The organism is Streptomyces sp. AJS327, assembly GCF_013450295.1.
Taxonomy (GTDB): Bacteria; Actinomycetota; Actinomycetes; order Streptomycetales; family Streptomycetaceae; genus Streptomyces.
The window spans coordinates 57,672-115,342 of sequence record NZ_SKBR01000001.1 but is presented as its reverse complement, the minus strand read 5'-3'; the positions used below and the strand labels follow the sequence as shown (position 1 = coordinate 115,342).

Below are 57,671 nucleotides of genomic sequence, written 5' to 3'. Positions count from 1 at the left end.
CCCGCCCGTCCCGCTCCACCCCCTCCCGTCCGCGCCCCACCCCACCCCGACGGCCCCCGCGCCCGCGCCCACCACGCCCCGCGCCCACCACGTCCCGTCTCCCGCCACCCCGGCCAGACCGGCGGACCCTCGGGCCGCCGCCCCCGGCCCGCCCCCGTTCGGCCCCCGTTCGGCCCGTTCGGTCTCCCCCGCCCCGGGGGACGCGTTCCCGGGAGGCGCGGACCCCGGGCACCCGCTCCACGGGCCGGTACGCCGGGTCGCCCAACCCGGCCCCGTGGGCGGGATGTTGGGTTCCGCGCCGAGCCCGGCCGGTGAGTGGGGAGCTGAGGGAGCATTGAGCGCGAGCGCCACCGCGGACGACGAACCGAACAGCGGAGCACCGGAACGGCCCCACCGCTCCCAGCGGACGTACGACCGGGTCCGCGCGCGGCTGCGCCGGGCCCGGCAGACCCGGGGACCCGAACGGGAGACCCTGGTGCTGCTCCTCAAGAGCGGGGTCGCCGGGGTGCTCGCCTGGGTCCTCGCCGAGTACGTCGTCGCCTCGCCCCAGCCCACCTACGCGCCCTTCACCGCGCTGCTGGTGGTGCAGTCGACCGCGTACCGCTCGGTGCTCCAGTCCGTCCGCTACATCGCGGCCGTCCTCCTCGGGGTCCTGGCCGCCGGGGCGGCCGGTCCGCTCCTGGGCCAGAACCCGGGGGCCTTCGCCGCCATGCTCGCCGTCACCCTGCTCATCGGACGCTGGCGACGGCTGGGCAGTCAGGGCGTGCAGGTGTCCGTCGCGGGCGTCTTCGCGTACAACGCGCTCTCCGGCAGCTACCAGTCCATGCTCTGGCAGATCATCATGATGGCGCTGCTGGGCGCGATGGTCGGTATCGCGGTCGCGGTGCTGCTCTTCCCGCCGCTGCGGCACACCACCGCCGCCCGGGGCATCCGCGAACTCGCGCGGTCGCTGCGCGTGCTGCTCCGGGACATCGGGTCCGGGCTCGACGGCGGTCTGCCCGAGCGGGACACGGTGGCGGACTGGCTGCACCGCGCCCGCCGACTCGACCACACCGTCGCGCAGGCCAGGGACGCGGTGGAACGGGGCGCCGAGAGCGTGGTCTACAACCCCCGGCGGCTGCTGCGCCGGGACACCCCGGTGGTCTTCGCCGGATACCGCGTCCTCGTCGAGGGGCTGGGCCGGGCCGCCGAGCAGATCCGCAGCATCTGCTACGGCCTCCTGCGGATCATCGACGAGGAACAGGGGCCGCCCGCCCCCGACAGCGCCTTCCTGCGCGCGTACGGGAGGCTCGTCGGCGACCTGTCAGAAGCCACCCAACTGATCGGCGCCGAGGACGAACAGGACGGCGGCAACCCGCTGCTCCGCACCCTGGACCAGGCGCGCGAACGCCACCACGAGCTGGCCTCCGGCGGCACGGACGGCTCCGGGGCCTGGCTCAGCCAGGGACTGCTGCTCACCGACACCGACCGGCTGATCCAGGAGTTCGCCTCCGCGCACTCCGAGGGCGGCGCCCAGCCCCCACCCGAGGACGACGACAGCAGCGACGGCGGGGTGGGGAGGGGTGGGGAAGGGAGGGCAGGACCGGCTCCTCGGGAACGGGGACAAGGGAGGGACCGCCGAGCACGGGGAGCGCGCGGGAAACCGGGAGAACGCGGAGATCGAGGAGATCGAGGAGATCGCGGAGATCGCGGAGATCGCGGAGATCGCGGAGATCGAGGAGATCGCGGAGATCGAGGAGATCGCGGAGAACAGCGAGGACGGCGGGAACCGGGTGGCGGGGACGGGGCGGGCTGACCGCCAGAGACCGCCCGGGGTCGGCCTCCCAGCGAACCCGGCGGACCAGCAGACCCGGCGGACCGGCTCGACCGGCCGGACCAGATCGCCCGAGCGAACCAGCCAGACCGAGCGGACGAGGTGGATCCGGCCGACCCGAGCGACCTGCCGCCCCGAGCGACCCGGGCGGACCGACGCGCTGACCTCAGGGGTGGCCGTGCGGGCCCGGCGCCTCACCCCGCTCAGCGGAAGCATCGGAGGAACCCCGTGAACCGGCTGGACCGGCTGCACCGGGAGCGTCGGGGGCCCCGGGGGAACCCGGAGAACCAGGTGGGCCGGGAGCACCCGAGGGCCCCCTGGTGGGCGAGGATCCGGGAGTCTCGGGAGTACGGGGGGAGTTGGACGGGCGGGGCGAAACGGGCGAGCCAGGGGGGCTGGGCGAGTCGCGGGAGACGGGCGGGCCGGGGTCGTCCGGCTCGCCTCCCTGGTCCCCGTCGATCTCCTCGCGGACCCGGCGGCAGGCTCCGGCGATGAGCCGGGAGACGTGCATCTGGGAGATGCCCAGCTGCCGGGCGATCCCCGACTGCGTCATCTCCCGGAAGAAGCGCAGGTAGAGGATGTACTGTTCGCGCTCCGGGAGACAGCGCAGGCGGCTCTTGACCGCCTCCCGGTCGATGACGTGCTCGTAGTCCGCCTCCTGCACGCTGAGTGAGTCGAGCAGGCTGTAGCCGTTGTCCGCGCCGGGCACCTCCGCGTCCAGCGAGAGCGAACTGAAGCCGTGCAGCGCCTCCAGTCCCAGCTGGACGTCCTCCTCCGACAGCCGCGCGTGCTCGGCGAGCTGCGCCACCGTCGGCGCGCGGCTGCCCCCGCTCAGGTCCTGCATGCTCACCCGGACCCGATTCCGCAGGTTCTGCACCCGGCGGGGCACGTGCACGTCCCACAGGTTGTCCCGGAAGTGCCGCTTCAACTCCCCGTAGATGGTGGGGATCGCGTACGACTCGAAGGCGCAGCCCCGGGACGGGTTGTACCCCTCGACGGCCTTGACCAGCGCGAGCGCCGCGATCTGCTCCAGATCCTCCAGCGCCTCGCCCCGGTTGCGGTACTTCCGTGCCAGCCGGTAGGCCATGGGCAGCCAGGCGGCGGCCACCTCCTGCTGGAGCCTGCGCTTTTCCGCGCCGTCCGGAAGCCGTTCCAGCCGGGCGAAGTCGGCGGCCGTGTCCGGCGCGTCATGGTGACTGTGCCGGGAGCGGCGCGCCCTGGGCCGCGATTGCCCTGTGGTGGCCATGAAGCCTCACTCTCGTGTCACGCGTCCGCGCCCTCGGGGCCACGGCGCTGACAGTGCGGTGTTCGGGGCCCGCGCCCTCGGCCGGGCGGCCGTCTCGTCGACGGCGGTGACTCGCTCGGGGAGTCGGCCGGGGCACCGGGCACACCGACGTCAGAACACCTGTCCCACCATGACAGCGACCGCCGTACCCGGCACCCGGAGACGGCCCGGTAGCCCGCGGAAAACCCCCGCTGACCAGCGCCGGGGCAGGTTCCCGGCCCCCGGCGGACGGCACGGGGCGGACCCCGGCGCCACGGAGCGCGACCCGCGACTCGGTAGGAAACGCGACTCATACGGACGCGACCCGCGCGGAACGCACCGGAGTCACCGCGGGACGCTCCGGGGCGGACGCGGTCGGGGACGTCCCGAGCGGGCGGAAAACCGGGAGGGGGTCCGGAACGCCCGGAGCGGCCGGGACGAGAACCCGGGTGCCGGGCACCGCTCGCGAAACGTCCCGAGAGGAGCGGAGAGGAGGAGACAGAAGCAGGAGAAGGGGCACGAGGACCGGGCGGAGACAGGAGCGGCCCGCTACACGGCACGATGGCCCGCGCGGTGCACGGGCCATCGGGGGATACGGCGGGACGCCGGTGACGTCAGGGGTGGACGCGGCGGTTCGCACGCGGGGTGCCCGCGTGCCGTGGGGAGCGCGAGACGGTGTGCGCCAGGTCGAGTTGGCAGACGAGCTGGTGGAAGCAGAGCAGCACGGTGATGGGCGGGAGTCCGGCGACGGTGATCCCGGCGGGCGTGTGCGGGGCGCTGATGACGCACAGCACCATCGCGACGACCGCGAAGAACACCACGACCAGCCAGGAGTGCTTGGCACGGCGCCGGTCCGCGTGGTTCCGCAGGACGGAGAGGGTCGCGGCCACCCAGGGGGCGTAGATCAGCAGGGGCCACAACTCGGCCATGACCGGCGGCCCGGTGTCGGCGGCCAGCCGCCGCAGCGGCTCGTAGGAGACGATCGCACCCAGCACGCTCACCAGCACCATGATCAGCGCCGTGAGCACCACCGAGGTGAGACTCAGTACCCCCTGCCAGGTCAGCGAGGACCCCTCGCGGTCGCCCTGCTCGGCCTGCCGGTTCCGGCGCTTGCGGTGCCGCCCGAGCACGTGGGGGCAGTCCGATCTGGGCTGAACGAAGCGTTCCGGGGTGTCGAGGAGGCGGGCCAGCGCCGCTTCCAGCCCTTCGCGGTCATCGTCCCGCGTGTTCCGGACGGGCCGGGCTTCCGGGACAACGTCGGACGGGCAGACGGCGGTCTGCTTGGACCAGGTGTCCGACGGCGAGGTGGTGGCGGACATGTCGTCCGGGATGCGGAACTCCACGGTGTCGTGTGGGCTTCCGGCATACGGGAAGTGAGACGCGAAGGGCTGGGTTTCGTGCAAGGCTTTCCCTGTCTCGGGGAGGGTGCGACGCGAGGCGACGGTGGACTGTGCGGCGGACGGCTTGACGTGACGGTGGTGATCAGCCCCTGTCTGAACAACCGCGGTCCACGGGGCTGCGGCGATTCCATATCCGCAGGAAGCCGTCGAGAATTCCGCCGCACAGTCCGGGCTTTCCACTCCGCGGACGCCCCGGCACCACGCCCTGCGGGCTGTTGGCGTCGGGGGATACACCGGGCGATCGTGGGCACGATCCACCCGGCGGACGGAGCGCGCCGCCCGGAGAGCGGAAGGCGCGGAGCACGGTCTCAGGCACATACCCACCAACGAGCGTGCGACGCACGGGGAAACGTGGCAAACGGGGTACATGCCTGGTATTCGAGAGGGGCGTTCGTACCTCAACTCCCCAATCGCCACGTGTGTTTGAGCGACACGTAGCGGAACGGAGGGCTGCGCCATCCGGGGGAGCCCGCCGCCGCCCCGCGGGACGGCCCGTCCGGTCCGCCTTCCGGCGCCAGGGGCCGCCCCCGCACGGGTCGCCACGAGGACCTCCCCCGGCCCGCGTCCCTCCAGGTGGGCCCGTCGCCTCGGCGGCCCCCGCCGGACGAGCGGACGGGGCCGGAGCCTGCCCCGCCGGCGGTTCGCCGCCCGCCGGTCACCGCCGACGGGCTGTGCGCGGAGCGTCGTCCCCTCGCGTCGGCGGCCGGAAGCCCGCTCGGACGCGAGCGCCCCCTCCCCACCGCCCACGCCCTCCCCGCAGCGGCGCCCCGGCACCGCCGGGCACCCGGCGTTCCGGAACACCGCCAGTGGCCGGTCTCCGCGTACGGCCACGGTTTGCGCCCTCCGGAGGCGTGTTACCCGGTCCCGCACGGCCCGTGGGCGGGCCGCGTCGCCCGCCGAGGGCGCGGGCACCGCACCGCCCGGCACCGGGAACGCGGTGCCGCGAGACCGCACGACGTGAGAATGAGGCGGAACGACATGACCACAGCAGTGAACGACATGGTGCGCACCTACCCCGCCGACCTGGGAGGGGTGAACCGCGAGAAGCTCACCCGCTGCATCCAGGAGTGCCTGGCCTGTTCCCAGGCGTGTACCGCCTGCGCCGACGCCTGTCTGGCCGAGCCGCACGTCGTCGAGCTGGTCAAGTGCGTCCGTACCGATCTGGACTGCGCGGACATCTGCGACGTGACCGGCCGGGTGCTCTCCCGGCACACGGGCTACGACGCCAACATCACCCTCTCCCAGCTACGGGCCTGTGCCACGGCCTGCCGCTCGTGCGCGGACGAGTGCGAGCTGCACGGCGACCGTCACGAGCACTGCCGGATCTGCGCCGAGGCCTGCCGCCGGTGTGAACGCGCCTGTGACGAACTGCTGTTGGCTATGAGCTGACCTGAGCTGACTCAGCGCGGAACCCGACTCCCACCCGCCGGCCCCGCTCCTCGCCCGAGCCCGCGTGCCCCAACGCGGCGGCACGGAACCCCGGTTGGTGATCGATCGCGCCCTTCGTGGTCGATCGGTCCCTGCGCGGTCGATCCTTCCCCGCGTCGTCGATCGGCCCCTGCGTGCCGGTCGTGTCCAACGCCCGTCGCTCGTCGGTCACTTGCCGCGCGTCAGGGCCGACGGCGGTGTGGCGGGGCGGAGGTGCGTCGCGTGGGTACGGGCGCTGGGTCTCAGCCCATCGGCCGGCCGGCCACCGCGCCGGGCGCCGCCCCGGGTGCCGAAGCTGGTCTGACCACCATGAACGCCTGGTCCTCCACGGCGCGCAGGCCGGTCTCCCGGCCGAAGAGCGGCGCCACCACCGGTGGGAAGAGGTGGTAACTCGACACCGAGGAGGGGACGTTGAGGATGCTCGGGGTGTCCACGAAGAACGGCAGCTCGTTCGCGAGGTAGTCCAGCCCCGCCCGGAGCTGCCGCGGATCCGGCTCGTCACTGTCCGACGCCTCCTTGGCCAGCAGGAAACGCGTGACCATGAACTCGCAGGCGTCGATGAAGTCCTGGTCGCCGCGGAGCGCCTCGTCGACGCGTTCGCGCAGGACGCGGTACTCCGGGACCTGGAGGAAGTCCGAGAGCAGGTGGTGCCGTGGGAGCGGCGCGGCGTCCGAGACGGCCGCGGTGGCCTGCCGGACGCGCCGCAGCACGCTCTTGACGCGGCGCTTCGCCCGGCGCGCGGCCTCCTCGGGCTCCTCACCGTTGGCGATGAGCATGCTGTCGATGTGGGTGTCGGCGCAGACCAGGTCGATCTGCTGGAAGTTGCGCTGGGCCCAGCGGAGGAGCGCGACCATGCGGTCGGCGCTGAAGTAGCTGTTCCCGGTGCTGACGCCGATCAGGACGTGGTGGCCCCGGCGCCAGATCATCCGGCTTCGGTGGTCGAACGGCTGCACCACGAAATCAGCCACGAGATCCAGCGGGTCCGCGTAGTCCATGGTTGCGCACTCCTTCTGCGGGATCCGTCCTCCAGGCGGCGCGAGGCGTACGCGGAGGGCGGGCACGGGTAGCCACCCCCGAGTCGTTCAGCCGGCACGCGGGGGCTGGTGGGACGGTGGGCGCACGCCTCGCCCGCGGCGGACCGGGCCGGAAGCTCGGTCCGGGGCGGCGTGCTGGAGAGTCTGGGTCGGTGTCGGGGAGCGGCGACCGCCCCCGGAACGTGGGTGGTTGGGGCTCCGGGCGGACATCCCGGCCGAAGCCCGGGAGGTCGCGCGGCGGGCGTGCCGCCCCGAACACGGCGGAGCGGACGGGGAGTCAGAGGTCATGGAGCGAGGGAGCGGCCCACATCGCCCTCTCTCGGAGTCAGTTGACCCGTGGGCACGTCCGGCACCTTTCGTTCCGCCGGGGTTGAGGCGTGGGGTTCGTGCGAGACGGGTCGGGCGAGAGGTGCCCCTCGCGGGCGGTGCCGCACGGGAGGTGGACCGAGCGGGAGCGGAACCCGCCGGAGTCCGGCACCGTGGCGCCGTGGGAGCCACTACTGGTGGGCGGCGGAGGTGAGTTGGGGCGGACACGGGGACCTGGCACCGCCACGGCGGTTGGGGGCCACGTTCCGGCGAGTACGGGATGGTGGTGCACGGCCCTCCCGCGCCCGGCGGGGAGGAGCCGGGCCCCCGGCGAGAGGGCCGTGGCCCGGCTCAGACGGAGACGCTCGGAGTCCGCTCCTCCGCGCCCTCCTTCACGATCCGGGCCATCCGGAGGCATACGTCGTCCAGGAACTCCTCGACGGACTGCCCGTTCTGCGCCCCGGACACCGTGCGCTCCAACTCGTCCCGGAGTTCCGCGAGTCGGGGATCGAGTTCGGCGTGTTCCGCCAGCACCTCCAGAGTGCGCCGGGCACTGTCCATACACCGGAAAATGCCGTAGTACGCGGGTTCTTCCACCAGTCCGCTGGCGCAACTCAGCAAGTGCCCGGCGAGCAGGACCAGATCCTCATGGAGTCGTGGGGGGAGTGCCTTGTCCGAAGGCTTCATAACTGACCACTTCTTCTTGCGGGAGACGGATCGATCGCTCGGGCTCGCGGGCGGGACGCCCTACGGGCACCAGGAGCGCGGGCTCGACATGGGGTGGCAGATCGAGGAGTAGGGCCAGCGGGGCGGTACGGAAACTGCTGATCGGGCAGCCGCCCAGACCGTGTGCGTGCGCGGCGAGCAGGAAGTTCTGCACGGCCATCGCCACGCACATCTTGCCGACCCGCCGAACGATGGGGTCGTCCTTGCCGCGCAGGTTGTCGGCGCACGCCACCAGCAGCAGCGTCGGCGCGCCGATGACTCCGGGCGCGAAGGCCCGGACACGGCGCAGGTTTCCGGGATCCCGCACGACGACGAAGGACCACGCCTGCTTGTTGCCACCGGAAGGGGCGGCCAGCATCGCGGTCACGAGGGTCCGCACGGTCTCGTCCGAGATGGGTTCCGCGGTATAGCTGCGCACCGCGCTCCGGGATCGCTGCACATCCACGAACTGCTCGGGGGACAGCGCGGATGCGGACGCCTGAGATGCAATGTCTACAACCACGTCTCTGGTATATCCCACGTACGGACTCATCACGCGCACTCACAGCGATATACGATTACATCTCACCTTTCCGAGTGACAACGAAACCACACCGCCCCAGGCCTGCGCGGGAGTTGGCTTTCAAACGGCCTTTACCGTTCACAACAGCGGTGGTGCGACTCGGATGTGGACAGGAAATGTTCCGTCCGAAAACAACATCTCAGCACCCCTCCGGTGGAAGCGCCGCCCACGATCCGCCGCGCGCCCGCGCGTGTCACCGAACGCGCCCCGCACACCGTCGAGTCACGCACCTTCCCGGAGCACGCGACGCGCCCCGCCACACCGCCCGCCCGCACCCGCGCGACTCGGGGCCCTCCGCCTCCGGTGCCCGCCGGTGGCGGCACCGCGGTGCATACGGAGGCCAACCGACGGGTATGGCAGGGGCGTTGGGCCAGCCGACGGGCCGCCTGGTCCGGGCCGCCACCCAGAGTCGAAGCCGTTGACCGATAGACGATCCCCTATGGATCGGCGTCCGCTTCGAATCAGAAGTCCCTTGATCTGGAATCCCGCACTGACGAGGATCGTCATGTCGGGGGAACGACCGGCCGTCCATCGCCCACCGTGGCGCACCACCCGGGACGCGGTGGACGACCGTCCCCCGGAAACCGCGGACCGCCTGGTGAACTCGGCTGGCTGGGCCGCGCGGTGGGCTGACGACCGCTCAGCGGCCCACCGGATTCGGACGGTCGAAGTCCACCCGTGGTCCGGCTCCGGCGCCGGGGGAAGTTCATGCCGGAGCCGGACCACGGGCGACGCGAGCGAGGCGCCCCGAGCCACCCCGACGGGCACCCGCCATGGGGGATCGCGTCAGGCGCGGACCGAGGGGACGGTACGCGCGCCCGGCGCCGCCCGCGCGATGTGGCAGCCCCTGCCACGTCTCGGCGGGCGGCGCCCTGGGGTACCACCTCCGGCGACCGCCGCCGCGTGCGGCCGACCAGGCCCCGGTCCGGGCTCCCACTCCCGGCCCCGTCCCGGCCCGGGCTCCCACTCTCGTCGTAGTAGCGGGCCCCGGCGCGCGCGCCGCGCCGCGTCACCGCCCGCCGAGTGGCCGGAGACCGGGGCCGGGCGATGATCGCGGCAACTTCTCGCGCTCCGGGGGGTAGTTCGGCTATACCTTCTCCTCCACGACCATGAGCGGAACAGATGTCCGGACAGCGCGATCGCACGGGAGTCCCGGCCCCCGGTCGCGACACGGCCTCCCGGAACGGGTGCGCTTCCCGGCCCGGCGAGCGGTCCCCCGGTCGCTCCCGCCCCTGCTCGACAACGACATCGCAGTCATTCACCGAGGAGCCAGCCATGCCCCACGCCGCCTACACCCCGCCGCCGCCCGAGTGCCACTGGATCGAAGGCGGGGTCATGGCAACTCTCAACTCGGCGGCGGACCTCAGCTCACTCGGCCAGTGGGCGACCATGGCCACCGGACTCTGGTACGACGACGCCAACGGCAGTGGCTGGGAGATCAGTTGGGTTGAGGGCGACCGGGCAGTACTGAGCGGCTACGACGTGGAGCACAGCGAACCGCTCAAGGAGGACGAGCTGCTGACCGGCGCCCCGGACTGGGCCGCCTACTGCTTCCAGGAGCAGCGGATGGACCCCGTGGGCTTCTGCTTCTGGTGGGAGGACGGGAGTTGGCGCTGTGCGGGCTCCGCGGTGGAGACCAACGGCACGCACATCGCGGGACGTCCGATGGACTCGGGGAAGCGACTCGCCGACCGGCTCGCGGAGTTCCTCACGCGCGACGACCAGGACAGCCTGAACGAGGTGCAGCGACGCCTCGACGAGCTGCTGATGGCGGCGGGTGAAGGACGCCTGGACGAGGGGGAGTTGGGCTCGGCACTGGAGATGCTGGCCGACCGGTCCCAGCACGATGTCGGCGCCGGACTCGCGACGGCGACGCTGCTCGGCTTCACTCCTGGCAGCCAGCGCCGCGAGATACCGGTGCTCTGACCCGGTACGCGCGTGCGACGCGGCCCGGGGGCGAGGACGCCCCGTCCCCGGGCAACGGCCCCCCACTCCCGGGACCACGCTCCCCGGCGCGGAAGGCGTCACCGCCGCACGGATCGGACCCCGGTGAGGACACGCGAACCGGACGGAGCCGGGACGGGACCGGTTCGGGCGATGACTTCCGACGGTGGGCGTGGTCTCCCTCCTCGTCCGGTGCACGGCGCACCGGGTGGTGTGCCCGAGCGGCCGTACGGGTCCGTCGCGCGGGGCACCAGCGACGAGCGGAGGAGAGCCCATGATCATCATTGCCGGAAGCCTGCGCGTGGCCACCGAGACCCGGGACGCCTACCTGGCGGGCTGTCGGTCGGTGACGGAGCTGGCGAGAAGTGCTCCGGGCTGTCTCGACTTCGCGTTGAGCCCCGACCCGGTGGACCCCGGGAGGGTCAACGTGTACGAGCGCTGGGAGTCCGACGCGGCGCTGGAGCGGTTTCGGAAGGCCGACGCCCCCGCCCAGGAGGAGGTGGGCGAGTTCCTGGAGGCGACGGTCCAGCGGTACCGGATCTCCGGCGTCGAGGCGCCGTAGCGGCTCGCGCCGTTCAAACCCGGCGCGCTGGAATCGGACCGCGCTCTCGCCCGTCCGTGTTCGGTTTCCTGCGACATCCGATCGGTCAGCCGGACAGGGAGACCGTTTTCCGCACACCGTGGACTCCACGCTTTTGCAGGAACGGTAATCCCCGTCGATGGATCAGGGAAATACTCGCGGGGGGGTTCCGGGAAACTCCACGAGCCCTGGGAGAACTCCGGGAAGCACCTGGGGAACTCCGGGGAACTTCCAGAAAGGGGCCGGCCTCCCCGAGAGGGCCGGGGAGGCCGGGACACGTGCGCGGGAACGCGGCGACATCTCCGCGCACGCGGCTTTTCACTATGCGGTTGCGCCGTACACGGCTGTCCTGTGCGGTGGCGGCACGCGGGCACCCGGTGCGCTCACCCCGACGGGGTGACCGCACCGTGGTACGCCGCCGGGCGGCTCTCCCGCCCGGAACCTACCGCTGGAACCGGAACTTCTGGTTCGCCGCGTTGGTGCAGCGGTACTGGATGATCCGCGCGCGATCAGCGTGCGAAGCCCGCTCCACGTCCAGACACTTGTTGGCGAACGTCTTGATCCGGTACTGGCCACGACCAGCACGCTCCACCCGGAACTTCTGGTTCGCCCCGTTGGTGCAGCGGTACTGGATGATCCGCGCGCGATCAGCGTGCGAAGCCCGCTCCACGTCCAGACACTTGTTGGCGAACGTCTTGATCCGGTACTGGCCACGACCAGCACGCTCGAAGCGGAACTTCTGGTTCGGCGCGTTATGGCAGCGGTACTGGATGATCGGCGCGCGATCAGCGTGCGAACGGCGGGCCACGTCCAGGCACTTGTTGGCGAAGGTCCTGATCCGTACCGACTGGAGCTGCTGGGCGGACCGCCCCTGCTCGCTGGCGCGCTGCTCCTGGGGAGCGGTGGCGGCGGCTTGTGGCGAGGAGACCATGGCGCCTCCGGCCGCGATGGCGACCGCCATCGTGCCGGTGGCCACGCCGCGGATAATCGAGCGAGTACTCACGGAACCACACCTTTCTTTTTGTTTGTCGATTCCGGACGTCTGGCGGCTCTTTCTGACGTGACGTCCCGAGCCTCTTCCGAAATCCCCGTTTCCGGGGACCCCGTCGAAACCGATGGAATCTGCTGAGGAGAATCCAACGCGCTCCGGCGAATGGGAATAGCCCTCTTCGCTGCTTCACCCCTAAGGGTGGTCCCGCATTTCGAAACGGAGATTCGGGCGTTCCGTCGCAGCAGTGGGAGCTTCAGGTCGTGCGAGCCGGGCGCGGATGGCGGGAGGTCGTCCTCTCCGTCACCCGAAGAGGGGGTTTGGTCCGGGTGAGGGCCGCGGGAGCAGGGCGGGTCCGTCTCAACTCGACACCCCTGTCGCGGAGTTGACCGGCGGCCCACGACCCGGCGGCCATTCGCCGCCGAACGGGCGCCCCCTAGCGCGGGCGCATACGCGGGCATCGCGCGGGAGCCGGAACCACGGCCCGCTCCAGGAACGCACGCGGGCCGACCCCCTACCGCCCGTCCCCGTACCGCCGTCCCGTACCGCCCGGCCCCGTCACCGCCGGGCGCCGGTCTGGCGGGCGTCGCCGCCAGCCATCCGGCGCAGTACGGCGCCCCCGCGGCTGCGGTGTGGGCCGGGCTCCCGAACAGTGGGAGGTACGGCCGTCACACGGCGGCCTCTCGTACCCAGCACGGGAGCGTCATGTTCGTGAGCCTGATCCGGGGCGCGGCGGCGGGCGCCGTCGGCACCACCGTCCTGAACACGGTGACCTACGGCGACATGCTGTGGCGCGGCAGGGGAGCCAGCGACGTGCCGGCCGAGGTGGCCGAGGCGCTGGCCACCAAGGCGGGGGTGGTGGTACCCGGCGACGCGGAGACCCGCGCGAACCGGCTCTCCGCGCTCGGCGCCCTCTCGGGTCTCGGCGCGGGCTGCGCCGTCGGCGCCGTCTGCGGGCTGGCCCGCCACGCGGGGCTGCGGCTGCCGCTGCCGGTCGGCGCGGTGGCGGCGGGGGTCGGCGCGATGGTGGCGACCGACCTGCCGATCGGGGCGCTGGGCGTCAGCGACCCGCGGACCTGGTCGGGGCCGGACTGGCTCAGCGATCTCGTCCCGCACCTCGCCTTCGGGCTGGCCACCTACGCCACCCTCCAGTCGCTGGACGCCCCCCGGCGGCGGCAGCGGCGGCGGCGGTGTCCGCACGCCCGTCGCTGACCGGCGGCCGGTCCGGCGGGCCCGGGCCCGCTCCCCCGGTGGACGACGTACGGCACCCCGGGCGCTCGGCACGGGGCACCCGGATGGGGCACGTGGGGTGGACGCGAGGCGAAGTCGGCGCGCCGCGAGGGGTGTTCGGGAGACGTCGGGTGGTACGGAACGGGGACTCCGCGAGGGGCCGGGGGCCGTGGGAGACGGATGCCCGGAGCGGTGAGGAGGGGCCGGGAGAGAGGTGTGGTGCCCGGAGCCGGACTCGAACCGGCACGGCCTGAGGGCCAACGAGGTTTAAGCTCGTCGTGTCTGCATTCCACCATCCGGGCACTGGCTCCGGGGCCCGCAGCGCGCGCTCAGAGGGCGCGGCCCCTCCCCCCGGGGCGCAGGAGCGAGCCTATCCAGGCGGACCCCTCGCACATCGGTTCAACCACCCGATCTTGTCTCATTCGCAAGGCAGTTGACACCCCGTCAGGATCCCATGCGCACTTCGGAAGGCACAGGCGCATATGCCTTCGAGCCGAGGAATGACGGAAAGTGGCCGTCTGCTTCCTTCTCAGTTGCACAGTTCCGGGCACCCGATTCCCACCCCTTCGAGGGACGGTCGGAGACCCGTCGGAGAGGCCGCCCGCGGCGCCCTTCTTCCGTTCCCGTCCCGTCCTCCTCCCGTGGTCCCAGAAGATCCCTCCTACCTGGGAATGACCGGCGCCCTCGGACATACCTCCGAGGGATCCCCCGGAAACGGGCACGGGGGTTGATACGAACGGGTGAGCTGTTCGCGAGGATGGTGGGCGTGATACACCCCCGTCCCGACAGGAGATCCCCGTGACGACCACCACCCACCCTGGCGGAACGCCGGCCGCCCCCACGCGCGAGGCCGCGGCCCGGGCCACGGACCTGTCCAAGGTCTACGGACAGGGCGAGACCAGGGTGGTCGCCCTGGACCAGGTCTCCGTCGAGTTCCGGGCCGCGGAGTTCACCGCGATCATGGGCCCGTCGGGCTCGGGCAAGTCGACGCTGATGCACTGCATGGCCGGGCTCGACACCGTCTCCAGCGGCAGTGCCCGGCTGGGGGACACCGAGCTGACGGGGCTGAAGGACAAGAAGCTGACGCAGCTGCGGCGCGACCGGATCGGCTTCATATTCCAGGCGTTCAACCTGCTGCCGACGCTGACCGCGCTGGAGAACATCACGCTGCCCATGGACATCGCGGGCCGTAAGCCCGACCGGGAATGGCTGGACAACGTGGTGCGCACCGTCGGTCTGGGAGACCGGCTGACGCACCGTCCCAACCAGCTGTCCGGCGGACAGCAGCAGCGCGTGGCCGTCGCCCGCGCCCTGGCCGCCAAGCCCGAGATCATCTTCGGTGACGAGCCCACCGGGAACCTCGACTCCCGCTCCGGCGCCGAGGTCCTCGGCTTCCTGCGCCGCTCCGTCAGCGATCTGGGCCAGACCGTCGTCATGGTCACCCACGACCCCGTCGCCGCCTCCTACGCGGACCGCGTGATCTTCCTGGCGGACGGCCGGATCGTCGACGATCTCGCGGACCCGACGGCGGACGCCGTACTGGACCGGATGAAGGGATTCGACGGGCAGCAGCCCGCTCGGTCCTGACCCGGCCGCACCACCCGGCGCGCGCGCCCGCCGCTCCACGGCACCGGCGCACGCCGCGCCCCACCGCACGCCACCGGGGCGGCCGCCGCGTGACAGCGGCACCGCCCGAAGGGCCCGGACGGACCCCGGACAGACCGGACGGGCCCGGACGGATCCCGGGGGCGGCAGCGACCGCCCCCGCCGGACCGGCGGACGGACCGCACCGCCCACGCCCGGCCCGTCCGTCGACGGTGTCCGCGGATCGCCCGGATTCCCCCGGACGCCCGACCGGTTCGGGCAACTCCGGTCCGTCCGGGGCCGGTTCGGGCAACCGGCGCCGCGGACGGGCGTCCGGTGGTGACGGCTCGCGCCGCGGGCGCGGCGCGGCCCGCACCGGTCTCCCGCCCGCAGCGACCCCTCGTACCAGACCGCCGCGCCCCTCCCGGCCGTCGGCACTCACTCTCAGGACCGCCTATGTTCCGCACCGCCTTGCGCAACGTGTTCGCGCACAAGGCCCGGCTGCTGATGACCATGCTCGCCGTACTGCTCGGCGTCGCCTTCGTCTCCGGCACCCTGGTCTTCACCTCGACCATCGAGCAAGCCTTCCAGAAGAGCTCGGAGAAGGGCTACGCGACGGTCGACGTCTCCATACGCCAGGACGTCGATGAGGCGCCGATGCCGGGCACGCCCAACTCGGCCCCGGCGCTGAGCCAGCGGACCCTCGACCAGGCCACCCGGCTGCCGGGCGCCGCCTCGGCGCAGGGCGACGTCTCCGGCTTCGCCGCGCTCGCCGACAAGGACGACAAGCTCGTCGGCGACGGCTTCGGCAGCTCCGGCGCCAACTACTACTCCGGCCCGGACGGCAAGGGGAGCGACGACCGCTACCCGATGCGCGACGGGCGCGCGCCCCGCGCGGACGGCGAGATCGCCCTGGACGCCAAGACCGCCGAGCGCACCGGGTACGAGGTCGGTGACACCGCGCGGATGTCCGTCGACGGGCCGCTCCGCAAGGAGAAGATCACCGGCGTCTTCACCACGGACGACGGCAACGTGGCGGCGGGCGGCACGCTGGTGCTGTTCGACAACGAAACCGCCCAGCGGCTCTTCGCCAAGCCCGGCCAGTACACCCAGATCAACCTCCAGGCGCGGGACGGGGTCTCGCAGGAGGCGCTGAAGCGGCAGGCCGAGAAGGTCATCCCGGACCACGCCAAGGTGGTCACCGGGCAGTGGCTCGCCGACGACCAGGCGAAGCGGATCGAGAACGAGATGAGCGGGATGCGCACCGCCATGCTCGCCTTCGCCGGGATCTCGCTGTTCGTGGGCGTCTTCATCATCGCCAACACCTTCACCATGCTGGTCGCGCAGCGCACCAAGGAGCTGGCGCTGCTCCGCGCGGTGGGCGCCAGCCGCCGTCAGGTGACCCGTTCGGTACTGATCGAGGCCAGCGCCGTGGGCATCGTCGCGGCCGTGACGGGCCTGGGCGCCGGGGTGGGCATCGCCGTCGGACTGCGCGCGCTGGTGGGTTCGATGGGCACCATGCCGGACGGACCGCTGGTGGTCTCCGCGAACAGCGTGATCGCCTCGCTGGTGGTCGGCGTGGTCGTCACGGTGCTGGCGGCCTGGCTGCCCGCGCGCCGGGCCGCGAAGATCCCGCCGGTGGCGGCGATGGGCGCCCTGCACGCCCCGGCCACCACGAAGTCGCTGCTGCTGCGGAACACCATCGGCTCCCTGATCGCGGGCGCCGGTGCGGTCGCCGCGATCGCCGCGACCAGCCAGGACGACGGCAAGGGGCTGCTGGCCCTGGGCGCCGGGCTGCTGCTGATCGGCGTCTTCGTACTGACGCCGCTGCTGTCCCGCCCGCTGATCGCCGCCGCCGCACCGGTACTGCGGCTCTTCGGGGTCAGCGGCAAGCTGGCGCGGCTGAACGCGGTCCGCAACCCGCGCCGCACCTCGGCCACCGCCTCCGCACTGATGATCGGGCTGACCCTGATCACCGGGCTCACCGTGATCGCCAGCGGGGTGCAGAACGCCATCGACCGGATGGCCACCGAGTCCCTCAAGGCGGACTACTCGGTCTCCATGGCCAACTTCACCTCACTCTCGCCCGAGGTGGAGCGGAAGCTGAACGCCCATGACCAGGTGACGGCCACCTCGCCGCTCCGGATGGCCTCCACCACGATCGACGGGGACACCCGGTCCGTCACCGGCGTCGACCCAGGCGCGATGGACAAGCTGACCGCCCTGGAGTTCACCGAGGGCTCCTGGAAGGACGTCGACGCGACGAAGGCCGTCGTGGACGCCAAGACCGCCGACAGCGAGGGCTGGAAGGTCGGCACCCGGATCGAGCCGACCTACGAGGACGGCAAAAAGGCCCAGTTGACGATCGTCGGCCTGTACGAGGGCAACGAGATGCTGAGCGGCCTGATGACGGACGTGGACGGCGTCACCCCGCACATGGCGCGGCCCGGCGACATGGAGGTCCTGGTCAAGACCGTCGACGGGGCGAGCGACGCCACCAAGGACACCCTGGAGAAGGCGCTCGGCGACAACCCGGCGATCGCGGTCATGGACAAGGAGGACATCTCCGAGATGATCGCGCAGCTGATCACCATCATGCTGAACGTCCTCTACGGGCTGCTGGCGATGGCGGTGATCGTCGCGGTGCTCGGGGTGGTCAACACCCTCGCGATGTCCGTCTTCGAGCGGCGCCAGGAGATCGGCATGCTGCGCGCCATCGGCCTCGACCGGCGTGGCACCAAGCGGATGGTGCGGCTGGAGTCGTTGGTGATCGCGCTGTTCGGCGGCGTGATGGGGATCGCGCTCGGGCTCTTCCTCGGCTGGGCGGTCGGTGAGCTGATCGCCTCCGCCGGGGTGGACACCTACGAACTCATCATCCCCTGGGGCAGCTTCGGGGTGTTCCTCGGCCTGGCCGCGCTGGTGGGCGTGCTGGCCGCGCTCTGGCCGGCCCGCCGGGCGGCCAAGCTCAACATGCTGGAGGCGATCAAGAGCGACTGACGCGCTCCGGACGTGCGGGGTGGCGGTTCCGGATCTCCGGTTCCGCCACCCCGCGCTCGTCCCGGCGCCCCACCGGTCCCCGACGTCCGGGCCTCCGGGCCGTCCGCGCCCTGGGGACGGCCCCCGCCGGAGCGACGCGTTCCGGCGCTAGGCGCTCGGCTGCCAGACGCGGGCGCGCAGCGGCAGACCGGAGACGCCGTCCTCCGGGGTGCGGACGGCGAGCAGCTGGTTGACGCCGATGCGGTTGCGCTCGAAGGCGAGCGCGGAGGCCGCCATGTACAGCAGCCAGACCCGGACGCGCCCCGGCGAGCTGAGCCGTGCGGCGCGTGCCGCGTCCGCGCGGAGGTTGTCCACCCAGGCGCGCAGGGTCAGGGCGTAGTGCTCGCGCAGCGACTCCTGGTCGCGCACCTCGAACCCGGCGCCCTCCAGCAGCGTGACGGTCCGGCCGACCGGGGCCAGTTCACCGTCGGGGAAGACGTACCGGTCGATGAACGCGTCCAGCTCGTACCGCGACTCGTCGGCCAGCGGGCGGCGGGAGATCTGGTGGTTGAGCAGCCGCCCGCCGGGCTTCAGCAGGGCATGCAGGGTGGCGGCGTACTCACGGAACCGCTCCTCCCCGACGTGCTCCGCCATCCCGACGGAGGCGACCGCGTCGTAGGGACCGTCGGCGACCTCGCGGTAGTCCTCCACCCGGATGTCGACAAGGTCCGCGAGACCCGCCTCGGCGACCCGCTTCCGCGCGGCGGTGGCCTGTTCCCGGGAGAGCGTCACCCCGACGGCGCGCACCCCGTACTCCCGCGCCGCGTGCAGCACCAGCGAGCCCCAGCCGCAGCCGACGTCCAGCAGCCGCTGGCCGGGGCGGAGCGCCAGCTTGCGGCAGATGAGGTCCAGCTTGTCCCGCTGCGCCTCCTCCAGGGTGCCGCCCTCGGTCCAGTAGGCGCAGGAGTAGACCATGCTCGGGCCGAGGACGAGCCGGTAGAACTCGTTGCCCACGTCGTAGTGGTGGCTGATGGCCCGCCGGTCCCGGAGGAGGGTGTGCCGCAGCCCGCGCTGTGGCCGCGCCTCCTCCGGCGGCGGGGGCGGCGGCGGCCAGGGCCGGGCCAGGCGGGCGAACCGCAGGGCCCGCGCCCGGACGGCGGGGTCCCGCGCGAGCGCGAGCCGTCCGGGCCGCGCCTCCTCCAGGGCGCCGTCACGTTCCCAGACGAGTCCGGCGAGCCGGGCCAGCACCTCGTAGAGGTCGCCCTCCACCGTGATCTCACCGGCCACCCAGGCCCGGGCGAGGCCGAGTTCGCCCGGCCGCCACAGCACCCGGCGCAGCGCCCGGCGCCGCCGGACGTGCAGCACCGGCGCCGACTCCGGGCCCGCCTCGCTTCCGTCCCAGGCCCTGACGCGCACCGGCGGCGGGGAGCCCGTCGTCTCCTCCGCGAGAGCGACAATCCGTGTGGCGGCACCTGCCATGGATCACACCTCCACAAGGGACGATAAGAGAGCTTTCTCGACCCAACACCGCAGGCGGCGCGGAGCATCCCGCTTTCGGGTAGGCCGTCCGCGCGGTGCGTGGCGAATCGGCCATCTCCCCACCCGGCCGACCGGCCGGAACCCGCCTCGCCGACCGGCCGGAACGGGCTGTGGGCCGGAGCCGGAACGGGCCGTGGACCGGGGCTGGTTGACGGGTGGGCCGAGCGGGCGACGCGGCCGTTCGGCGCACCCCGGAGTGTCCCGTCTCCGCCCGCCCCCTCGTACGAGCCCGCCCGCCCCGTGCCCGGCACCCGGCGCCCGGAGAACACGGAGAGCACGGACGGGAGCGGCGGACCGCAGGAGTCATACACGGACGGGGAGGGAGGGCGGGCAGGGGCGACGGACGGCGGGAGCCGGGGCGCGAACAGGCGAAGGGGCGCTCGCCCCACGGATGGCGAGCGCCCCTTCGGGAGCCTCTGTGGTTGACCGGCGCGCCCGTGCTGACGGCGGCCGGCCCGGACGGCCGGAACCGACGGCGTCAGGCACCGTCGAGCCGAGGGCACGGCCGTCGGCGCGACCAGTCGACGGCGGACGGCCGGATCCGGCGGCGCGCGCGGGCCGCCGCCGTCGCTACGGCCCCCGCCGCGGGACCGAACCGGTCAGGAAACCTTGGCCTTCTCGGCCCGCTCGGAGGTACCGGTCCGCTCGGACGTGCGCTCCGTCGGCGCCTTCCGGTCCCGCCCGGGCGCCCCGTCCGCGTCGGACGCGGCGCGGGCCGAGGCGATCACCGGTGCGGCGGCCTCGTAGAACTCGCCGCGCGGGTGCTCCATGGCGCCCAGCGAGACCACCTCGCGCTTGAGGAACAGGGCCAGCGTCCAGTCCGCGAACACCCGGATCTTGCGGTTCCAGGTGGGCACGGCGAGCCCGTGGTACGTGCGGTGCATGTACCAGGCGAGCCGTCCCCTGAGCCGGATCCGGGTCTTGCCGACGACGATCATCGCGACGCCCTTGTGCAGGCCCAGCCCGGCGACGGCGCCCTTGTTGGCGTGCCGGTACTCGGACTGCGGGAAGCCACGCAGCCGGGAGATCACGTTGTCGCCGAGCACCTTCGCCTGACGCAGCGCGTGCTGCGCGTTGGGCGGGCAGAAGTGCGGGCCGGGCCCACCCTCCTTGCGCGCGACCAGGTCCGGCACCTGGGCGTTGTCCCCGGCCGCCCAGATGTGGTCGACGCCCCGCACCTGGAGCGTGGCGTCGACGTCGACGTGGCCCTTGGGGCCGAGCGGCAGCCCGAAGCGGGAGAGCACCGGGTTGGGCTTGACGCCCGCCGTCCACACGATGGTGTGGGAGTCGACCTCCAGGCCGTTCCGGAGCACCACGTGGCCGTCGACGCAGGAGTCCATGGAGGTGTTCAGGTAGACCTCGATGCCGCGGCTCTTGAGGTGCTCCAGCCCCCACTCGCCGAGCTTCGGCCCGACCTCGGGGAGGATGCCGGGCGCCGCGTCCACCAGGACGAAGCGCATGTCCTCGCGCCGGACGTTCGGGTAGTACTTCGCGGCGTCCCGCGCCATGTCCTCGACCTCGCCGACGGTCTCCGCACCGGCGAAGCCGCCCCCGACGAAGACGAAGGTCAGCGCCTTGCGGCGGATCTCCTCGTCGGTGGTGGAGTCGGCCTTGTCGAGCTGTTCGAGCACATGGTTGCGGAGGCCGATGGCCTCCTCGACGCCCTTCATCCCGATCCCGTGCTCGGCGAGGCCGGGGATCGGGAAGGTCCGGGAGACCGCTCCCATGGCGATGACGAGGTAGTCGAACGGCAGCTCGTAGGCGTCGCCCACGAGCGGTGCCACGCTGGCCACCTTGCGGTCTTGGTCGATGCTGGTCACACGGCCGGTCAGGACCTCGGCCCCGGGCAGCACGCGTCGCAGCGGGACCACGACGTGGCGCGGGGAGATGCTGCCGGCGGCGGCTTCGGGGAGGAAGGGCTGGTACGTCATGTAGGAGCGCGGGTCGACGACGGTCACCGTCGCCTCGCCGTAGCGCATCTTCTTGAGGATGCGCCGCGCTGCGTACAGACCGACGTACCCGCCACCCACGACGAGGATTCGGGGACGCTCCGTGGTGCTCATGGAATCGAGTATCCACCCGGAGTCGGGGGGTACCTCGTGAGGGCCTTCACAAGCACCCCCGGACTCTCTGCTACACTCCGCGCCCCCCGTGATCGAGCCCACAGCGACCGGGCGGAACCCCTCCGCTCCACAGGACGTTCATCCCCGCCGTGAGCTGCGCTTACCAAGCGCCTCCCGGTGATTCTCCCGCCACCCGCACACCCCGGCGGTCGCACCGCGACGACGGCGCGGGACCCCACGCACCCCGGAAGCGCCGGTTCCACCGAACAATTCGGGACTCCCCACGGCCGACCTGGCACGTTTCCATGTGAAGAAATTCACGAAGCCGGGGTGCCGGACGGTTCACCGGGCCGCCCCCACGTCTATCAGGAGAGAAGCACACCGCTCAAGTGAGAGCCTTTCAGCGGCCCTTACCCACCCGGCGCCCACTCCGGCCCACCCGGCCGCGCCCCGAAGGGTGGGCGACCGGCGGGCGTCCGCCGCGACCAGTAGCCGCCGCTACCCGGCGTCGCGGGCCGCCTGGAGGGCGACGCCGTCGAGGATGGCTCACGAACGCGCCTCCTACGCCTGGCAGCGTGTACACGCGAATGCGTACACTGAGTCCCATGACCGAGAACACCGCGACCGTCAGAGACGCGCGCGCACACCTCGCGGAACACATCAACCAGGCCGAGGAAGGCACCGCGACCGTCATCACACGCAATGGCGCACCCGTTGCCGCAGTCGTGCCAATCGCCGACTTCGAAGCATTGGAAGACGCGGCGGACGTGATGCTGGCCCGTGAGGCGGAAGCAGTTCTGGCCGGCGGCGAGCCCACGATCTCGATGGCCGAGCTGCTGGCGGACCTGTTCAGCGAGCGCGGTGAAGGCGCCGCGTGAAGTACGCGTTCCGGTTCACCACGGCAGCACAGCGGCAGATCCGGGCCATCGACCGACCCGAAGCCATGCGCATCCTGACCGCACTGACTGCCCTCGGCGACGATCCGTACCGCGAGGACGCCGACATCAAGAAGCTCACAGGACCCTCGGGTCTCTACCGGCTCCGAGTCGGCAACTACAGGGTCGCGTACCAGGTCAACGACGGGGAACTCGTCGTCCTTGTCGTCAAAGTGGGCGACCGGCGGGACGTCTACCGCAACCTGTGAGTGCCCTCTCCTCCTACGCATCGAGTGCCGTGTGGATCGCGACGCCGTCGAGGATGTCGTGTTCGCTGACGACGACCTCCTCGGCCCCGGCGCGTTCCATCACGGAGAGCAGCACCAGCGCGCCGGCGTTGATCACGTCCACCCGGCCGGGGTGCATCACGGGGATCGCGGCCCGCTCCTCGTGGGTCGAGGTCAGCAGGCGGTGGGTGATCTCCTCGACGCGCTGGCGACTGACCCGGGAGTGGTGGATCGCCGCCGAGTCGTAGGCCGCCAGGTCGAGCGCGATCCCGCCGATCGTCGTGACGGTGCCCGCGAGGCCGACGAGGGTGTGGGCCTCGGTGATCGGGACGGTCCGCTCCACCTCGTCCAGCGCCGCGGTGACGTCGGCCCGTACGGCCTCGATCTGGGCCGCGGTGGGGAGATCGGTGATCTCGCCCCGGTGGGTCAGGTGGCGTTCGGTCAGCCGGACGCAGCCGATGTCCACGCTGTGCGCCGCGCGCACCCCGGTGTCGCCCACCACGAACTCCGTGGAGCCGCCGCCGATGTCCGTGACCAGGTAGGGGCGGGCGAAGCCCTCGCCGCCCAGGCCCCTGGTGGCCCCGGTGAAGGAGAACTCCGCCTCCCGCGCACCGGTGATGACCTCCGGCTCCACGCCGAGGATGTCGCGTACGCCGTGGGTGAACTCGTCCCGGTTGCGGACGTCCCGGGAGGCGGAGGTGGCGACGAAGCGCAGCCGCTCGGCGCCGAGTTCACCGATCACCCCGGCGTACTCACGGCAGGCGGTGAACGTCCGCTCCAGCGCCTCGGGGGCGAACCGCCCCGTGCGGTCGACGCCCTCGCCGAGCCGGACGATCCGCATCCGGCGGTCCAGCTCCCGGAGTTCGCCGGGCTCGCCCCCGGGGCCGGTCGGCCCGGTCTCCGCGACGAGCAGCCGGATGGAGTTGGTGCCGCAGTCGATGGCGGCGACGCGGGCACTCACGCGGTCCCCCGGCGCCCGTCGTGGCCGTGCGGCGCCGGGGCGCCCGTGACGGTGCCGTCCGCCGCCGGGACGTCGGCGACGGAGGTGCCGGGGCTGACGCAGGGACCCTTGCGCCACCACTCGGGGAGCATCGCCAGCGCCTCGTCGCCCAGCGGGTTCACCCCGGGCCCGGCGGCGAGCGCGTGCCCCACCAGGACGTGCAGGCACTTGACGCGGTCCGGCATGCCACCGGCGCTGGGGAACCCGGGCAGCACCTCGATGGCGTCGCGGCGGGCGAGGTAGTCCTCGTGGGCGGCGCGGTAGGCGGCGGCCAGTTCGGGGTCGCTCTGGAGCCGGGCGTTCATCTCCCGCATCACGCCGTCCGCCTCCAGGGTCCCGATGGCGGAGGCGGCGCGGGGGCAGGTCAGGTAGAAGGTCGTGGGGAAGGGGGTGCCGTCCTCCAGGCGCGGCGCGGTCTCCACCACGTCGGGGAGGCCGCAGGGGCAGCGGTGCGCGACGGCGCGCAGCCCACGCGGGGTCCGGCCCAGCTGGGCGCGGCAGGCGGCGAGATCGTCCGGGGTGGGCGGGGTCGGCTCGGTGGGGGGCGGTGGAGTGTCCATGAGGTGTCCGCTGTTCTCTTCGCTTCGGTGCCCGGCGTCCGCCGGGTCGGGGGCTGGCCCGCCGGTGTGCCGCGCCGGCCGTCGGAGCTGGCGGGCCGTCGGACGGGCGCGGGGGCCACCGGGTGGGTTCAGCCGCCCCCGTCGCTGGAGTCCACGCTCTCCCAGAGGTTGTGGTACCAGGCGCGGTCGGCGGGGCGCGGGTCCGGGGGACGGCGCGCGTCACCGGTGCCGTCCCGCACGGTGAACCCGGTCTCGCCCGGGCGCACGTAGTGGAGGTGCCGCCGGGCCTGCTGCTCGACGTAGGCGGGGTCGGTCCAGCGGGCCTTCTCCTCCCGCAGCCGCTCCACCTGCTCCCGGGCGCGTTCCGCCTGGCGCCGCTGGTCGGCGATCTCCGAGCGCTGCGAGACGTACTGGCGGAGCGGGTAGGCGACGGCCACGATGAGCGAGCAGACGACCAGCGCGAGCAGCGCGGCGCGTCCGGTCAGACGGCTGCGGCGCGGGGTACGCACCCGGCGGCTCTGGGCGCGGTAGACCCGCTCGGCGGCCTGGCTGCCGAGCGCCCTGAGCCGCGTCGCGGTGGAGAACCGATCGGCGGGCACGTTCCTCCCCTGGGACGGACGGACGACGGTGGAGTGCGACGGCGGACCGCACCATCCTGCCGGGCCGCCCCGCGCGGAACCGCTCCGGGCCCCCGGGACACGGAACGGGCCACCCGGACCGGCCACCGTGGACCCTCCGACGGCGCGGACCCCGACGGTGGCACGGGCCCCGGCACGGCGACGCGGAACGCTCCGGTCCGGAGTCGTGGCGCACGGTGCGCGAGCCGTCGCCGGTGACCGGGGGCGCTGGTACGCCGGCCGGTGGTCGCCGTGGTGCCCCGTGGCCATCCGGCCCGAAGTCGTGCTGGCGCCACCGCAGTCACCGTACGGGACGGGGGCGCGTCCGGCGCTCAGCGCGCGCGGGCTCGCGTCGGGCGGGGTGCCCGCCGGCACGGACCGACGCGGGCGGGCGGTGGGCGGGCTCCCGGCGCCCGGGAGCCCGCGCCGCTCAGCCCTTGAACCGGGGGAAGGCGGTCCGCCCGGCGTAGACCGCCGCGTCGTCCAGGATCTCCTCGATCCGCAGCAGCTGGTTGTACTTGGCGACCCGCTCGGAGCGCGCGGGGGCACCGGTCTTGATCTGGCCGCAGTTGGTGGCGACCGCGAGGTCCGCGATGGTCACGTCCTCGGTCTCGCCGGAGCGGTGCGACATCATGCACTTGAAGCCGTTGCGCTGGGCCAGCTCCACCGCGTCCAGCGTCTCGGTCAGGGAGCCGATCTGGTTGACCTTCACCAGCAGGGAGTTCGCCACGCCCTCCTCGATCCCACGGGAGAGCCGCTCGGGGTTGGTGACGAACAGGTCGTCCCCGACCAGCTGCACCTTCTCGCCGAGGCTCTGGGTGAGCGTGCTCCAGCCCTCCCAGTCGTCCTCGAACAGCGGGTCCTCGATGGAGACCAGCGGGTAGTCGGCGACCAGTTCGGCGTAGTACTCGGACATCTCGGCGGCGGTGCGCCGCTGGCCCTCGAAGTCGTAGGCGCCGTCCGTGTGGAACTCGGAGGCGGCCACGTCCAGCGCGAGCGCGATGTCCTGGCCGAGGGTGTAGCCCGCCTTCTGGATCGCCTCGACGATCAGGTCCAGCGCCTCCCGGTTGGAGCCGAGGTTCGGCGCGAAGCCGCCCTCGTCACCGAGGCCGGTGGCCAGGCCGCGCTCCTTCAGCACGCTCTTCAGGGCGTGGTAGACCTCGGTGCCCCAACGCAGGGCCTCCGAGAAGGACTCCGCGCCCACCGGGGCGATCATGAACTCCTGGATGTCCACGTTGGAGTCGGCGTGCGAGCCGCCGTTCAGGATGTTCATCATCGGGACGGGCAGCAGGTGCGCGTTCGGGCCGCCCAGGTAGCGGAAGAGCGGCAGGTCGGACGCCTCCGACGCGGCGTGCGCCACGGCCAGCGAGACGCCGAGGATGGCGTTGGCGCCGAGCGAGGACTTGTCGGCGGTGGCGTCCAGGTCGAACATCGCCTGGTCGATGAGGCGCTGCTCGGTCGCGTCGTAGCCGACCAGCTCCGGGCCGATCTGCTCGATCACGGCCAGGACCGCCTTCTCGACGCCCTTCCCGCCGTACCGGGCGGTGTCGCCGTCCCGCAGCTCCAGGGCCTCGAAGGCGCCGGTCGAAGCGCCGGAGGGCACGGCAGCACGGCCCGTGCTGCCGTCGTCGAGGCCAACCTCGACCTCGACCGTGGGGTTGCCTCGCGAGTCGAGGATCTCGCGGGCTACGACGACGTCGATGGACGGCACGAGGATCTCCTTCGTGTGGACGGGCTGCGTGCGACAAGAGCCTATCCGGCCCGGTACGGCATTCTCGCGGACCGTTCGGCCAGCGGGCACAGCGGCGGGTGGAACGGCGTGCTGGAGCGGCGCGACCGCCGGTCAGGGGGCGTTCGGGGCGGATCGGTGCCCGGCCGGGGCACGGCGCGTGCGGGCCCGGTCCCCGGGCGGCCGGGCGAGCCCACCGCCCGGCGCGGGCGGCGCGGGGCGTGCGGGCGGCCGTCGGTGGTTCGGTGACCCGGTGGTTCGGGGAGCCCGTGGTTCGTGGCGCGGGGCCCGCCGGTTCGGCGGGCGGGGGTTCGGGCGCGGGGTCAGAGACGGAGGGACTGGCCGGGAAGGATGAGGTCCGGGTCCTCGCCGACGGTCTCCTTGTTCCGCTCGTACAACTCGTGCCAGCCGCCCGTGACTCCGCGCTCCTCCGCGATGGCGGTAAGGGACTCCCCGGAGGTGACCCGGTGCTTGCCGGAGCCCTGGACCCGCTCGCCGTCCCGGCCGGAGTCCCCACCGCGCTCGGCGCGTTCCCCGCCGCGCTCGCGGTCGTCGGGCTGACCGCGGTGCTTGCCGGAGCCCTCCTCCGGGACGGGTACCGAGGGGATCGTGCGCCCGGCGTCCTCCTCCGAGGGCCGCTCGCCCTCGGGGTCGCCGGTGGGGTCGTCGCCCGGGTCCGTGGTGGAGTCCTCGCCGGGGGTGGAGGGGGACGGGGAGGGGCCGGGGTCCGGCATGTCCGCCTCGCCGCCCCGCTCCGGGGACGCCGGGAACGCGGGGTAGGCGGGAGAGTCCGGGGTCTCCGAGGACTCCGGGCTCTCGGACGGGTCCGGCGCGCCGGGGTCGGGATCTCCGGGGTACCCGCGGTCCCGCTCGTCCGCGGAGGGGTCGGGGTCGCGCGGGGTGGTGCGCTCGCCGCGCTCGGCGTCACCCCGGTCGACGGTGGTGTCGCCGGGAGCGGACGGGTCGTCAGGCTCGCCCTGCTCGGGGTCGCCGGGGCGCTCCGGCGCGGATGTCTCCGCTCCGCCCTCGGTGAGGCCGCCGTCGGTGGCGCAGCCGGGCCACGCCTGCGCGCCCTGGGCGGCCAGGACGCGCTCGGCGACGGTGATCTGCTCGCTCCGGCTCGCGAGGTCGGGGCGCTCGGCGAACTCGTTACCGCCGTACTGCTCCCAGGTGTTGAGGGTGATCTGGAGACCGCCGTAGTAGCCGTTCTCCTCGTTCGCGCTCCAGACGCCCTCGCTCTCGCACTGCGCGACCCGGTCCCAGGCCGAGCCGTCCGCCGCCTGCGCTCCGCCGGCGGCGAGCAGGGGCATGGCCAGGCCCGCCCCGGTGACGCCCGCGGCGACGAAGATCGCGGGGGCCTGGCGGGGGCGGCGGTGTCGTCCGTTCCCGGAGCGCATGGTGGGCCTCTCGTTTGAACACTGGAGTTCGAGCCGAACGTAGCTTCGAGTACGCCGAATCACAAGCCAGTGTCGTGCGGATCACGTCCTGGTCACGCTGTTGACGGGGCGTCATCCGCGTTCGGGCTGAACTCCACGGGCAGCGTGCGCAGTCCGCGCATAATAAGCCCACCGCGCCAGCGGAGTTCGTCCGGATCGGTCCCCAACCGGAGGTCCGGCAGCCGTCGCAGCAGCGCGGTCAGCGCCGTCCGCGCCTCCAGCCTGGCCAGCGGGGCGCCGAGGCAGTAGTGGATGCCGTGGCCGTAGCCGAGGTGCTGGTTCTCGGCGCGGGTGAGGTCGAGCACCTCGGGTGCGGCGAACTTCGCCGGGTCCCGGTCGGCCGCCGCCAGCACCACCAGCACCGGTTCGCCGGCCGCGACCCGCTGTCCGCCGAGGGTCAGCGGCTCGGTGGCGAACCGCCAGGTCGCGACCTCCACCGGGCCGTCGTAGCGCAGCAGTTCCTCGACCGCCGTGTCCAGCCACGCGGTGTCGTCCGCGCGCACCGCCCGCTCGAAGGTGGCGCGCTGCCCGGGGTGGCGCAGCAGCGCGTAGGTGCCGTTGCCGATCAGGTTGACGGTGGTCTCGAACCCGGCGAAGAGCAGGATGAAGGCCATCGCCGCCGCCTCGTTCTCGGTGAGGTGCTCGCCGTGGTCGCTGGCCCGGATCAGCCCCGAGATGAGGTCGTCCGCGGGTTCCCGCTCCAGCGACAGCCGCTTGCGGTGGATGAGTTCGCCGAGGTAGCCGCGCATCTTCTTGACGGCGCGGCCGACGCCACCGCGCGGCGCCGAGCCGTGACGCAGCATCATGCCGGCCCAGTCCCGGAAGTCGTCCTGGTCCTCGGGGGGTACGCCGAGCAGGTCGCAGATGGCGTAGATGGGGAGGGGGAAGGCGAACTCGTGGATCAGGTCGGCCTCGCCGCGCCCCTGGAAGCCGTCGATCAGCTGGTCGGTCAACTCCCGTACGCGCGGCTCGAACTCGGCCACCCGGCGGGGCGTGAACGCCCGCGAGACCAGCCTGCGCAGCCGGGTGTGGTCCGGCGGGTCGATGTTCAGCAGGTGCGTCATCAGGTTGGCCTTGCGCTCGCCGGGGATCCCGACCTTGCCCTTGCCGTGCGCGCCCCGCTCGCCGTGGTGCTGGGGGTTCTTGCTCAGCCGCTGGTCGGCCAGCGCCTGCCGGGCGTCCTCGTACCGGGTGACCAGCCACGCCTCGACCCCGCTGGGCAGCTCCGTCCAGCGCACCGGCGCGTGCTCCCGGAGCCACGCGTACGCCGGGTACGGGTCGGAGGCGAACTCCCAGCCGAACAGCTCGGGCGGCGGCGGTGCGGGACAGCCGGGCCCGGAACCCGCCGCGTCAGGACAGCCGGGCCCGGAACCCGCCGGGCTGGACCGGTCGGACGGGTCGGACGCCACGGAGGGCGCCGCGGACGCCGCTTCGGAGGGCGGTGCGGTGAGCGGGTCGGACACTTCCCGACGGTGATCGGACACCCCACGACGGTAATACGACCCCAAACGCCCACCGGACCGCCGTCAGACCGCCCCGGACCGTCATCGGACGATCGCGGAACGCCGCCGGACGATCGCCGGCGGGCGGCGGTCCGTCAGCCCGCAGGGCCTCAGGGGGTGTGCGCGTCCCAGCCCGTCGCGATGAGGTACTGGCCCACGATGTACCCGGCCATCACCAGCACCTCGTCGGCCGGGAGCCGGACGCCCGCCTGCTGCGCGCCGATCAGCAGGTCGGACGCGAGGAACAGCACCGCGCCCACGGCCACCTTGCCGCCGAGCCCGAGGGCCACCGCCGTCATCGCCGTCAGCGCCAGGCTGTACCCGGCAGCGGGCAGCCGCATCCGGGGCGGCAGCGCGGGCGCGAGCGCGGCGTTCACCGCCACCCAGGCGGCGAGGCAGCCGACGGCGGGACGCGGGTTCCGGCGGATGCCGTCCAGCCCGCCGAGGCGCGCCATCCCGACGGTGTAGCTGAGCTGTGTGCCGAGGAAGGCCGCGATGCCCGTGTACATCGCCTTCTCCCGGTCGTCGAGGAGCAGCGCGGTGTCCCCGACGGTGGCGCAGCCGAGCCCGGCCAGCAGCGGGGCGGGCAGCGGCTCGTCCCGGTCCAGGCGGCGGCGGAGCGTGTGGCTGAGCAGCGCGGGCATCAGCAGGGGCTTGGCGGCCCGCGCCGGTCCGCGCGCGGTACGGGACCGCGCGGTGGCCAGGAGGTCGACGGCGGAGAGCGCCCCGTACGCCACGAGCGCGCCCCGGCCGTGGCCGTCGGGGCGCGCCAGCCGGACGGCCGCTGACCTGAGCAGTTGGCGCGTTCCGCGCCCGGTGATCCGCATAGCGGTCCACTGTGGCCAGCTGACCGCTCCCGGTCAACCGTTCGGCCTCGCTCACCTGCGCCGAACCGGGAACCGGCCGCCCAGAACGGACGGGCGGCACGGACGCCCGGAACCGACCGGTTCCGGATCGGGGCCGGATCGGGGCCGGATCGGGGCCGTCGGGGCGGGGTCGGGGCGGGGCCAGTACCGGGCCGGACGCGGCCGGAACCGACCGCCTCCGGACCGGTTTCGGATCGGTTCGGATCGGCGGCGGGGTCCGGGGCGCCGTGCTCGCGGCCCGGGTGGGGCGGCCGGGGTGACGCGGCCGGGTGGCGTGGGATCGGGTGGCGTGGGATCGGGGTGGGGCGGGGTCAGGTGGGGCCGGGGCCGCCGCTGCCGAAGGCCCCGCTGCGGTGGTGCCGGGGCGGTGGCTCGTCCTCCTCCTCGGCGCCCTCTTCCTGGTGCCCGCTGAGTTCGTACGGCATCCGACGCTCGCCGTCGCGCGGCACCCGGGGGGAGGCCGCCGGGTACCCCTCGTCGTAGCCGCGGGTCCTGCGGGGGCGCTTGGGCCCGGGCCGTGAGGGGCGGGTGTCGCCCCGGTCGCGGAGCCGCATCCCGTACATGACGGCGAGGATCAGCACCGCGACCACACCGAGCCCCAGTGCGAAGGGGGCGATGCCGACGAGGAAGTCCCGGGTCTGCGCCAGCTGGACCCGCTCAAGGGCCAGCGGTATCGCGTCGATGCCCAGCTGCTGAGTGTCCATGGCCGCCGGGTTCCCCCTCGCCCCCCGCCCATGCACGCCCCGGCCTCGGTGTCCGCCCGGTTCAGCGAGGTGCCGTCGGGCGGGTGGCGCGCGGCGCCGACGGGGTCACGCGGTGTCGCCGCCGGAGGCGGGGCGTGCCCGCTCGGCCGCCACGATCGCGTCCCGGTAGGTGCGGGCGGCGGCGCGCAGCGCGGTCTCCGGGTCGGTGCCCGCCGCCTCCGCGCGGCGGGCCAGCGCCAGCAGCTCGTACCCCACGCCCGCGCCGGTGGGCTCGATCTCCGCCAGCCCCGCCTGCCGGGCCCGGCCCGCGAGCTTCGCGGTGAGCGCCAGCGCGGGCTGACCGAGCGGTACGCCCTCGGTGACCGACTCGCGGCGCTTCTCGATCGCCTTCGTCCGCAGCCAGTGCGCCTTGACGTCCTCGGCGGTCTCGGCGGACTCGCCACCGAAGACGTGCGGATGCCGGTGGACGAGCTTGGCCACCAGCCCCCCGGCCACCTCGTCGATCGAGAACGGCTCCTCGGGGTGGTCCTCGGCGATCCGGGCGTGGAAGACCACCTGGAGGAGCACGTCGCCCAGCTCCTCGCGCAGCGCCTCCCGGTCGCCCGCCTCGATGGCCTCGACCAGCTCGTACGCCTCCTCGATGCCGTACTTCACCAGCTGCGTGTGGGTCCGCTCGCCGCTCCACGGGCACTCGGCGCGGATCCGGTCCATAACGCCGACGAGGTCGAGCAGCCGGGCGCCCGGCAGGTCGTACGAGCCGGGCAGCAGCTCCAGTTCGGGCATCGCGACCCGGCCCGAGCCCGCGAGCCGGGCGAGGTCGTCGGTGAGCCGGGGCTCCCCCTCGGCGCCCGCGACGACCACCACGGTGCGCCCGGACTCCCCCTCAGCCCCGGGCGCGCAGGCGTCGACCAGCTCCCGCGCGGTGATCTCGGCACCGCTCTCCACCGGGACCTCCGCCTCCCGCAGGTACGGGAGCTGGGGGTGGCCGGGGTCCGCGCACAGCACCCGGTCGGCGCCGCGCAGCACGCGCCAGGCGGGCCAGGACAGCAGTCCCGGGGCGACGCGGTGGGTGGTGGTCAGCAGGACGATTCGGCCGGTGGGCGGAGCGTTGTCGGTCACGTGACCGAACCTAACCCACGGCTTCCGGCGGCCCGCCGCCCGTCGCTCGCCCCGGCGGGCGGGGACGCGGGACGGGCGGGCCGGGCGGAACCGGCATCGGCGTCAGCACCGGGGCTCCCAGGCGGTAGCAGTCGGCATCAGCCGGTATCAGCTGGCATCAGCCCGCATACGGGCTCAGCCGGAGGGACTCAACCGGGCTGGCTCAGCCGGTACGGGCTCAGCTGGGGGCGGCCTGGGCGCGGCGGGCCTCCTCGCCGCTGCGGTCCTTCAGCCAGTCGTCCTTGCGGTCGCTGAGCACCGCGCGGGAGGCGTCCCACTTGCCGTAGCGGGGGTTGACGTCGATCCGCATGGACTCCGACACCTTCGACAGCTTCCGCGCCAGCGCCTGACTCCCCTGCGGCGTCCCGGAGTCGATGCCGTCCTTCCGGGCCAGCTTGCTGACCGTCACCTGGGAGCGGACCCAGTGGTCCACCTTGCCCGGCGCGATCAGCTCCTCGCGCAGCAGCGCGGCCTCGAACTGCCGGGCCCCGCCCATGTTGCTGGCGAACTGGGCGCGCGCGGCCTGCACGTCGCGGCGGCTGACGGAGACCCCGGCGTCCTTCCCGGCGCGGGCGATCACCTCGTCGTGGATCATACGGTGCAGGGTGGCGCGGGACAGCTGGCCGGTGTGCTTGATCATGTCCTCGCCGCGCGGGGCGTCGCGCTGCGCGTCCCGGACCGCGTTCACGGACGACTGGAGCTGGGCCGTGCTGATCCGGTCCCCCTCGATGACGGCCGCCGCGCCCGGGTGCGACTCGTCGCCGCACGCGCTGAGCAGCGGTACGGCCACCAGCAGGGCGGGGGCGGCGATGAGCGCGCGCGTCCGGGGACTCCTGGGGCCCCGCGAGCGGGGTGCGAGCGCGGACCTGTGGCGATGGCGTTCCATGGGGCCTCCCGGGCGGCGGCGAGGGTCGTGCGACGGTGCATGACCTGGCGGTGATCGATAGTAGGTAGTCGGCGGTGCGCTGACCACTGGTTCAGCGGCACTTGTCCGCGGTCCGGCCAACGGCCGGGCGCCGGGCGGCGGTTCGGTCGACGCGCGTCCCCCGCTCCGGCCCGGCGCGGTGGTGGTACCCGTTCGACGGCACCCTACGGCCGACCGCCCCCACCGGCGACCCCGCCCGGGTCAGTAGCGGGCGTCAAGCGGGGCGAGGAGCCGCCCGAACTCCCGCCGCGCGCGCGGACGGAGCGCTCCGCGGACCCCCTCCAGCAGCTCCCGCGCCTCGTGCGGGTCGGCGCAGCACTCCCAGATCCCGCAGCCGCCGTCGTGGTCCACCCACAGCCGGTGGTAGGGGTCGTGGACGAACGCCCGCCAGTGGCGCAGCGCGACGGCGGTGGTGCCGGGGCGGAGGTAGCCGCGCGCGCACTCCAGCCGTGCGATCTCGTACCGGGTGCGCGGGGAGAGCCCGTCGATCGCCGAGCAGGCGGCGAGGGTGCGGGCGGACAGCCGTGCCCGGGCCCGGAGTTGACGCGCTCCCCTACGCGGCATCGTCCCGCGCGGCCGCGTCGGCCCGCCGCCGTGGGCACGCCGCCCGCGCCCCGCCCCTCCGGTGCGCCGCCGTCCCGTCCATCTCCCCAGGGTCCCACCCCTCCGGCGCCCGGCGCCCGGCGGCTGGAAGGGGTGGGATGTGCGGAAGGTTCGGGCGGGATGACGGAAACGGGCGGGCGGTGTGGGGGTGCCGGGATCCGGAGCGGGCGGGCCTGGTCACCGCGGGGCGGGGCAGTGTTCACGCCCGGGTCACCGCCCGTGCACGAGGGGGCCCGCGCGGCGCGGTTAGCGTCCGCGGAACGGCCCGGTCCGCCCGTACGGACGCACCGGGCCGCGTGGCGCGCCCGGCACCGGACGGGGGCGGACCCACCGGCGCGCGGGTGGCGCGGCACGGCGAACGATCCGGCGGACGGAACGGTCCGGGGCGGACGGCGGAACGGTCCGGGGCGGACGGCGGAACGGTCCGGGGCGGACGGCGGCGGACGGGTCAACAGGCGCTGAGGAGGCGGGAGATGGCGGTGCGGACGGCGTCCGGCGGGCGGCGGCCGGTCCGGCGCGGGCGGCACGGCCGGCGGCGGGCCCGCGATCCGCACTGGGACAACGTCCGGTTCGTCTCCGGCACGCTGGTGCTGCTCAGCCACCTCACGGAACCGCTGCTGGCCTCGGCGGACGGGCTGCGCTGGCTGTACGTCGCCACCTGGGCGCTGCGGGTGCCCGCGTTCGTGCTGCTGGCCGGGTACTTCAGCAGCGCCGGGCCGCTGGGCTTCCGCGAGGCGAGGCAGCTGACGGAGGCGGTGCTCGTCCCGTACGTCCTGCTCGGACTGCTGCACACCCTCCAACTGCGGTACTACTACGGCGAGTGGGAGTTCTTCACCGCCGAACCGGCCTGGGGGCTCTGGTTCCTGCTGTCGCTGTTCTGCTGGCGGCTGCTGCTGCCCGCGCTCGCGGTGCTGCGGTATCCGCTGACGGTGTCGCTGGCCGCCGCGCTGACCGTCGGCTACGTGGACGCGGTCGGCAGCACCCTCTCCGCCTCGCGCACGGTGGCCTTCCTGCCGTTCTTCCTGCTCGGCTGGAGGCTGCGGCAGGGCCGGGCACCGCGCCCGGGACCGGGCGGCGGGCCGGGAGCGGTGCCGTGGACCGAGGCCCGGTGGACGCGGAACCTCGCGGTGGCGGTGCTCGCCGGGACGGCGGTCGCGGCCTGGCCGCTGCGGCGGGTGCTCCGGGAGCCGCTGCTGGCGCTGCGCGACCCGTACGCGGAGGCGGTGCCGCTCGCCGCGCCCTGGGCGTGGGCACCGCGCGGCGCGGTGCTGCTCTGCGGGATGGTGATCGTGCTGAGCTTCGTGCGGCTGGTGCCCAGACGCCGTCTGCCGGTGGTGAGTTACCTCGGCTCGGGCGGGCTCTACCTCTACCTGCTGCATCCGCTGGCGGTGCGCGTGCTGCACGTCTCCGGGGACGTCCGCTGGGCCGGGCCCTGGCCGGAGCAGCTGCTGCTGGTGCTCGTCGGCGTGCTGCTCGCCGCCGCCCTGGCCTCACCGCCGGTGCGGTGGGCGGCGCGGCCGCTGGTCCAGCCCCGGCTGCCGTGGCTGTTCGCCGCCCCACCGCCAGGCCCGTCCCGTCCGCCTCCCGGCCCGCCACACGCGGCGGACGGACCGGGGTCCGGGGACGATCCAACAGGCGGGGACCGGGCGGCGGTTGGGGAAGGACCAACGGGCGGGGACGGGACGACGGTTGGGGACGGGGCGCCCAACCGGGCGCCGGATCTCAGGTGTCCAGCACCGAGGTGAGGAACTGACCCACCCAGGCGAGCAGTTCACGGCCGACCACCGGCCTGCCGCCGATACCGCCGGTCTTCGGGCGCGGCACCAGCACCTGCCCGGCCGCCTGCTTGACCACCGCGCCCGGGTGGAGCCGCTTGAGCCGCAGCTCCTGCGACTCCCGCAGACTGACGGGCGAGAAGCGGACGTTGCCGCCCTGGAGGGTGATGTCGGTGACGTGGCAGGTGCGCGCGAGCATCCGGAGTCCCGCCACCAGCAGCAGGTTCTCCACCGGTTCCGGCAACGGTCCGTAGCGGTCGGTGAGTTCCTCGCGGACGGCGGCGATGTCGCCCTCCGAGGTGGCCGCCGCGATGGCCCGGTACGCCTGGAGGCGCAGCCGCTCGCCGGGCGCGTAGTCGTGCGGGACGTGCGCGTCGACCGGCAGCTCGATCTTCACCTCCAGCGGCGGCTCCTCCGGCTCGCCGCCGCTCTCCAGCGCCGCGCGGTAGTCCGCGACCGCCTCACCGACCATCCGCACGTACAGGTCGAAGCCGACGCCCGCGATGTGCCCGGACTGCTCGCCGCCGAGCAGGTTGCCCGCGCCCCGGATCTCCAGATCCTTCATCGCGACGTACATGCCCGCGCCCATCTCGGTGTGCTGCGCGACGGTGGCCAGCCGCTCGTGCGCGGTCTCCGTCAGCGGCTTCTCCGGCGGGTACAGGAAGTAGGCGTAGCCACGCTCCCGGCCACGTCCCACCCGGCCGCGCAACTGGTGCAGTTGGGACAGGCCGAAGGTGTCGCCGCGCTCGACGATCAGGGTGTTCGCGTTGGAGATGTCGATGCCGTTCTCCACGATGGTGGTGGACACCAGCACGTCGAACTTCTTCTCCCAGAAGTCCACCACGACCTGTTCCAGGGCCTGTTCGCCCATCTGCCCGTGCGCGGTGACCACCCGGGCCTCCGGCACCGCCTGCCGCAGCCGCGCCGCCGCGCGGTCGATGGACTCGACCCGGTTGTGGATGTAGAACACCTGCCCCTCGCGCAGCAGTTCACGCCGGACGGCGGCGGCGATCTGCTTCTCGTCGTACGGGCCGACGAAGGTTAGGACCGGGTGCCGCTCCTCGGGCGGCGTCGTGATGGTGGACATCTCGCGGATGCCGGTGACCGCCATCTCCAGGGTGCGCGGGATCGGCGTGGCCGACATCGTCAGGACGTCGACGTTGGCGCGGAGCTTCTTCAGCTGCTCCTTGTGCTCGACGCCGAACCGCTGCTCCTCGTCGACCACGACCAGGCCGAGGTTCCTGAACGCCACCTCGGAGGAGAACAGCCGGTGGGTGCCGATGACGATGTCGACGGTGCCCTCCCGCAGCCCGTCGATCACGGCGCGCGCCTCGGTGTCGCTCTGGAAGCGGGACAGCGCGCGCACGTTGACCGGGAACTGCCCGTACCGCTCGGTGAAGGTGCTGAAGTGCTGCTGCACCAGGAGGGTGGTGGGCACCAGCACCGCGACCTGCTTGCCGTCCTGCACCGCTTTGAAGGCGGCGCGCACCGCGATCTCCGTCTTGCCGTAGCCGACGTCGCCGCAGACCAGCCGGTCCATCGGGACCGTCCGCTCCATGTCCTCCTTGACCTCGCCGATGGTGGTCAGCTGGTCCGGGGTCTCGGCGTACGGGAAGGCGTCCTCCAGCTCCCGCTGCCAGGGGGTGTCCGCGCCGAAGGCGTGCCCGGGCGCCGCCATCCGCGCCGAGTACAGCTTGATCAGGTCGGCGGCGATCTCCTTGACCGCCTTCTTGGCGCGCGCCTTCGTCTTCGTCCAGTCGGCGCCGCCCAGCCGGTGCAGCGAGGGCTGCTCCCCGCCGACGTACTTGGTGACCTGCTCCAGTTGGTCGGTGGGGATGTACAGCCGGTCGCCGGGCTGTCCGCGTTTGGCGGGCGCGTACTCCACCAGCAGGTACTCGCGGGTCGCGCCCTGCACGGTGCGCTGCACCATCTCGATGTAGCGGCCCACGCCGTGCTGTTCGTGCACGATGTAGTCGCCGGGCTGGAGGGTCAGAGGGTCGATCTGCTTCCGGCGCCGGGCGGGCATCCGGGGGGTGTCCCGGCCCCCCGCCTTCTGCCCCGTCAGGTCGGTCTCGGTCAGCACCGCGAGCGCGCGGTCCGGATCGACGAAGCCGTGCTCCAGCGAGCCGCAGGCCACCTGCACGACGGCGGGGGTGAGTTCGGCGGCGCCACCGAGGTCCCCGGCGAGCCGCGCGGGAACGCCCTCGCCGCTCAGCACCTCCACGGTCCGCGCGGCCGGGCCGTGCCCCTCGGTGACGTACACGCAGCGCCAGCCCTCGGCGAGCCAGCCCTTGGTGTCGGCGAGCGCCCGCGCGGTGTCGCCCCGGTAGGACTCCGGGGCGCGCATCCCCAACTCCAGGGTGTCGCCGTCCAGTTCGGCGTCGGAGGCGAACTGGCTCACCGACCACCAGGGCACCCCCAGCTCGGCCGCCCGCTCCCGCACCTCGGCGATACCGCGCAGCGAGGCGGCGCCCACGTCCAGCGGGGCCTCGCCGCCGCCCGCGGTCGCCGCCCAGGACGCCTCCAGGAACTCCTGGCTGGTCGCCACCAGGTCGGCGGCGCGGGTGCGGACGCGCTCCGGATCACAGACCAGCGCGACGGTCCCGGAGGGCAGCACGTCCAGCAGCAGCTCCATGTCGTCCACCAGGACGGGGGCCAGCGACTCCATGCCCTCCACCGCGATGCCCTCGGCGATCTTGCCGAGCATCTCGACGAGTTCCGGGTGGCTCTCGGCCAGCCGGGCGGCGCGCTCCCGCACGGGGTCGGTCAGCAGCAGCTCGCGGCAGGGCGGCGCCCACAGCCCGTGCTCCGCGACCTCCAGCGACCGCTGGTCGGCGACCCGGAAGTAGCGGATCTCCTCGACCTCGTCGCCCCAGAACTCCACCCGCAGGGGGTGTTCCTCGGTGGGCGGGAAGACGTCCAGGATGCCGCCGCGTACCGCGAAGTCCCCGCGCTTCTCCACGAGTTCGACGCGGGCGTAGGCCGCGGCGGCGAGTGCGTCCACCACGTCCCCCAGGTCGGCGGACTCGCCCTGCCGCAGCGCCACGGGCTCCAGTTCGCCCAGCCCCTTGACCTGCGGCTGAAGCACCGAGCGGATCGGCGCGACGACCACGGAGACCGGCCCCATCGCCGGATCGCCGGGCACCGGGTGCGCGAGGCGGCGCAGCACCGCCAGCCGGCGGCCGACGGTGTCGGAGCGCGGCGAGAGCCGCTCGTGCGGCAGCGTCTCCCAGGAGGGGAACTCCACCACGCCGTCCGGCGGCAGCAGCGAGCGCAGCGCGGCGGCGAGGTCCTCCGCCTCCCGGCCGGTCGCGGTGACCGCGAGGACGGGACGGCGCGCGGCCAGCGCGGCCACCGCGAAGGGCCGGGCGGCGCGCGGGCCCACCAGGTCGAGGTGGGGTCGTCGGGTGCCGTCGGACGCCGCCGCCGAGACGGCCTCGGTGAGGGCCGGGTCCTCGACGACGGCGTCCAGTAGTCCGGTGAGACTCATGAGGGGCGTTCCGTCCCGTCGGTTCGGGTTGCAGTCTGGCCTCGCCGCCCACCGCCCGGGGCGGGATCGGCACACCCTGAGCGCACGCGGGAGCGGCCCGACACGCGCTGCGAGCCGGGGTCTCCAGCGTACGACGGGCCGGGCGCGCCGCGCGCCGAGCCGCCCCCGCCACCCCGGAGCCGGACGGGCGGCGGGCGACGGACGGCAGGCGGCAGGCTCCAGCGGGCGGGGCGTCCGGCGAGACGTGGTCAGCGCGGACCGGGCGACGCGGGGCGGACGGGGGTGAGCCCGCGCGCTCCCGGGGCTCGTGCGGCCCCCCGGGCGCCCCGGCCCGAACGGGACGGCCCCCGGGTGCCCGCAGCGGGCGCCCAGGGCGGGCCCACGGAACGGCCGGACGCGGCGGAGCGGGGCAGCCCCCCGGACTGCCCCGCTCCGCCGCGTGGCCTGGTGGCCGGGGCGGGACCCCGGCCACGGCCGTCACTCGGTGGCGATGGCGTTCAGCACGTTCATCCGTCCCGCCCGGAAGGCCGGGACCAGCGCGGCGATCAGCCCGACCAGCGCGGATCCGGCGAACACCGTGACGATCGTGGGCCAGGGGATCTCCAGGACGCCCAGCCCCTCCATCGCCAGCAGCTGCTGGGCCGCGGCGCCCCAGGCCATGCCCAGGCCGACCCCGAGGAGCGCGCCGAACAGGGCGATGACCACGGCCTCCAGGCGGATCATGCGGCGCATCTGCCGCCGGGAGAGACCGATCGCGCGGAGCATCCCGATCTCCCGGGTCCGCTCGACGACCGAGAGCGCCAGGGTGTTCACCACACCGAGGATGGCCACGATGATCGCCAGCGCCAGCAGCCCGTAGACCAGGTTCAGCAGCTGGCCGATCTGGTCCTTCAGCGTCTGCTTGTAGTCCGCCTGGTCCTGGACCTGGTACTGCGGGTAGGGCTCCAGCAGCTTCTTCAGCGCGGCGTAGGTGGCCTCCTCCTCACCGTCGACCGCCGTCGCGAAGAGGATGTTGGGCTGCGGGAGCGCGTTCGCCGGAAGGTAGTCCCGCGCCGTCTCCAGGCTGACGAACTTCGCGCCCTTGTCGAGCGCGGTGTCGTCGGAGGTGATCGCGGCGACCTTCAGCCGGGCCTCCTTCGTGCCGCGCGGGAAGTCGACGGTGATCGTGTCGCCCACGGACACCCCGTGCTTCTCGGCGTAGTCGCTGCCGACCGAGATGGCGCCCCGCTCGTAGGCCGCGGCCAGCTCGCCGTCCACCATGTCCCGCTTCAGCACGTCGGCGTACGAGGGGTCGGTGATGGACACCCACTCCTTGTCGTTCCTGCCGCCGCCGTCCGGCGCGGTGATCCGCACGTCATCCACCCAGCGGTAGCTGGTGGTGTCCTTCAGCCCGTCCTGGGCCCGGAACTTCCTCTCCACGGCCGGGATGATGTTCCGGTCCATGCCGCCCTTGCCCTCGACGATGAAGTCGGCGCCGACGGTCTTGTCCAGCTCGTCCTCCGCGGAGGCGACCATCGAGGAGCCGACCACCGAGAGCGAGGCGACCAGCGCCAGCCCGATCATCAGCGCCGCGGCCGTAGCGCCCGTCCGCCGCGGGTTCCGCAGCGCGTTCCGCTCGGCGAGCCGCCCGATCCGGCCGAACGGCCGGGCGATGACCGCGGAGAGCAGCCGGACCAGCACCCCCGCGAGCACCGGGCCGATCACGATGAAGCCGATCAGCGACAGCAGCACCCCGCCCGCCAGGTAGAGGGCGCCGGTGGAGGCCTCGTCGGCGTTCGCGGTCAGCGCGAGGAGCGCGGCGCCACCGCCGCTGAGCACGACGCCCGCCACGGCGCGCAGCACCCCGGTGCGGCGGTCGGCGGGCGTGCCCGCCTCGCGCATCGCCGCCATCGGCGAGACCCTCCCGGCCCGGCGCGCGGGCAGGTAGGCGGCGACCATGGTGACGAGCACCCCGACGACCACCCCGATGACCGGGGTCGTCCAGGCGACGGTCAGGTCGTCCGTCGACAGCTTCATCCCGACGGCGCCCATCAGCTGCATCAGGCCGACGGCGAGGCCCACCCCGGCGCCGACGCCCAGCACCGAGCCGATGACGCCCAGCAGCAGCGCCTCCAGCAGCACGGTCCGCCCCACCTGACGGCGGCTGGAGCCGATCGCCCGCATCAGGCCCATCTCCCGGGTGCGCTGCGCGACCAGCATGGAGAAGGTGTTGACGATCAGGAAGATGCCCACCAGCAGCGCGATCCCGGCGAAGCCGAGCATCCCGTACTTGAGCACGTCCAGGAACTCGGACAGCTCGCCCCGGTTGGCGTCCGCCGTCTCCTTCTGGGTCTGGTAGGTGTACGCCGAGGCGCCCAGCGCCTCCGCCACGTTCTCCTTGAGCAGCGTGTGTGTGTAACCGCTCTCGCCGGCCACCGCGACCTGGCTGAACACCTTCTGGCTGCCCAGCAGTTCACGCTGGGCCGTGGGGGTGTCCAGGTAGACGATGGCCGCGCCCGGGTTGGTCACCTCGAAGGTGGCGACGCCCGAGATCCGGGCGGTGAACTCGCCGGTGCCGGTGATGGTGCGCAGCGAGTCACCGAGTTCCAGCCCGTGCTTGTCGGCCGTGTCCGCGTCGACCATGACCTGGTTCGGCCCGCTGGGCACCTTGCCCGAGGTGACCTTCATGGTCTCCTGGTCCACCCGGGTCCAGTTGGACGCGATGGTGGGCGCACCGGTGTCCGAGCCGACGTTCTTGTTGTCCTTCGTGACGACGGTGACGCCGAGGCTCATCGCCACGCCCTCGGCGGACCTGACGCCCTCCACCTTCCGGACCTGGTCCACCGCCGAGGCGGGCACGGTGTCCGGCTTGCCGTTGGGCGTCTGCTCCTCGCCGGGCTTGGCGTCCTTGTTGCTGACCGTCACGTCCGGCGCGGTCTGCGCGAAGATCTTGTCGAAGGTGGTGTTCATCGTGTCCGTGAACACCAGCGTTCCGCAGACGAACGCGACCGACAGCAGCACGGCTATCCCGCTGAGCGCCATCCGCCCCTTGTGCGCGAGGAATCCGCGCAACGAGGTTCTCAGTACCGTCACGCCGCGCTCCCGGTGTCGTGCCGCCGGTTCCCGCCGTGCGCGCCCGGGCCCGCGTCGGGCTGGCCCACGAAGCGGCGCATCCGGTCGAGGACCGCCTCGGCCGTCGGGTTCGTCATCTCGTCGACGATCCGGCCGTCCGCCAGGTACAGGACGCGGTCCGCGTAGGAGGCGGCGACGGGGTCGTGGGTGACCATGACGACGGTCTGGCCCAGCTCGTCGACCGAGCGGCGCAGGAAGCCGAGGACCTCGGCGCCGGAGCGGGAGTCGAGGTTCCCGGTGGGCTCGTCACCGAAGATGATCTCGGGCTTGGCGGCCAGGGCGCGGGCGACGGCCACGCGCTGCTGCTGTCCGCCGGACAGCTGGTTGGGACGGTGCGTCAGCCGGTCTCCCAGACCGACGGTGCGCACCACGTTGTCCAGCCACTGCCGGTCGGGCTTACGGCCCGCGATGTCCATGGGCAGCGTGATGTTCTCCAGCGCCGTCAGCGTCGGCAGCAGGTTGAACGCCTGGAATATGAAGCCGATCCGGTCGCGCCGCAACTGCGTCAGCCGCTTGTCCCTCAGCCCGGATATCTCCTGCTCGCCCAGCCAGACCCGGCCCTCGCTGACGGTGTCGAGCCCGGCCATGCAGTGCATCAGCGTCGACTTGCCCGAGCCCGACGGGCCCATGATCGCGGTCAGCGCGCCCCGCGCGATGTCGGCGTCCACGTGGTCCAGCGCCAACACCCGGGTCTCGCCCGAGCCGTACGCCTTCACCACCTGGCGCGCGCAGGCGGCAACGGCCGTGTGTGCCCCATTGCCCCCGGTCCTGGGATTCGCTACAGCCGTTGTCACAGCCTGCTCCTTCGTCGTCGTCTCGTTCGCGCTTCGCGGTGGGTGGTACGTCGTGCCGGGTACCTGGCGGTTCGTGCGTGGTGCTCGGTGGTTCGCGGCTCCCGCGGGCGCCACGGGGTGTTCGTGGTCGTACGGTTCCGCGCGGTCCGTACGGAACCGCGCATGTCCGCTCAGCTCCGTACGGGTCCACGCGTGTGGGTGCGGCGGGTGTCGCGGCGCCGGGCTCGGTCCGGTGGCGGCCACCGGCCGCCCCGACGGACGCCAGCCGGTGCGGACCCGCCCGGGCCGCACCGGCCACCACGTCTCCGTGGCGCGCGGCCCGCCCCCAACGCCGTACGGGCCGTGCCGCACCGGTCGACCGCCCCGCCCGGATCGCCGGACCCGAGCGGCCGTTTCCGTACCCCAGAGCCTTCCGGAGCGTGGCTCCGGTCACGATGAGGCTGGTCCCTGTCTTCGGCCGGGGGTTATCCCCACCTCGGTACTGCGGCGCGCCTCCCCGATGCCCTCACCACGTTAGGAGCGCCCGCGCACCCGCTCGTCCTGCGCCGGGACGAACCCCGGCCCGGAACCCCGACCGGGGCGCCCCCTAAGGGCCCGGGCCAACGCACCCTGACGCGGCACACCGCCGTCCGCGCCCCGAACCACCCCACCCACGCCCGCCGCCCCGCACCCGTACCGCGCGTACCTCCCGCGCCCGCGCCGCTCCCCCCACTTCCCCACACCGCACCCCGAGACCGAGACCCCCGCCCCTGACACGCACCCCGGACACCGGCACGTCCGCCCGGGGGGGGCGTCCGGCGCACCCGGCCCCGGGGACGGCGGCGGGACGGCGGGCGCCCCCGCGCTCTGGGCGGCATCAACTGACCCCGGCCACCGGCCCGGGACGGTCAACCGACGGTTCAGGCGGGCTCGCCGGACGTGCCCGACGCCGAACTCCCCACCGGCTGCGGCGAGTCCGGCTCCGGCTCCGTCACCCGGCCCGTCAACGTCGCGAGGCTGGACCGGACATGGGCCATGTGCTGCCGGTGCTCCTCCGCCGTCTGCTCGTGCTCGCGCAACACCCGCTCGGTCTCCCGCTCGACGCCCTCCTCCCGCACCCGGGCCCGCGCCAGCAGCTCCTCGCCCTGGGCCACCGCGTCCTCCTGCCGGTGCCGGGCGGCCTCCTCGGCCTCGGCGTGCGCCCGCCGGGAGTCGGCCAGCGCCTTCTCCGCGCGCTCCTCCAACTCCCCCAGACGTCCCAGAACCTCCGTCTCGCGCTCCGCCAACTCCCGTTCCAGCGCCTCCGCTTCGGCGCCCTGCCCGGTCTCCTGGTCGGAGAGGAGCGCGGTGCAGCGGCGTTCCGTCTCGGTCAGCGTCTCGGTGGCGTCCCGGCGCAGCCCCTCGGCGTACTCCCGGGCCGTCTCCCGCACCTCCTCGGCGGCCCGCCGCGCGGCCTCCAGCCGCTTACCGGCGCTGGCCTCGGCGGCGTCGCGCAGCGCCGCCGCCTCCTCCCCGGCCGCGTCCCACAGCCGCTGACCGACGGCCTCCGCCTCCGCCGCCGTCCCGCGGGCCGCCGTCTCGGCCGCCGCCCTGATCTCCGCCGCCTCGTCCTGCGCCAGGAGCAACAGCCGCCGGGCGCGCTCCCCGAGCCCCTCGTAGGTCTGCTCGGGGAGGGCGGCGACCACGCCACGCAGCCGCTCGGCCTCCTCGGTCAGCTCCTCCGCCCGCGCGGCGAGCCCGGCGAGCCGTTCCCGCGCGGCCTCGCGCTCCTCCCGCAGACCCTCCACCCGACGGTCCACCTGCTCCGGCCGGTACCCACGGCCCCGGACGACGGCGAAGCCGTACGGCGACGACGCACTCATATTGAGCCCCTTACCTCAGCGACACAGCCCGCGCGGCGGTCGCGCGACATCTGGTGGAACGGGCGAAGCGCGACGGGAACCCAGAAGGCACCCATAAACCCGCACTTCACCCGAGCTACCCCCAGGATGCGCTACGGGACGGCCGTACCCGTAATCGACGGATCACGTCACAAGCACCGTAGTTACCAAAGGGGACATACCGGATCTAACCACCGCGATACTCTCCGGGGTTCGGGGTCACGGGCTCCCGGACGGCGCGCGTGGCCGCGCTCACAGCCCGCCGCCCCGCCTCGTACCCACCCCTGCCACCGGCCGGACGCCACTCGGCCGCCAGCCGGTCGCGCGAGGTGGGAGGTACGGGGTGAGAGGTGCGGGGCGGCCGCTCAAGGGCGGGGCGCTCACACCGGTGGCCGGAGCGGAACGTCCGGCACCAGGCCCCCGGAGGTCGCGAAGAGGGCACCTCCGGAGGACAGCGCTCGGCCAGAAGGCGGACAGGCGGGGCCCGGACCGGCGGCGCGGGCGGAGCCCCCGGCCCGCCAACCGGTCAACGGGCCAACCGGGCCCACCGAGCCAACCGCCAGACGGTCAACGGACGGACGGTCAACGGACGGGGCGCCGGAACAGCCCGCCGCCAACAGCCCGTCAGCGAGCAGGGCAGCGGACAGCAGGGCGTAGGCCAACAGGGCGGCGGCGGACGGACGTTCGGGGCGGCCGGAGGGGCCGCCCCGAAGGGTCGGAGGAGGGTCAGCGGAAGGGAAGGGGGACGTCGCGGGCCGTTGGGGACGGGTGGGGGTGGGCGCTCAGAAGAGGCCGTCCCACATCTGCTCCAGCAGCACCGACCACCAGGTCTCCGGCGAGGCCAGCGCCGCCTGGTCGAGCGCGGCGAGCTGGAGCTGGAAGTCCACCGTCCAGCGCCCGGCCTGCTCCTGGTTCAGCCCGTACCGCAGTCGCCACATCCGGCCGAGCAGCGCGAGGCAGCGGATGAACTCCGGCAGTCCGGTGTTGACGAACTGCGGGGCGGGCGGGCCGGGTTGGCCGGGCACCGACGCCTCCAGCGGCACCGCGACGATGTGCGCCGTGCCGTACTGGACACAGATCTGCCGTCCGAAGTCGCTGCCCATGACCAGGTAGGAACCGGCGTCCTGGGAGGGCTGTACGCCCCGCTCCTGGGCCAGTTCGGCCAGGGTGGGCACCGGGCGGCCGGGCTGCGCCTGCCCCCAGAAGAAGGGGGTGACGTCCACCGGGACACCGGCCCACACAAGGCTCTGCGCCACGATGTCCGGCACGCCCTGCCGGGAGACCGCCCGCTGGTCGAAGCGGAACACGCCCTGCGGCCCGAAGGCCTGGAGCAGCTCCTGCCCGATCACGTCCGGCGGGACCGGCGGCACGGGCTGGACGGGCTGGGGCAGCGGGACGCGGTTCGGCGCGGGGAGCGCCGGGCCGTCGGCCACCTGGTGCAACTCGCCCTGGTGCTCGACGAGATGACGCATGCCCTGCTGCCGGGTGGCGTGGTCACGGCCGTAGGCGGCGGTGTGACTGACGCGCACCTGCGGCCAGTTCTCCCGGATCATCCGGCTGCAATAGCCACCCGGCAGGTCACAGGACTCCAGTTCGGTGTGGAGCTCGATCACCTGCTGCGGCGGGATGTTGAGCTGGCGCAGCTCGTGCAGGATCTGCCACTCGGGGTGCGGGGTGCCGGGCGCGGAGCGGCGGATGAGCTGTTGCTCGGAGCCGTCCGGGGCGCGGTAGCGCAGCACCGCCATGTAGCCGGGGCCGACCAGCGGCTGGCCGGGCTGCGGGTAGCCGTACGCCGGAGGGGCGCCGCCGGGCATCGGCGCTCCGGGCGGGGCGCCGGGGGCCCCGGGTGCGCCGGGCGGTCCGGGGGGCGGTCCGGGGGCGTGCGGCGGGGTGGCACCGCCGGGCATGCCGCCGCCCATCGAGGGGTCGGCCAGCATCGTCGCCGCCTGGTGGACCCCACCGGCGGGCGGGCCGCCGGGCGGGGGCGTTCCGGCACCCGGGGCGCCCGGGGCGCCGGGCGGGGCGGGCGCACCGGGCGGGGCGGGCGCACCGGGCGGGCCGGGCGCACGCGGGGGCGCGGGGGCGCCCGGGCCGCCCATCGAGGGGTCCGCGAGCATCGTCGCCGCGTGGTGGACGCCGCCGCCCGCGGAGCCGGAGCCGTCCGAGTCGCCCTGGCCGGGCTGTGCCGGATCGGCGGCGGGCTGCTGGCCGCTGCGCGCCACGTCCTCGGCGGAGACCATCTGGGTCGGTACGTATCCGGCGCCGGGCGAGCCGGGGGCGCCGGGGCCCGCGCCGCCGCCGGACCTGGCGCCCGGGGTGCCGGGCGCGCCGGGCGGCGGGGGGATGCTGGGGCCGGAGCCGCGCGAGGGGCGGGAGGGCACCGAGCCGCTGGGCGCGCGACTGGTGTCGGCCTCGGCGAAGCCCTGCGGTGTGGACAGGCCGCCGCCGCCCATCGAGGGGTCCGCGAGCATCGTGGCCGCCTGGTGGACGCCGCCGCCCGCGGAGCCGCCGCCCGAGGTCTGACCCGGCCAGGACGGGGGCTGCCCCTCGGAGTCGGACGCGGACTGGCCGTCCGAGGCGTCCGGCGACGGGCCGGGCGGCGGCGTGGCGGGGCCGGACTCCGGGTCCAGCGCGGGCCGGACGGCCGTCCTGGGGAGGGCGCTGCCCTCGGGCAGGAGTTCCGTCTTGGCCTCGGAGTGCGTGCTGGGCGGCGGGGTGTCGTCCGCGTCGCTGCCGCTGATGGGCGGGGCGAAGACGGTCGCCGGAGGGGGCTGGGCCTCGCCGCCGGAGCCGCTGGTGTCGGCGGCGTCCCAGGGGCTGCTCCCGCCCGGGGAGCCGCCCGCGCTCTCGCCCACCGGGCTGGCGGAGGCGGCGGCGGGTTCGGCCGCGGAGGACGAGGAGGACGGAGACGACGAGGGAGAGGACGGGGAGGGGGTGGAGGCGGAGGAAGAGGAGCTGGCGGAGCGGCTGTCCGGGATGCCCATCTGGTCGGCCGCCTGCTGGAGCCACTCGGGCGGGGTCAGCAGGAAGGACGTCGCCTCCAGGTCGAGGCGCTGCGGCGGTTCGGGGGCGGGGTCCGCCTCCGGGGTGCGGTCGTACTCCTCCTCGTAGGCGCTGATGACCTCGTCGATCGGGAGGCCCGGCCAGAGCGTCGTCTCGCCGCTGTCCCGCGCGATCACCAGGCGGGCGCAGCCGCCACCCCAGGTCCGCCCGTCCGCCAGGGAGGAGTCACTGCCCGCGCGCGGGTCCTCCGCCCAGGCCACGAAGCCGAGGTCGAACTCCCGCACCCGCACCCGCTGGCGCATGTAGTCGGGCACATCGCCGTTGACCCAGCGCTCGGCGCGCTCCTGGGCCTGCGCCAAGGTCACCATGGGGCCTTCACCTCTTCATCCGGGTTACGCGGGTACCGGGACGGACCGGGCGAAGCCGCCGTCCACCATCAGGTCCGCCACGGTCTTCAGCTCGGGAGGGTTCCCGACGAGCCGCAGCAGGAAGTCGTCGAAGTCGGTGCCGCAGGGCCGGAGCAGCCGCTCGGCGCGCTCGGCGACGCTGAGCCCGTCGGCGTCGGCGGCGTCGTCGAAGGCGCAGAACCAGACCGAGCCCAGCGCCTCGCCCCTGACCTTCACCGCGATCAGCCCGCCCTGGACGAACGCGACGCCCAGGTAGTCCTTGGTGAGGTGGTCGCGGAGGCACTTGTTGACGTAGACGAGGTCGTTGACCGCGGCCTCCTCGCGGAGCGTGAGGAACGGCTGGTCCACCAGCAGCCCCAGCTCCGGGTCGAGGCCCACGCCGCGCGGGGCGCAGCCGCCCGCCGCCTTCAGGAAGGCGCGGTAGGCGCCGGGCAGCCGGTAGCCGAGCCGCTCCTCCGCCATCTCGACGCGCTCCTCGCTGACGGCCGGGTCCTGTCCCACCTCGAAGTGGACGGGCCGGGTCTCCTGGAGCGGGCGGGTGCCCGTCTTGGCGTGGTCGACGGTGGCGGTGGCGAGTCCCCCGTGGTGCCGCAGCAGGGCCTTGACCTCCACCGGGACCAGCTCCAGCCGCCTGCTGTGCGCGACGTGGTGCCAGGTCCAGCCGTGCGGGGTGGCGACCGGGCCGACGTCGGCCCAGAGTTCGTGCCCGGCGGCGTGCAGGGCGACGTTCGCGGAGACGAAGTCCGTCAGCCGGAGTTCGTCCGCGCCGAAGCCCTCGGGGGGATCGGCGATCTCCGCGGCGGCGCGCGCGTAGCGGGAGAAGTCGGGGAACCCCTCCGGTCCCACGGGTACGCCCTCGGGATAGCGCGCCGCCCGGACGGGATCCGGGAAGCTCACGACCTGTCCCGCGTACGCGCGGTTCGGCGGCGCGGCGTGGCCACCGGAGGCGGGGCTGTCCCCTCCGGCCTGGCCGCTGCCGGCACCGGCCTGGCTGCTGGGAGGCTCCCCCAGCCCGAGCCGACCTGTCGTCATGGCGGTAGCTCCCTGCTCCTTCTGGCTGACTCACCACAGCCTATGCGCTAGCCCGAGAGGCAGTCACCGCCCCCGGGAGGGAGCCTCCGCACGGCCGACAGGGGCCCGGACGGGGCGCGCCTGCTCAGTTCCCGCCGGCCGCGCGCAGCTTCTCGTCCTGCTTCTCGGCGATGGCCTTCTTCACCGGCACCTCCTTGCCCTCCAGGTTGACCGAGAGGTAGGTGGCGACGTTGGCGCCGGTGCGCACCAGGGTCACGACCATCTTCCCGGCCTCCGAGTCCTTCGGGTCGAGCCAGGAGAACCGGAGGGCCTCGTCACCGAGCCCGATCTTCCCGTCGTACGGCTTGAGCTTGCCGCCCTCCGGCTTCTCGCCGTCCATGGCGGCGGTGAAGCCGTCACACTCGCGGAACGCCTTCCGCAGGTCGGCGAACCACTTCTGGGCGTCCCCCTCCTTGTAGGAGGCGAGGAGCACCTGGCTCATGGTGCCGCCGGTGCTGAAGTCCCCGCGCATCAGGGAGCCGCCGGTGTACGCCTGCCGCTCCTGGGTGGACTTGGCGCCGAACACGTCGGCCACCGGCTGGCACTCGGGCTTGTCCGGAGTGAGGCGTTCCTTCTCGGGGAACAGGTCGGCCTTGGACTTCTGGACCTTGTAGCCGGGTACGTCGCCGTTCTTCAACAGCGCGGCGTCCAGCTGCTTCTCGGTCAGCGTCGGGGTCTCCCCCGCCTCCCCGCCTCCGCCGGAGGCCCCGCCGTCGCCGCCGGACTGGCCCTGGCTGGAGCCACCGGAGCCGCCGTCGTCGTCGCCCTCGTCGTCCCCGCTGCCGCAGGCGGCCAGGGAGAAGAGCAGGACGGGTACCGCGGTGGCCGCGGCGGCGCCGCGCAGACGCCGGACGCGGCGACGGCGCGCGGAGGTTACGAGGGACGTGGACATATCTCGCTCCCGCTTGTGGGGTCAGTGCCCGGCGATCCTCGCCGCCTCCGCCGAATCCCACCACCCCTATCGCGGTTCACACGGGAAAACGTCACAGTCTCATGACACGCCATGCGGCGTGATCGCTCCCCGGCGGACCCTGCATACTTTGGCGTGGTCCCCGAACAGAAGGGGACGCAAGGGGAGGAATCACACCATGCCCATCGCACCACCGCCGTCCACCGCGCGGCGCGACCCCCGCCTCACCTGGACCACGGCCGACACCGCCGGCACCACCCCCACACCGGTGCTGCGCCGCCGCCGGGACGGCATCCTCCCCGCCATCGCCGCCGCGCTCTCCGTCCGCGGCGAGACCTACACCTGCACCGCCAGCCGGGGCGACCAACCCCCCACGCTGCACCCGCTCGTCCAGGACTTCCTGGACGGCCTCGACGCCGGGACCCGGGAACGCCAGACCGGCCGCTGCCCGGAGGCGCTGCTGCTCTCCCGCTGCCTGACGACGCTGGAGAACGCCCGCCCCCCGAAGCGCGGCCAGCGCCGCGGCAGCGCCCGCCGCCCCCGGCGGCTCGGCCTGAACGAGGCGCGACGGGCACTGAAACAGGCCAAGTTGACCACCCGTCGCATCCGGGAGGACGGCGACCCGCTGCACGGCAGCTACGCGCCCCCGTGCCGCTCCTGCACCGCGCTGCTCGACCACTTCGGGGTCCGCGCGGTCGCCCCGGAGGGGGCCGGGAGCGACGCCGGGACCCCCGCCGGGGGGTACGCGAGCGCCGCGTCCGCCCACGCGATGGCCGCGAGCGCCACCTCCCCGGGCGCCCCGACGGGTGCCCCCGCCCCGGCCGCGCCCCCGGGCCCGTCCCCCCGGCGCGCCCAGCAGACCCAGAACCTCCGGCGGGTACGCACCCCCCAACGGGCCCAACCCGCCCAGCCAGCCCAGTCCGTTCAGCGGTCCGCGCACGCCCCGCTCCCCCAGGGCGATCCGGCCTCCGGCACACCGGACGGCCCACCGGGCGGCCGGGGCGGCACGGGCCGGGGGTACGCGCGTTGAGCACCGCCGGGCGGCACCCCGGCACCACCCGCTTCGCCGCCCCCGTGGACGACGCGCTGCGCGCCGCGGGCTGGTGGCCGGGCCGCCGGGACATCCGCCAGGCCGAGGTCTGGGCCGACGCGCTGCGCGCGCACACCACCCCCGCCGGACACCAGCACGCGGTGCTGGCCTCCGCGGTCGAGATCTGGGCCGAGTTCGGCACCCTGCCGATCGTCCCGAGCGGCCCGGGCCGGGAGGTGGCGCCGACCTCCGTGCTGATCGACCCCACTCCGGCGCTGCACGCCGCCCGCACCCTCGGGGACCTCGGCCGGGCGCTGGAGACGGACATCTGCCCGCTCGGCGTCGAGGGGGTCGACGGCAGGGGCGAGGCGCTGCTCGCCATCGACACGGCGGGCCGGGTCTACGGCGTCGACCCGGCGGGCGACTGGTACCTCGGCCCGGACTTCGACGCGGCGCTGACCACGCTGCTGCTGGGCGAGCGCCCGCACCGGCTCACACCCGCGGACCGTCCCGGGACCCTTCCGGCTCCCGAGGGGGCGCGACCGGAATGAGCGCGGAGACGCGGAATCCCCCGGCCTCGGTCGGCCCGGACACCAGGGTGCCGCCGACCGCCTCGACCCGCTCCCGCATGCCCACCAGCCCGTTGCCCCCGCTGGGCAGCCCGGCGTCCGCGACGCCCTCCCCCGACTCCGGCGGCTCGTTCTCCACCTGGAGGGCCAGCTCCTCCGGCCGGTGCGCCAGCCGCACCCGGGTGCGCGCGCCCGGCGCGTGCTTGTGCACGTTGGTGAGGGCCTCCTGCACGATCCGGTACACGGTCGGCTCGATCGCCGCCTCGTAGTCCCGGGCCGCCCCCTGCGTCGAGAACTCCACCGTCATCCCCGCCGCCCTGGACTGCCCCACCAGCGCCTCCAGTTCGGCGATCCCCGCCTCGCCCGCGCCGCCGCCGGGCGGCGTGGCCCCCTGGGGACGCTCCGGCTCGGCATCGCCCCCGGCCGTGGCCCGCGCGGCGTCCGCCTCCCGCGGCTCCGCCCCGGTCGATCCGGCGGGTCCGGCCGAACCGGCGGAGCCAGCCGTCTCCGCCGCCTGCTGCCGCGCCCGGCCGGTGAGCACACCCAGCCCGATACGGCGCGGCGCCGCCTCGACCCCCACGCCGTCCCGCCACTCCGGCTCCCGGGAGGCCGCGGCGGACTCCGCCACCGGCGAGTGGCCACCCGGCGCGAGCGGCGCCGCCGCTACGACGGCCGCGGGCCCGCGGGACGCCGCACCGGCCTCCGCCGCGCCCTCGCCGCTGCGCAGCACGCCCAGCATGGTGCGGAGTTCCGTGAGCGCCTGACGGCCCATATCGCCCACCAGACCGGCGTTCCGGGCGGCCTTCTCCGGGTCCTTGGCGGCGGTGACCTGGAGCGCCGAGGCGTGCACCACCATCAGGCTGACCCGGTGCGCGACCACGTCGTGCATCTCCCGCGCTATCCGGGTGCGCTCCTCGTTCCGTGCCCACTCGGCGCGCTCCTCCGCCCGGTCGGCGAGGAGGGACAACTCGCGCTCCAGCCCGTCGGCCCGCTCGCGCAGCGACTCGACGAGGCGGCGGCGGGCGCCCACGTACAGGCCGAGGAAGACGGGCGGGCCGGTGTATCCGGCCGACATCAGGAAGGAGACGAGCGGGATGAACCAGGTGGGCGGGTTGAAGTCCGGGTCGGCGCCGACGCCCTGGTGCAGCTGGATCTGCATCACCAGGAATCCGCCCGCCAGATGGAGCCCGCTGAGCAGCGCGATGATCCGCCGGGGCGCGTCCGAGGCGGCGAGGGTGTAGAGGCCCACGAGGCCGAGCAGCACCCCCATCTGGGCCGGGGCCACGGCCAGCGCGACGAGGACGACGGCGAGCGGCCAGCGGGAGCGCAGCACCAGCGTGCCGCCCGCCAGGGCGCCGAAGACGACCATCAGGAAGACCGGCACCCCGGTGCGCGAGGCGAAGGCCACGCCCTGGAAGACGCACTCGCCCGCGGATATCAGCCCCAGCGCCGCGTCCAGTACCGCGCTTCGGCGCCGCTGCCACCACCACGGCCCGGCACGGGCGGGGCGCTCCCCCGTCTCGGTCATACCGCCCAGCGTACGACCGAGCGCACCCGGTTTCCCTGGCCAGGCCCGGAACGCCCGATTCCGAACCGGCGGATGGACCGGCCGCCGTGGACGGGCGAACAGCCGTACCCCTTCCGGGACCGGCGGCCGGGTTCCGGCGGCCAGCCGAGCCGGAGCGGAGCGAACACGAGCCCGGAGCGGGGCGGGGCGGAGTGGACCGGGAGCGGGGCGGGGCCGCGACCGACCAGATCTCGCCCGCCGGGAGCCTCCCGCCGCCCGGGGCGCCTGGGGTGCGGCATAGTATGGGGCCCCGCGAGCGATACGGTGAACCGGGTCATCGCGGTATTCCCGGGTCGACTAAGGGCAAGTCAGTGGATTTTGGTTCCACGGATGGGGGTTCGAGTCCTCCCCCGGGAGCTCACGACCGGCGCCGCCGCCTCGTACGGCAGCGCGCGGAACCGCTCCGGGCGTCGCGTTTCGCCCCATAAACCCACCGGTATCCTGCGGGTGACGTCCCCCCGAACCCCAGTAGCCGAAGGGCACACCGTGAGCGCCAACCGCCCTGCCGCCGTCGTCATCCTCGCAGCGGGTGAGGGCACCCGCATGAAGTCCGCCACCCCCAAGGTCCTCCACGAGATCTGCGGGCGTTCCCTGCTCGGCCACGTGACCACCGCCTCCCGCGCGCTCGCGCCGGAGCGGCTGGTGGTCGTGGTGGGACACCAGCGCGAGCAGGTGGCCGCGCACCTCGCCGAGATCGACGCCGCGGCGCTCACCGCCGTGCAGCACGAGCGGAACGGCACCGGCCACGCCGTGCGGATGGGGCTGGAGCGGCTGACCGAGGACGGCGGCGCGCTCTCCGGCACCATCCTGGTCACCTGCGGCGACACCCCACTGCTCACCGGTGACACGCTGCGCGGGCTCGCGGGCGCGCACGAGCGGGAGGGCAACGCGGTCACCGTGCTGAGCGCCGAGGTGCCTGACGCCACGGGGTACGGCCGGATCGTCCGGGACGGGAGCCCGGGCGCCAGGGGGGGCATGCAGGGGGCGGTCACCGCGATCGTCGAGCACAAGGACGCGAGCGAGGCGCAGCGCGCCATCCGCGAGATCAACTCCGGGGTGTTCGCCTTCGACGCGGCGCTGCTGGCGGACGCGCTCGGCAAGGTCCGCACCGACAACAGCCAGGGCGAGGAGTACCTCACCGACGTGCTGGGGATCCTGCGCGCCGCCGGGCACCGGGTCGGCGCGTACACCGCGGCGGACCACCGGGAGATCGCCGGGATCAACAACCGGGTGCAGCTGGCCGGGGCCCGCCGGGTGCTGAACGAGCGGCTGCTGGAGGAGGCGATGCTCGCCGGGGTCACCGTGGTCGACCCGGCCTCGACCTGGCTGGACGTGACCGTCAGCTACGAGCCGGACGCGCTGGTGCACCCCGGCACCCAGCTGCTGGGCCGGACCCATCTCGGCGCGGAGTGCGAGGTGGGGCCCGGCTCCCGGCTGACCGACACCACGGTCGGCGCGGGCGCCACGGTCAGCCACACGGTGGCGGAGGGCGCGGGGATCGGCGCGGGCGCGTCCGTCGGCCCGTACACCTACCTGCGCCCGGGCACCGAGCTGGGCCCGCGGGTGAAGGCGGGCAGCTACGTCGAGGTGAAGAACGCCGAGATCGGGGAGGGCACCAAGGTGCCGCACCTCTCCTACGTGGGCGACGCCACGATCGGTGACCACAGCAACATCGGGGCGGCCAGCGTCTTCGTGAACTACGACGGGGTCGCCAAGCACCGCACCGTGGTCGGCTCGCACTGCCGCACCGGAGCGGACAACATGTTTGTGGCTCCTGTCACGATCGGGGACGGCGCCTACACCGCCGCGGGTTCGGTGATCACGAAGGACGTGCCGGCCGGTTCGCTGGCCGTCGCGCGCGGGCAGCAGCGCAACATCGCTGGCTGGGTTGCCAGAAAGCGGCCCGGCAGCGCCGCGGCGCAGGCGGCCGAGGGGTCCCGGGAGAACGCCGGGGAGAGCCCCGCGGGGACCGACTGACCCCCTGTGACCTCGGTCGTCCTGGTATCCGACGCTGTCCGGCAGGGCGTACCGTGAAGAGGCACGCGGACGACACGGACGCGGCACCGCCCCACCATGGCGCGGCCACGCGGCGAGCGCGCACCGGACGCACATGGCGAGGACGGCACTGCCGAGCCGTAGGGAATCGGCCAAAGTGCCGTGGCGTGACGCGGGTCCCGGACACCTGAGCCGGGCGGGCGGAGAAGCGATCAAGGAGAAACTGTGACCGGGATCAAGACGACCGGCGAGAAGAAACTCATGCTCTTCTCCGGCCGCGCCCATCCTGAACTGGCGGAGGAAGTCGCGGAGCAGCTGGGCATCGGTACGGTCCCGACCAAGGCGTTCGACTTCGCCAACGGGGAGATCTACGTCAGGTTCCAGGAGTCGGCGCGTGGCGCGGACTGCTTCCTGATGCAGAGCCACACCGCGCCGATCAACAAGTGGGTCATGGAGCAGCTGATCATGATCGACGCGCTCAAGCGGGCGTCGGCGCGCAGCATCACCGTGATCGTGCCGTTCTACGGCTACGCCCGGCAGGACAAGAAGCACCGCGGCCGGGAGCCCATCTCCGCCCGGCTGATGGCCGACCTCTTCAAGACCGCGGGCGCCGACCGGATCCTCACCGTCGACCTGCACACCGACCAGATCCAGGGCTTCTTCGACGGCCCCGTCGACCACCTCTTCGCGCTGCCGATCCTCGCCGACTACGTGGGCGAGAAGGTCGACCGGGACAAGCTGACGGTCGTCTCCCCGGACGCGGGCCGGGTGCGGGTCGCGGACCGCTGGGCGGACCGGCTGGGCGCCCCGCTGGCCATCGTGCACAAGCGCCGCGACCCGGACGTGGCGAACCAGGTGACGGTGCACGAGGTCGTCGGGCACGTCTCGGGCCGCGTCTGCGTCCTGGTCGACGACATGATCGACACCGGTGGGACCATCTGCGCCGCCGCCGAGGCGCTGTTCGCCAATGGCGCGGAGGACGTCATCGTCACCGCGACGCACGGGGTGCTCTCCGGCCCGGCCGCCGACCGGTTGAAGAACTCCAAGGTCAGCGAGTTCGTCTTCACCAACACCCTCCCCACCCCCGGGGAGCTGGACATCGACAAGATCACCGTGCTGTCGATGGCCCCGACGATCGCCCGCGCCGTGCGCGAGGTCTTCGAGGACGGCTCGGTCACGAGCCTCTTCGAGGAGCAGGCCTGATCCCGGGGCCGCCCGCGCCGAGCCCCCCGGCCGGTACGGGCGGCCCCGGACGCCGCTGCCCCCCCCGTACCCGGGCCGACCTGGTACGGGCTTCCCGTCCCGAGCGGTGATCGATTTCCGCCCGGCCTCCCCCGCCCCGTAGACTCCACGACGTCGCTCGGCGAGGGAGGCCGACGCGTGTCCCGGCCCCGCCGGTCCGCGTGGCTCATTCCGTTATCGACGCGCGCTCCTCGTGGCGGGAGCCGGCCCTTCGGGCCGCCCTCCGCCTCGGCCGATCAGGCCGGTGCGTCGTCGACGGCCCGGGTGGCACGTCCCGTTCGCATCCACCACGAGGAGCGCAGCATGGCTGAGGTCAACGTTTCCGCCACCGTCCGCAGCGAGTTCGGCAAGGGCGCGGCCCGTCGGCTCCGCCGCGAGGAGAAGGTCCCGGCGGTCATCTACGGTCACGGCACCGAGCCGGTCCACGTCGTCCTGCCCAGCTACGACATGATGATGGCGCTCAAGACGCCGAACGTCCTGCTCAACCTGGACGTTGACGGCAAGCGGCACCTGGTCATCCCGAAGGCCGTGCAGCGCGAGGCGATCCGCCAGTTCCTGGTCCACATCGACCTGCTGCTCGTCAAGAAGGGCGAGAAGGTCAACGTGGACGTCCCGGTGCAGACCGAGGGCGACCTGGGCCCGGGCCAGGCCCTGGTGGAGCTGAACTACCACGCGCTGCCCGTCGAGGCCGAGGCCACGCACATCCCGGAGTCGGTGACCGTCTCCATCGAGGGCCTGGTCGCGGGCGACACCGTCTACGCCAAGGACGTGAAGCTGCCGAAGGGCACCAGCCTCGCCATCGAGGAGGACGACGTGGTCGTCCAGATCCTCGCGGCGCAGGCCGAGGCGAACGGCGCGGACGAGGCCGAGGGCGAGGGCGCCGCGGCCGAGTGACGCCGGTGAGCTGACCCCGGGCCGGGCGCACCCGCGGGGCGCCCGGCCCGGGTCACGTTCGCCCCCCGTTCGTTCCCCCGCCGTTCCGGGGATCGCGGACGCTCCCCGTTCCCGGCAGCTCCGGCCAGTCCCCGACAGCTGTCACAGTCCTCGACAGTCCCCGACAGTTCTCCGCTGTTCTCCACACCGTGAGGGATCCGCATGCCGTCCACCACCGCCCCGGCACCCTGGCTCGTCGTGGGGCTGGGCAACCCC

At 73.9% G+C, this 57,671-nt stretch carries 42 protein-coding genes, 2 tRNA genes and 1 pseudogene (1 of these 45 only partly in view); 17 read left to right on the top strand and 28 right to left on the bottom strand.

Going from position 1 to position 57,671, the window contains the following annotated elements; genetic code table 11:
• Positions 1-334: 334 nt before the first annotated feature.
• Positions 335-1,795, top strand: a complete 1,461-nt coding sequence (locus E0L36_RS00425) for an aromatic acid exporter family protein (RefSeq protein ID WP_180926863.1) — start codon at positions 335-337, stop codon at positions 1,793-1,795.
• 184 nt (positions 1,796-1,979) lie between these two features.
• On the opposite strand, the gene E0L36_RS00420 is transcribed toward E0L36_RS00425, so the two are convergent.
• Positions 1,980-3,059, bottom strand: coding sequence for a SigB/SigF/SigG family RNA polymerase sigma factor (locus E0L36_RS00420; protein ID WP_180926862.1), 1,080 nt, complete (start codon positions 3,057-3,059; stop codon positions 1,980-1,982).
• A 632-nt stretch (positions 3,060-3,691) separates the two neighbouring features.
• Positions 3,692-4,420, bottom strand: coding sequence for a DUF2637 domain-containing protein (locus E0L36_RS00415; RefSeq protein ID WP_308416577.1), 729 nt, complete (start codon positions 4,418-4,420; stop codon positions 3,692-3,694).
• A 1,035-nt stretch (positions 4,421-5,455) separates the two neighbouring features.
• Here E0L36_RS00415 and E0L36_RS00410 point away from each other — a divergent pair.
• Positions 5,456-5,866 (top strand): four-helix bundle copper-binding protein, encoded by a 411-nt coding sequence (locus E0L36_RS00410; RefSeq protein WP_180926861.1) that lies wholly within the window; start codon positions 5,456-5,458, stop codon positions 5,864-5,866.
• Between the two features lie 281 nt (positions 5,867-6,147).
• On the opposite strand, the gene E0L36_RS00405 is transcribed toward E0L36_RS00410, so the two are convergent.
• The 3 genes from E0L36_RS00405 to E0L36_RS00395 form a co-directional block, all read right to left on the bottom strand.
• Positions 6,148-6,900, bottom strand: a complete 753-nt coding sequence (locus E0L36_RS00405; protein ID WP_180926860.1) for a tRNA-dependent cyclodipeptide synthase — start codon at positions 6,898-6,900, stop codon at positions 6,148-6,150.
• 696 nt (positions 6,901-7,596) lie between these two features.
• A complete protein-coding gene (locus E0L36_RS00400; protein ID WP_180926859.1) occupies positions 7,597-7,932 on the bottom strand; it encodes a DUF6092 family protein in 336 nt (111 codons plus the stop codon).
• Entirely contained in the window at positions 7,892-8,473 is a 582-nt protein-coding gene (locus E0L36_RS00395) for a nitroreductase family protein (protein WP_308416576.1), read from the bottom strand. Before E0L36_RS00395 ends, E0L36_RS00400 begins: the two co-directional genes overlap by 41 nt.
• A gap of 1,335 nt (positions 8,474-9,808) precedes the next feature.
• Between E0L36_RS00395 and E0L36_RS00390 the strand changes: the two genes are divergently transcribed.
• Both E0L36_RS00390 and E0L36_RS00385 read left to right on the top strand, forming a co-directional pair.
• Positions 9,809-10,459, top strand: a complete 651-nt coding sequence (locus tag E0L36_RS00390) for a hypothetical protein (protein ID WP_180926858.1) — start codon at positions 9,809-9,811, stop codon at positions 10,457-10,459.
• A gap of 292 nt (positions 10,460-10,751) precedes the next feature.
• On the top strand, positions 10,752-11,039 hold the full coding sequence (locus E0L36_RS00385; RefSeq protein WP_180926857.1) for a putative quinol monooxygenase: 288 nt from the start codon (positions 10,752-10,754) through the stop codon (positions 11,037-11,039).
• A 460-nt stretch (positions 11,040-11,499) separates the two neighbouring features.
• Here the strand turns inward: E0L36_RS00385 and E0L36_RS00380 are convergent, their stop codons facing one another.
• Positions 11,500-12,033 (bottom strand): RICIN domain-containing protein, encoded by a 534-nt coding sequence (locus tag E0L36_RS00380; protein WP_219636059.1) that lies wholly within the window; start codon positions 12,031-12,033, stop codon positions 11,500-11,502.
• Positions 12,034-12,750: 717 nt separating this feature from the next.
• On the opposite strand from E0L36_RS00380, the gene E0L36_RS00375 reads away from it, so the two are divergent.
• Positions 12,751-13,257, top strand: a complete 507-nt coding sequence (locus E0L36_RS00375) for a hypothetical protein (protein ID WP_180926855.1) — start codon at positions 12,751-12,753, stop codon at positions 13,255-13,257.
• Between the two features lie 235 nt (positions 13,258-13,492).
• Here the strand turns inward: E0L36_RS00375 and E0L36_RS00370 are convergent.
• Positions 13,493-13,577: transfer RNA gene (locus E0L36_RS00370), tRNA-Leu, on the bottom strand.
• A 496-nt stretch (positions 13,578-14,073) separates the two neighbouring features.
• Here E0L36_RS00370 and E0L36_RS00365 point away from each other — a divergent pair.
• Entirely contained in the window at positions 14,074-14,862 is a 789-nt protein-coding gene (locus E0L36_RS00365) for an ABC transporter ATP-binding protein (RefSeq protein ID WP_180926854.1), read from the top strand.
• A gap of 453 nt (positions 14,863-15,315) precedes the next feature.
• The gene (locus E0L36_RS00360) at positions 15,316-17,856 is read left to right on the top strand and encodes an ABC transporter permease (RefSeq protein ID WP_180926853.1); all 2,541 of its coding nucleotides are present in this window, start codon (positions 15,316-15,318) and stop codon (positions 17,854-17,856) included.
• A gap of 147 nt (positions 17,857-18,003) precedes the next feature.
• Here the strand turns inward: E0L36_RS00360 and E0L36_RS00355 are convergent, their stop codons facing one another.
• A complete protein-coding gene (locus E0L36_RS00355; protein ID WP_180926852.1) occupies positions 18,004-19,314 on the bottom strand; it encodes a cyclopropane-fatty-acyl-phospholipid synthase family protein in 1,311 nt (436 codons plus the stop codon).
• Positions 19,315-19,973: 659 nt separating this feature from the next.
• Entirely contained in the window at positions 19,974-21,437 is a 1,464-nt protein-coding gene (locus E0L36_RS00350) for an NAD(P)/FAD-dependent oxidoreductase (RefSeq protein WP_258015844.1), read from the bottom strand.
• Positions 21,438-22,042: 605 nt separating this feature from the next.
• Between E0L36_RS00350 and E0L36_RS00345 the strand changes: the two genes are divergently transcribed.
• Both E0L36_RS00345 and E0L36_RS00340 read left to right on the top strand, forming a co-directional pair.
• The gene (locus tag E0L36_RS00345) at positions 22,043-22,315 is read left to right on the top strand and encodes a type II toxin-antitoxin system Phd/YefM family antitoxin (protein WP_180926851.1); all 273 of its coding nucleotides are present in this window, start codon (positions 22,043-22,045) and stop codon (positions 22,313-22,315) included.
• Positions 22,312-22,581: a type II toxin-antitoxin system RelE/ParE family toxin gene (locus E0L36_RS00340; protein ID WP_180926850.1), complete on the top strand. Its 270-nt coding sequence runs from the start codon at positions 22,312-22,314 to the stop codon at positions 22,579-22,581. Before E0L36_RS00345 ends, E0L36_RS00340 begins: the two co-directional genes overlap by 4 nt.
• A gap of 13 nt (positions 22,582-22,594) precedes the next feature.
• On the opposite strand, the gene E0L36_RS00335 is transcribed toward E0L36_RS00340, so the two are convergent.
• The 11 genes from E0L36_RS00335 to E0L36_RS00285 form a co-directional block, all read right to left on the bottom strand.
• Positions 22,595-23,560: a Ppx/GppA phosphatase family protein gene (locus E0L36_RS00335; RefSeq protein ID WP_180926849.1), complete on the bottom strand. Its 966-nt coding sequence runs from the start codon at positions 23,558-23,560 to the stop codon at positions 22,595-22,597.
• Positions 23,557-24,159: a DUF501 domain-containing protein gene (locus tag E0L36_RS00330; RefSeq protein WP_180926848.1), complete on the bottom strand. Its 603-nt coding sequence runs from the start codon at positions 24,157-24,159 to the stop codon at positions 23,557-23,559. Before E0L36_RS00330 ends, E0L36_RS00335 begins: the two co-directional genes overlap by 4 nt.
• Before the next feature lie 128 nt (positions 24,160-24,287).
• Positions 24,288-24,758 carry a septum formation initiator family protein gene (locus tag E0L36_RS27225; protein WP_308416575.1) on the bottom strand — a complete coding sequence of 157 codons (471 nt, stop codon included), beginning with the start codon at positions 24,756-24,758 and terminating at the stop codon, positions 24,288-24,290.
• 448 nt (positions 24,759-25,206) lie between these two features.
• Positions 25,207-26,487 (bottom strand): phosphopyruvate hydratase, encoded by a 1,281-nt coding sequence (eno, locus tag E0L36_RS00320; protein ID WP_180926846.1) that lies wholly within the window; start codon positions 26,485-26,487, stop codon positions 25,207-25,209.
• A gap of 341 nt (positions 26,488-26,828) precedes the next feature.
• Entirely contained in the window at positions 26,829-27,902 is a 1,074-nt protein-coding gene (locus E0L36_RS28145; protein WP_180926845.1) for a transglycosylase family protein, read from the bottom strand.
• Positions 27,903-27,994: 92 nt separating this feature from the next.
• Complete coding sequence (locus E0L36_RS00310) at positions 27,995-29,350, bottom strand: cytochrome P450 (RefSeq protein WP_180928493.1); 1,356 nt, start codon at positions 29,348-29,350, stop codon at positions 27,995-27,997.
• A gap of 203 nt (positions 29,351-29,553) precedes the next feature.
• Complete coding sequence (locus E0L36_RS00305) at positions 29,554-30,270, bottom strand: lysoplasmalogenase (RefSeq protein WP_180926844.1); 717 nt, start codon at positions 30,268-30,270, stop codon at positions 29,554-29,556.
• A 350-nt stretch (positions 30,271-30,620) separates the two neighbouring features.
• Positions 30,621-31,013 carry a DUF6479 family protein gene (locus E0L36_RS00300; RefSeq protein ID WP_180926843.1) on the bottom strand — a complete coding sequence of 131 codons (393 nt, stop codon included), beginning with the start codon at positions 31,011-31,013 and terminating at the stop codon, positions 30,621-30,623.
• Between the two features lie 105 nt (positions 31,014-31,118).
• The gene (locus E0L36_RS00295) at positions 31,119-32,132 is read right to left on the bottom strand and encodes a nucleoside triphosphate pyrophosphohydrolase (protein ID WP_180926842.1); all 1,014 of its coding nucleotides are present in this window, start codon (positions 32,130-32,132) and stop codon (positions 31,119-31,121) included.
• A gap of 217 nt (positions 32,133-32,349) precedes the next feature.
• A complete protein-coding gene (locus E0L36_RS00290; protein ID WP_180926841.1) occupies positions 32,350-33,057 on the bottom strand; it encodes a SurA N-terminal domain-containing protein in 708 nt (235 codons plus the stop codon).
• 240 nt (positions 33,058-33,297) lie between these two features.
• On the bottom strand, positions 33,298-33,660 hold the full coding sequence (locus tag E0L36_RS00285) for a hypothetical protein (RefSeq protein WP_258015843.1): 363 nt from the start codon (positions 33,658-33,660) through the stop codon (positions 33,298-33,300).
• 512 nt (positions 33,661-34,172) lie between these two features.
• On the opposite strand from E0L36_RS00285, the gene E0L36_RS00280 reads away from it, so the two are divergent.
• Positions 34,173-35,444 (top strand): acyltransferase family protein, encoded by a 1,272-nt coding sequence (locus E0L36_RS00280; RefSeq protein WP_180926840.1) that lies wholly within the window; start codon positions 34,173-34,175, stop codon positions 35,442-35,444.
• Here E0L36_RS00280 and mfd read toward each other — a convergent pair.
• The 7 genes from mfd to E0L36_RS00245 all read right to left on the bottom strand — a co-directional run bounded on the left by mfd (position 35,422) and on the right by E0L36_RS00245 (position 50,101).
• Complete coding sequence (gene mfd, locus E0L36_RS00275) at positions 35,422-38,964, bottom strand: transcription-repair coupling factor (RefSeq protein ID WP_180926839.1); 3,543 nt, start codon at positions 38,962-38,964, stop codon at positions 35,422-35,424. The two genes, E0L36_RS00280 and mfd, sit on opposite strands and share 23 nt — an antisense overlap.
• Positions 38,965-39,441: 477 nt before the next feature.
• Positions 39,442-42,036, bottom strand: a complete 2,595-nt coding sequence (locus E0L36_RS00270; protein ID WP_180926838.1) for an ABC transporter permease — start codon at positions 42,034-42,036, stop codon at positions 39,442-39,444.
• A complete protein-coding gene (locus E0L36_RS00265) occupies positions 42,033-42,869 on the bottom strand; it encodes an ABC transporter ATP-binding protein (RefSeq protein ID WP_180926837.1) in 837 nt (278 codons plus the stop codon). Before E0L36_RS00265 ends, E0L36_RS00270 begins: the two co-directional genes overlap by 4 nt.
• Positions 42,870-43,768: 899 nt before the next feature.
• Complete coding sequence (locus E0L36_RS00260) at positions 43,769-44,710, bottom strand: cellulose-binding protein (protein WP_258015842.1); 942 nt, start codon at positions 44,708-44,710, stop codon at positions 43,769-43,771.
• An 800-nt stretch (positions 44,711-45,510) separates the two neighbouring features.
• Positions 45,511-48,099 (bottom strand): SUKH-4 family immunity protein, encoded by a 2,589-nt coding sequence (locus E0L36_RS00255; RefSeq protein ID WP_180926836.1) that lies wholly within the window; start codon positions 48,097-48,099, stop codon positions 45,511-45,513.
• 24 nt (positions 48,100-48,123) lie between these two features.
• Positions 48,124-49,170, bottom strand: a complete 1,047-nt coding sequence (locus E0L36_RS00250) for an SMI1/KNR4 family protein (protein WP_180926835.1) — start codon at positions 49,168-49,170, stop codon at positions 48,124-48,126.
• A 124-nt stretch (positions 49,171-49,294) separates the two neighbouring features.
• Positions 49,295-50,101, bottom strand: coding sequence for a hypothetical protein (locus tag E0L36_RS00245; RefSeq protein WP_180926834.1), 807 nt, complete (start codon positions 50,099-50,101; stop codon positions 49,295-49,297).
• Positions 50,102-50,297: 196 nt separating this feature from the next.
• Here E0L36_RS00245 and E0L36_RS27215 point away from each other — a divergent pair.
• Together E0L36_RS27215 and E0L36_RS00235 are read left to right on the top strand one after the other, a co-directional pair.
• Positions 50,298-50,822, top strand: a pseudogene (locus E0L36_RS27215) (YwqJ-related putative deaminase); the annotation flags it as partial.
• 323 nt (positions 50,823-51,145) lie between these two features.
• Complete coding sequence (locus tag E0L36_RS00235; RefSeq protein WP_180926832.1) at positions 51,146-51,700, top strand: SUKH-3 domain-containing protein; 555 nt, start codon at positions 51,146-51,148, stop codon at positions 51,698-51,700.
• Here the strand turns inward: E0L36_RS00235 and E0L36_RS00230 are convergent.
• Positions 51,642-53,246: a sensor histidine kinase gene (locus tag E0L36_RS00230; protein WP_180926831.1), complete on the bottom strand. Its 1,605-nt coding sequence runs from the start codon at positions 53,244-53,246 to the stop codon at positions 51,642-51,644. The two genes, E0L36_RS00235 and E0L36_RS00230, sit on opposite strands and share 59 nt — an antisense overlap.
• A gap of 325 nt (positions 53,247-53,571) precedes the next feature.
• Between E0L36_RS00230 and E0L36_RS00225 the strand changes: the two genes are divergently transcribed.
• The 5 genes from E0L36_RS00225 to pth form a co-directional block, all read left to right on the top strand.
• Positions 53,572-53,642 (top strand) — tRNA-Gln (locus E0L36_RS00225).
• A gap of 129 nt (positions 53,643-53,771) precedes the next feature.
• On the top strand, positions 53,772-55,262 hold the full coding sequence (gene glmU / locus E0L36_RS00220; protein ID WP_180926830.1) for a bifunctional UDP-N-acetylglucosamine diphosphorylase/glucosamine-1-phosphate N-acetyltransferase GlmU: 1,491 nt from the start codon (positions 53,772-53,774) through the stop codon (positions 55,260-55,262).
• A gap of 243 nt (positions 55,263-55,505) precedes the next feature.
• Positions 55,506-56,483 carry a ribose-phosphate diphosphokinase gene (locus tag E0L36_RS00215; RefSeq protein ID WP_180926829.1) on the top strand — a complete coding sequence of 326 codons (978 nt, stop codon included), beginning with the start codon at positions 55,506-55,508 and terminating at the stop codon, positions 56,481-56,483.
• A gap of 342 nt (positions 56,484-56,825) precedes the next feature.
• Positions 56,826-57,416, top strand: coding sequence for a 50S ribosomal protein L25/general stress protein Ctc (locus tag E0L36_RS00210; RefSeq protein WP_180926828.1), 591 nt, complete (start codon positions 56,826-56,828; stop codon positions 57,414-57,416).
• Positions 57,417-57,617: 201 nt separating this feature from the next.
• Positions 57,618-57,671: the start of an aminoacyl-tRNA hydrolase gene (pth, locus tag E0L36_RS00205; RefSeq protein ID WP_180926827.1), read on the top strand. The gene runs 543 nt beyond the window's last position; 54 of the gene's 597 nt are visible here — the first part of the coding sequence; the start codon lies at positions 57,618-57,620; its stop codon lies off the right edge, out of view.

Excerpts from the sequence above, each read along its gene's own strand:
- mfd (WP_180926839.1), bottom strand. The coding sequence starts at position 38,964 with ATGAGTCTCACCGGACTACTGGACGCCGTCGTCGAGGACCCGGCCCTC.
- E0L36_RS00330 (WP_180926848.1), bottom strand. The coding sequence starts at position 24,159 with ATGGACACTCCACCGCCCCCCACCGAGCCGACCCCGCCCACCCCGGAC.
- E0L36_RS00400 (WP_180926859.1), bottom strand. The coding sequence starts at position 7,932 with ATGAAGCCTTCGGACAAGGCACTCCCCCCACGACTCCATGAGGATCTG.
- E0L36_RS00230 (WP_180926831.1), bottom strand. The coding sequence starts at position 53,246 with ATGACCGAGACGGGGGAGCGCCCCGCCCGTGCCGGGCCGTGGTGGTGG.
- E0L36_RS00375 (WP_180926855.1), top strand. The coding sequence starts at position 12,751 with ATGTTCGTGAGCCTGATCCGGGGCGCGGCGGCGGGCGCCGTCGGCACC.
- E0L36_RS00420 (WP_180926862.1), bottom strand. The coding sequence starts at position 3,059 with ATGGCCACCACAGGGCAATCGCGGCCCAGGGCGCGCCGCTCCCGGCAC.
- E0L36_RS00250 (WP_180926835.1), bottom strand. The coding sequence starts at position 49,170 with ATGACGACAGGTCGGCTCGGGCTGGGGGAGCCTCCCAGCAGCCAGGCC.
- E0L36_RS00405 (WP_180926860.1), bottom strand. The coding sequence starts at position 6,900 with ATGGACTACGCGGACCCGCTGGATCTCGTGGCTGATTTCGTGGTGCAG.
- E0L36_RS00360 (WP_180926853.1), top strand. The coding sequence starts at position 15,316 with ATGTTCCGCACCGCCTTGCGCAACGTGTTCGCGCACAAGGCCCGGCTG.
- E0L36_RS00285 (WP_258015843.1), bottom strand. The coding sequence starts at position 33,660 with ATGCCGCGTAGGGGAGCGCGTCAACTCCGGGCCCGGGCACGGCTGTCC.
- E0L36_RS00410 (WP_180926861.1), top strand. The coding sequence starts at position 5,456 with ATGACCACAGCAGTGAACGACATGGTGCGCACCTACCCCGCCGACCTG.
- E0L36_RS00355 (WP_180926852.1), bottom strand. The coding sequence starts at position 19,314 with ATGGCAGGTGCCGCCACACGGATTGTCGCTCTCGCGGAGGAGACGACG.
- E0L36_RS00260 (WP_258015842.1), bottom strand. The coding sequence starts at position 44,710 with ATGAGTGCGTCGTCGCCGTACGGCTTCGCCGTCGTCCGGGGCCGTGGG.
- E0L36_RS00385 (WP_180926857.1), top strand. The coding sequence starts at position 10,752 with ATGATCATCATTGCCGGAAGCCTGCGCGTGGCCACCGAGACCCGGGAC.
- E0L36_RS00350 (WP_258015844.1), bottom strand. The coding sequence starts at position 21,437 with ATGAGCACCACGGAGCGTCCCCGAATCCTCGTCGTGGGTGGCGGGTAC.
- E0L36_RS28145 (WP_180926845.1), bottom strand. The coding sequence starts at position 27,902 with ATGCGCTCCGGGAACGGACGACACCGCCGCCCCCGCCAGGCCCCCGCG.
- E0L36_RS00210 (WP_180926828.1), top strand. The coding sequence starts at position 56,826 with ATGGCTGAGGTCAACGTTTCCGCCACCGTCCGCAGCGAGTTCGGCAAG.
- E0L36_RS00305 (WP_180926844.1), bottom strand. The coding sequence starts at position 30,270 with ATGCGGATCACCGGGCGCGGAACGCGCCAACTGCTCAGGTCAGCGGCC.
- E0L36_RS00390 (WP_180926858.1), top strand. The coding sequence starts at position 9,809 with ATGCCCCACGCCGCCTACACCCCGCCGCCGCCCGAGTGCCACTGGATC.
- E0L36_RS00290 (WP_180926841.1), bottom strand. The coding sequence starts at position 33,057 with ATGGAACGCCATCGCCACAGGTCCGCGCTCGCACCCCGCTCGCGGGGC.
- E0L36_RS00245 (WP_180926834.1), bottom strand. The coding sequence starts at position 50,101 with ATGTCCACGTCCCTCGTAACCTCCGCGCGCCGTCGCCGCGTCCGGCGT.
- E0L36_RS00280 (WP_180926840.1), top strand. The coding sequence starts at position 34,173 with ATGGCGGTGCGGACGGCGTCCGGCGGGCGGCGGCCGGTCCGGCGCGGG.
- E0L36_RS00345 (WP_180926851.1), top strand. The coding sequence starts at position 22,043 with ATGACCGAGAACACCGCGACCGTCAGAGACGCGCGCGCACACCTCGCG.
- E0L36_RS00255 (WP_180926836.1), bottom strand. The coding sequence starts at position 48,099 with ATGGTGACCTTGGCGCAGGCCCAGGAGCGCGCCGAGCGCTGGGTCAAC.
- E0L36_RS00300 (WP_180926843.1), bottom strand. The coding sequence starts at position 31,013 with ATGGACACTCAGCAGCTGGGCATCGACGCGATACCGCTGGCCCTTGAG.